The sequence below is a fragment of the Arthrobacter sp. USHLN218 genome (assembly GCF_037144715.1).
Taxonomy (GTDB): Bacteria; Actinomycetota; Actinomycetes; order Actinomycetales; family Micrococcaceae; genus Crystallibacter.
Genome location: NZ_JBBCYT010000009.1, coordinates 1 through 57,671 on the forward strand (window position 1 = coordinate 1; position 57,671 = coordinate 57,671).

The window sequence follows — 57,671 nt, forward strand, 5'->3', positions numbered from 1 at the left end:
CTACTACACCGGCGACCCGGACAACCCCGTCATCACCTGGGACGTCCACGACAACCAGCGCCGCGACTGGTGGGGCAACCCCGTCGTCCCCTCCTGGTACACCGAGGCATCGCTGGTCCTCGACCTGGACGGCAACCCGCAGGAAGTCCTCAAGCGCGAAGACACCTCCGAAATGGAGGTGACCATCGGCGCCGACGGGTTCTCCTACACCCGCGCGGACGATGAGTCCGGCTCCTACCGCGGCGAAGCGGCCAAGGGCTTCAAGCTCGGCAACCTGGTCTGATCCCGGACTTGGGGCCCGGCGCTCCGGGTCACCCGGACCCAAACGGTGACAAGTACGACGGCGGCACCCACCGCCGTCGTACTTGCCCTCAAATGCATGGCGCGGCTCGGGTAGGCTCGTTGCAGCGGCAGTGATGAGACGATTCAGCAGTCTGCCGGGCACGGCGCATCCCCATCGAGCGCAGGGAGCCGCCGAGCCATCCCGGGGGATCTTCGAGCCGGGCTTGTGTACCTGGCGCTGAAGAGAGGGTGGGGGCATGTCGTCCGGTCCGGATGTATCGAGCATGGTCCGTGCGGGCGGTGTCCTGCGGGATGCGGAGTCGACGGGGACTGACCGGTTCGAGCAGGAGCGGCTGCCGTGGATGGTGGCCTACGGGCTGCCCGCCGGCTGGACGGGCAGGGCCCGCAGTGCGGGGGAGCCCGTGGGGGCGCGCGTGGTTCCGGTGGACCAGCTCAACCGGCTGGCCCGCACGGCGGCGACGGTCTGCGGCGCGCCGTTCGCGGTGGTGAACGTGATCACCGCCGACGAGCAGCACCAGATCGCCGCCCACGGGCTGGAGCCGGGGATCTGCTCGCGCGAGGACTCGATGTGCGCGCAGGTCTTCCGTTCGGGTACGACGACGGTGGTTCCGGACGCGTCCGAGGACGCACGGTTCCGCGGCAACCCGTTCGTCACGGGAATCCTGGGCGATGTGCGCTTCTACGTCTCGGTGCCGCTGGTCGCCGAGGTGGCCCTCGGGTCGCTGTGCGTTTTCTCCCCGTATCCCGCCACCTTGAAACCGAAGGACCAGGCCGTCCTCGAGAGCCTGGCGGAGCACGTGGCGGACGTGCTCCAGCTGCAGTTCCGCGGCCGCCAGCTCGACGCCGCGCTGGCCGAGGCGGCGCTGTCGAACGAGCGGCTCAAGACGTTTGCCGGCGAGATCAGCCACGACCTGCGCACGCCCCTGACCACGGTCCTCGGGCATCTCGAAATAGCCGAGGACCAGACCGATGACGAACGGGTCGCGGGCAATCTCCGCAAGGCAAGCAGCGCGGGCAAGCGCATGCTCGCCACGCTGGAGGAGCTGCTGGAGTATTCGACGACGGACCAGCGGATCGAGGTCCGGCAGCTGGACCTGCAGGCTCTGACCGGCGAGGTCACTGCGGACATCCGCGGACTGGTCTCGCAGTCCGGTGCGCGGATCACCAGCTCCGGCGGCAGTGTGCGCGGGGATGAAGCCCAGCTGCGGGCCCTGGTGCAGAACCTGCTGGTCAACGCCATTCGCTACTGCCCTGCCGGCAGGGCGCCGCGGATACGGGTCGAGGCGGTTATCGAACCCGGGATGAGCGGAATCGTCGTCCACGACAACGGCGTGGGCATTCCCGCCGCCGACCGGGCCCGGGTGCTGGCGCCGCTCGGCCGGCTCAACCGCGCCGGCGAGCCGCAGGGAACCGGCCTTGGCCTGGCCATCTGCGCGCGCGTGGCCGAGGCCCACGGCGGGACGATCACCATCGGCGATTCTCCCGACGGCGGTGCCGCCATCACCGCGTCCTGGCCGGTTCGGTCCTAGCGGCAGGCAGCCGCCAGCTAGCGGTCGAGCCCCAGTTCGCTGATGACACCCAGCACGCTGGCACGCTGCTGCTCGTCCAATCCCAGGATGGGCAGCGGCAGGCAGGCCTTGGGGGCAAGCCCCAGCTGCTCGGCGATGGCGGCGATGACGCGCAGGCTTCCGCCGTACTCGGCGAACAGCCGCCATAGTGGAGCAAGCCGTTCGGACTCGGCCAGCGCGTCGGCGGTCCGCCCCTCCTGGGCTGCGCGCGTGATCCGCAGGGCCGGTTCGGGCAGGGTGCCGCCGATGACCGAGTACCAGGCGTCGCAGCCGGCGGCCAGGCCGGCGGCAGCCTTCGCATCGCCGGACACACCGACCGTCACGTGCGCGGGGATGACCGAGCGGATCTCCCGGATCCGCTCCCGCGCCTGTTCCGGATCGTCCAGAACGCCGGGGATCTTGATCGAGGCAATACCTGGAAGCTCGGCGATGCGGCCGTACAGTTCGGTGCTGAACGCGAAGTGCGTGGTGCCCGGGTTGTCGTAGACAATGACGGGCAGCGACGACTGCGCCGTGACCGTCCGGAAGAGCTCGAACACGTCGTCGTCGGTCAGCGGCTGGTAGGTCATCGGGGCCAGCAGGAGGCCCGAGGCTCCGGCCTGTTCCGCCTGCTCCGCGTTGGCGAGGACCTGCGAGGTCCGCAGCGCCCCGATCCCGACGAACACGGGGACATCACCGGCGTTTTCGACGGCGAGGCGTGCCACCCGGCGTCGTTCCTCACCCGTCAGGTAGGCGTAGGAGCCGGTGGAACCCAACGCGGTAATCGAATCGACCTTCGCGTCGGCGAGCCGCCGGACCAGGCGGGCAAAGGCGTCCTCGTCGACCGCGTCGTTGGCGAGCGGGGTGAGCGGGAAAGCGCTGAGGCCGGTAAACACTGTCGCAACTCCTCAAGGTCGTATCGTGCCAGCCTATGCGTCAGAGGCCGGTCAGGTCCGCCGCCGCGCGCACGATCGAATCGACGTCGATGCCGTGGATCTTGTACGCGTCCTCCAGGCTGCTGGACTGACCGAACTCCGTGACCCCGAGGTTGCGGATGCGGTCTCCGCGGACGCCGGCGAGGAAGGCCAGGGTGTGCGGGTGGCCGTCCATGACCGTGACGATTGGCGCCCGCTGCTCCGCCGGGAACAGCGCGTCGACGATGGCCGTGCGCTGGCTGCCGGCGGTGCTGTGCCGGTCCTGCAGCGAGCGGAAGACCAGGTCGGGGCTGGTCAGGCAGACGACGCCGGCCCGTACGCCGAGCGATTCCAGCCGGGCAGCCGACTCGAGGACTTCGGGCATCACCGCGCCGACCCCAACCAAGGTGACCTGTTCGGTGCCGGGCTCGTGCTGGACGATCCGGTAGCCGCCGGCGACGGCGTGCTCGCGCCGGCGTTCACGAAGCGCCGGGTCCTGGGGCAGCCGGGCCAGGGCCTGATCCACCGGTCGGGTGGAGAGCCGGAAATAGGCGGAACTGCCGCCCGGGCGGCCGATCTGGTTCATCGCCGTGAGCATGCACCACTCGAGGTCCTGGGCGAAGGCCGGCTCCCAGGCCACCGTTCCGGGCTGCTCAAGACCGATGGAGGGCGTGTTGATGGACTGGTGGGCGCCGCCTTCGGGGGCGAGGGTGACGCCGGAGGGCGTGCCGACCAGGATGGACTGGCCGCCGGCGTAGATCCCGTAGGACCAGGGCTCCAGGGCGCGGTTGACGAACGGGTCGTACAGGGTCGCGATCGGGATCAGCGGCTGGCCCCACCGGCTCCAGGTCGCCCCGAGTTCGCCGGCCAGGCAGACCAGGTTGACCTCGGCGATGCCGAGCTCGATGTGCTGGCCCTGCGCTCCTTCGGTCCACTTCAGCAGGCGCTCGACGTCGTCCGCGAACCAGTCGCGGCGCTCGCCGACGGCCCACACGCCGGTCTTGTTGATCCACCCGCCGAGGTTGGTCGAGGACGCAACGTCCGGGCTGAGCGTGACCACCCGCGAGGCGGCCTCGGGCGCGCCGCGCAGCAGGTCGGAGAGGAACCGGCCGAGCGCCGCCTGCGTCGACCCGGTCGCCTTGTAGGACCAGGGAAGTTCCGCCGGCAGCTGCGGCGCGGGCCGATCGGCGACGGCGGGGCGCTTCAGCCGTGCGGCGGCGTGCCGGCACGCTTCGGCCTCCTCGCTGCCCGCTTCGAAACGCTGCCACGGGTGCTCCAGCTCCATGCCGGACAGCTGGGCGAGCTCGCGCATCTGGGCTTCGGTCAGCTGCGCGGCGTGGTTGTTGGGATGCCCCTCGGTCGCCAGGCCGCGGCCCTTGACCGTGTAGGCGAAGATGACGGTGGGCCGGCTGGAATCCACCTGCTTGTAGGTGTCCAGCAGCAGCCCGATGTCGTGGCCGCCCAGGTCGCGGATGGCGGCGGCGAGGTCGAGCGGGGGCACGCCGTCGAGAAGCTCGGCCAGCTGGGGATCAGGGTTCGCGCCGAGCAGGCGCTCGTGCAGCTGGTCCGGGTGGCTGCGCAGCAGCCGCTGGTATTCCTCGTTCGGCATGTCCTCGAGCCGGCGCCGCAGTTCTTCTCCGCCGCGCGCGGCGAACAGCTGCTCGATCCGGCGGCCCCACTTGCACGTGAGGACCTGCCAGTCCGCGGCGGCGAACATGCCCTGCAGCCGCTGGATCTGGACGTCGGGGATGATCCGGTCCAGGGACTGCCGGTTCAGGTCGACGATCCAGAGCAGCTCGCCGAGCTGGCGAACGGCGGGGTCCGTGACGGCCTCCCAGACGGCGCCCTCGTCCAGTTCCGCGTCGCCGAGCAGGCTGATGAATCGGCCGCCCTTGGGGATGTCGGGGAACTGGTCGCGCAGGTAGCGGTGGGAGAGCGCGGCCCAGGCGGGGGCGGTGGCGCCGATACCGACGCTGCCGGTGGAGAAGTCGACGGTATCCGGATCCTTGGTCCGGCTGGGATAGCTCTGCAGCCCGCCCTTCTCGCGCAGCCGGGACATGTAGGACTCGTCCAGCTCGCCCAGCAGGTAGTTGATGGAGTGCAGCACCGGGGACGCGTGCGGCTTGACCGAGACGCGGTCCTCCCGGGTCAGCTCCGAGAACCAGAGCGAGGTCATGATGCCGGCCATCGAGGCGCTGGAGGCCTGGTGCCCGCCGGCCTTCACGCCGGAGGCGTTGGGCCGTCCCCGGTTGGCGGCGTCGATCATCGCCGTGGACAGCCAGAGGACCCGCTGCGCGATTGAGTCGAGGACGTCGTCGTCCAGGCTGGCGGCGGCCGAGAGCGGGCGCCCATTGACCGAGGGTGAATCTCCGGCGTCCGCGGACACGGCCGTTTCTGTCATGGTGCTGTCCTTTCAGGTCGGGGAGTACGACGGCGGTGCGCACCTGGGCGGGAAACGTGCGGAAGGCGCGCCCCGCCGTCGTTATGGCCTAGGAGCGGAACAGGCCGCTGTAGGCGTTGAGGGCCGGCTGGCCACCGAGGTGGGCGTAGAGGACGTTGCTGTCGGCCGGGATTTCCTTGCTGCTGACCAGGTCGATCAGGCCGGCCAGGGACTTGCCCTCGTAGACCGGGTCGGTGATCATCGCTTCCAGCGAGGCGCCCAGCCGCATGGCCTCCAGGGTGGAGTCGACGGGGATGCCGTAGAGGTCGCCGGCCCAGCCTTCGAGGACGGTAATCTCGTCCTCGCGCAGGTCGCGCTCGAGGCCGATCAGCTTGGCGGTGTCCCGGGCGATCCGGCCGACCTGGTCGTGGGTCTTGGCCAGGGTGGCGGAGGCGTCGATGCCGATGACGCGGCGGGGCCGGCCGCCTTCGTCCTCGAGCGCGGCGAACCCGGCGATCATGCCGGCGTGGGTGGAACCGGTGACGGTGCAGACCACGATGGTGTCGAAGAAGACCCCGAACTCCTCCTCCTGCTGGCGGACCTCGTAGGCCCAGTTGGCGAAGCCGAGTCCGCCGAACTTGTGCTCGGATGCGCCGGCGGGGATGGGGTAGGGCTTGCCTCCGGCGGCCTCGACCTCGGCGAGGGCGTCCTTCCAGGAGTCGCGGATGCCGATGTCGAAGCCGGCGGCGTCCAGGCGGACGTCGGCGCCCATCAGGCGGGAGAGCAGGATGTTGCCGACGCGGTCATTCAGCGGGTCCGGCCAGTCCACCCAGCTTTCCTGCACCAGGCGGGCCTTCAGGCCCAGCTTGGCGGCGACGGCGGCGACCTGGCGGGTGTGGTTCGACTGGAAGCCGCCGATCGACACGATGGTGTCGGCGCCCTCGGCGAGGATGTCCGGCACGATGTATTCGAGCTTGCGGGTCTTGTTGCCGCCGAACGCCAGGCCGGAGTTGACGTCCTCACGCTTCGCCCAGACCTGGGCCCCGCCCAGATGCTGCGTCAGCCGCGGCAGGTGATGGATCGGGCTGGGCCCGAAGGTCAGCGGGTAACGCTCGAAATCTGTGATGGCCATGGGAGATCCTGTCTATGGAACTGCGGCTGAGGGTTCTGGTATGCAATATATTGCACATCGCGGAAGCGGCCTGTCAACCACTTCCGCGTAGACTTTTCGACGATCGGGACCGTGTATGGAGGTGTGCCAATGAGCCACGACAATGAGGAATTCGACCTCTTGAGCTGCCGCATCACGGCGGCCCTCCAGGCATACCCCCGGGCGTCCTGGTCGCGGATCGCGACGGTGCTGGGCGAGGCGGAGCGGACGGTGACGCGGCGCGGCAGGGAACTGCTGGAATCCGGCGACGTGCGGGTGGTCGGCGTCATCGGGGCTTCCGGAGTCGCGATCCTGCGCGCCCGCTGCCTGGTTGGCATGACGCGTTCGGTGGCCGCGGGCCTGGCCCGGCGGGACGACACAGTGTTCGTGTACGCCACCTCCGGCGAGGAAGACTGCGTCGCCGAGCTGCAGGTGGATGACGCGCACCTCGCCGACCTGGTGCTCGACGACCTGCCGAGCGTGGCAGGGATCCGGGAACTGCGCATCGATCCGATTACGCGGCTCTACCGTTCGGTGCGGGAGTGGCGGCCCGGCATCCTTACCGCGGCGCAGCTCGGTGCCCTGGCCCGCTCCCGCCAGGACGTGTACCAGCCTGACGGGAGCGGCGGCTCGGAGATTCCCGACGTGCACCGGGCGATCCTTCGCATCCTGGCTAACGACGCGCGCACTCCGACGTCGGAAATCGGGCGAATGGTGGGGATCTCCGAGAATACCGTCCGCCGCCATCTGGAGAGCCTCGAGGCCAACCACCAGTCGAGACTGCGTGTGGTGGTGGAGCCCTCCCTGCTGGGTTTCAAGGCCGAGGCCATGGCCTGGGTCAAGGTCGCGCCCGCACGGCACGATGAACTGGTCGAGGCACTGCTCAAGCATTCCGAGGTCCGCTACGCGGCGGCCCTGGGAGGAACGAACAGCGTGCTCGTCAACCTGGCCTGCACGGACCGCCTGGCCCTGCACCAGATGGTCACCCGGTCGGAATGGTCGGCATTGGCCGATTCGGTTTCGGTGACGCCCATCCTGAAGGCCACCAAGCGCAGCGGCAGCCGCCTGGGTGCCATGGCTCCGGCCTCCTACCTCTATTAAGCAGCTTCCATTAGGTAGCTTCCCGGACGGAGCGCCCCTGGGGGCGCTCCGTCCGGGAAGCAGCCCGGTGCCTGGATGCGTCGGGCGCTAGCGGATGGGAACCCCCGGGCCCAGGGGCAGGCCCAGGAAATACCAGACGCTGAACAGGGCCGCCCACACCACGAGCATGCCGAAGGCCAGCGGAATGGTGAAGGAGGCCAGCGTGCCGATGCCGGCGTCCTTGCGGTAGCCCTGGATGAAGCCGAGCGCCACGACGAAGTACGCAGACATCGGGGTGACGGCGTTGGTGCAGGAGTCGGCGATCCGGTAGACGGCCTGGGTGGTTTCGGGGTTGATTCCCACGTACATCAGCATCGGCACGAGGATCGGGGCCAGCAGCGACCACATGGCCGATCCGCTCGTGACGAGGATGTTCATGAGCGAGATCAGGATCAGCATCAGCCCGAACACCACCAGGGGGTGGATGCCGCCTGTCTGCAGCAGGTGCGCACCATTGACGGCGATGACGCTGCCGATGCCGGTCCACTTGAAGTACGCCAGGAACTGGGAGATGGCGAAGAACAGGACGAGGATCGGCGTCAGGGTCTTCAGCCCGGCGGCCATGGCGTGCGGGATGTCCGCGGCCCGGCGCAGGCTGCCGGTGGTGCGGCCGTAGACCCAGCCGGTCAGGACGAACCCCAGCGCGATGAAGAAGGCGATGTTCTGCAGCACCACGGAGCGGATCAGGTCGCCGTCCTCGCCGCGCAGCGGGGAGTCGGCCGGCAGGAGGGCGGCCACCACGGCGGCGGCGAACACGGCCAGGGCGATGCCGGCGCGGCGCAGGCCCCGCTTCTCTTCCGGTGCCAGGGCCAAGGCCAAATCCGTGTCGTCGTCATTGGTGCCCGCGTCGGGCTCCAGGTTCGCCCGCTTCTTCATCACCAGTTCGACGACCAGGGTGATGAAGACGGACAGCACGACGGACGAGGCCAGGCTGAAGAAGTAGTTGGCCACCGGCGTCACCGTGTAGCCCGGATCGACAATCTGGGCGGCCGAGGTGGTCAGCGATGAGATGATCGCGTCGCTGGGGGTGATGAGGGGCGACGCGTTGTAGCCGCCGGAGATCGAGATGAAGGCCACCATGATGCCCAGCACGGGGCTCCTGCCGGCGGCCTTGAAAGCCATGGCGGCCAGCGGCAGGACCACGACGAAGGCCGCGTCGAACATGACGTGGGACATCATGCCCGCGAATGCCACGGCGAAGGTGACCCACTTGGCGGGAAGGCGCACCACCGTGACGCGCAGCAGGGACTTGAGCAGGCCCGACTGCTCCGCCACGGCGACCCCGAGGATGATCGTGACGATGATCGGCAAAGGGGCGAAGCCGGCGAAGTTCTCGAGGGCAGTGCCGAAGATCATGGCGACGCCCTCGCCGCTCAGCAGGCTCTTCACCGCTGCCGTCTCGCCCGAATCGGGGAGCACGACGCTCGTCCCTGCCGCTGCAAGCACGGCGCTGACGACCGCCAGTACCGCGGCCAGGATCCAGAAGAGCAGGAACGGATGGGGAAGCTTGTTGCCCACATACTCGATCCCGGACAGCACCTTGAAGAAGGGCCTTAACCCCCTGGGCAGCTCATCAACGGTGGCCGTCGCTGAGGCTGACGGATCGTGAAGGCGACTGGACATGGGCGCTCCTTCGGCATGGTCTTCAACGGTAAGTGACCTACGGCACATTCGCGTGGTGTTGTTCCTACTTAAGCCGGTCCATGTTTCCGGCGCATTGCCTGTTACGGCTTTTCGCTCCGATTGCGCCAATCGGCCACGAAACGGGCGGAAATGCTCAATCAGCGCGTTGCCCTAGTTCCGGTTCTCGGGCGCAGGGCAAGCTGGGGACAGGGCGCCGCAACGGCGCCGGTCCCCACATGCCGGACCTGAACGAGGAGATCCATGAACAGCGATATCCAGGCTTTGTCCCTACGCCAACTGGCGGGCGGGATCCGCCGGCGGGACATATCGGCACGCGAGGCCCTCGAGTCCCACCTGGCACGGATCGAGGAAGTCAATCCGGTCATCAACGCGATCGTGACGCTGGATGCGGAAACCGCATGGCGGCGCGCGGAGGAGGCCGACGAACGGCTGGCGTCCGGATCGGAAGCGGGCCCGCTGCATGGGGTGCCGATGACGCACAAGGACAACCACCTGACCAAGGGGCTCAGGACCACGCTCGGTTCGCCGATCCTGGCGGACAACGTCCCCCAGGAGGACAGCCTGATCATCCGGCGGCTCAAGAATGCGGGAGTCAACACCACCGGCAAGTCCAACGTCCCGGAGTTCGCGGCCGGTTCGCACACCTTCAATCCGCTCTTTGGCACCACCACCAACCCCTACGATCCGACGCGAAGCGCCGGCGGCAGCAGCGGCGGAGCCGCGGCGGCCATCGCCGCGTCCATCCAGGCCGCCGGCGACGGTTCGGACATGGGCGGGTCGCTGCGGACCCCGGGATCCTTCTGCAACCTCGTGGGCTACCGGCCGTCCCTCGGGCGCATTCCGATGCTACCCGCCAAGAATCCGTGGGCCTGGATCTCGCGCCAGGGCGTGCTGGCCCATGATGTCGAAGACGTCCGCTACCTGATGCGCGTCCTGGCCGGGCCGGACGGAGCCAGCCCCTCCTCGGTGGCCCTTGACGGCTCCTACGACTCGGAGGCACCCGGCAAGCTGGACGGGCTGCGGATCGGCTGGACCGCCGACTTCGGCCTCGGCGTGCCGGTGGAGCGTGAAGTGCTCGAGGTGCTGGCTCCGAGCCTCAGCGTCTTCGAGGAGCTCGGAGCGCGCGTGGAGGTTGCCTGCCCGGATCTCTCCGACGCGGACGAGGTCTTCCAAACCACCCGCGCCTTCGACTTCGCGACCAGCTACGGCCACCTCCTGGCGGAACACCGTCACCAGATGAAGCACGCCGTGCAGTGGAACGTGGGCAAGGGGATGGACCTCACCGCCCAGGACTTCATCGATGCCAACTCCGCGCGGGCAAGGCTGGCGGCGGCCGTGCGGGACTATTTCTCGCGCTACGACGTCCTGCTGGCGCCGGCGGTCCAGGTCCTGCCGTTCGATGCCGAACTGGAGTACCCGGCCAGCATCGAGGGGGTTCCGATGGATACCTACCTGGACTGGATGCGCGCGGCCTGCCTCATCTCCGCGACCGGCCTGCCGACCCTGTCCATCCCGGGAGGCTTCACCCCGTCCGGCCTGCCGGTGGGACTCCAGATCATCACCGCGGACCAGGCCGACCAGTTGCTGCTGCGCGTGGCCCACGCCTTCGAGGACGCCACGGGCTTCCACCGACGGAAACCGCGGTTGGAAGTTCCGGTAGCGTCCACGAAGTAAGGCGCCGCCCCCGAACCAGCGCAAACGGGGCGGAGCTGTCATTCTGGGTTACACGAACTGCCCGGAGGAAGGTCATTGATGCACGCAATTCCAGACGAGATCCAAACGCCGGAAATCGTGATCGACAGGGAAGTGCTTGAGCGGAACATCGCACGGATGGCGGAGACGGCCGGCGCCAAGGGGCTTCAATTGCGGCCGCACGCCAAGACCCACAAGATTCCGGAAATCGCGGCCCTGCAGCTGGCCGCAGGGGCGGTGGGGCTGACAGTCGCCACCATCGGCGAGGCCGAAGTCTTCGTCGAGCGCGGGGTCGATGACATCTTCATCGCCTACCCGCTCTGGCTCGGCGAGCGGCAGGCGGAGCGCCTCGCCCGGCTCAGCACCCGGGCCCGCATCGCGGTCGGAACCGACTCGGTCGAAGCGGTCGAAAACATGGCAAGACACCTCGGCAGCGCCGCGGGCGGGATCGAGGTTCTGGTGGAGATCGACAGCGGCCACCACCGCAGCGGCGTCGGCCCCGGCCGGGCCGTGGAAATCGCCCGGGCAGCGGCGGCCGCCGGGCTTCGCGTCACGGGCGTCTTCACCTTCCCCGGCCACGGCTATGCGCCCGGCATGCCCGTCGAGGCGGCGGAGCAGGAGGAACGCGCCCTCCGCGAAGCGGCCAAACTCCTGGCGGAAGCGGGCTTCGAGATCAGCCGGGCTAGCGGCGGTTCGACCCCGACCGCCGCGCTGACCGGAGCCACCTCGGCCACGGAAATGCGCCCGGGCGTGTATGTCTTCGGCGACGCCCAGCAGTTCGAACTTCAGCGCTGCGCCTTGGAGGATATCGCCCTGACCATCGCGGCCACAGTGGTCAGCCGGCATGAAGGAGATCGCGCCACACCCCGCAGGGTGGTCCTCGACGCGGGCAGCAAGATCATCGGCGGCGACCGGCCGGCCTGGGCCACCGGCTTCGGGAGGCTGATGGATCATCCGGAAGCCCGCATCACGGCGCTGTCCGAACACCACGCCACCGTGGTCTGGCCCGATGACCAAGAGCTTCCGGCCCTCGGAACCAGGCTGCGGGTGATTCCCAACCATGTCTGCGTGGCGGTCAACCTCGTTGACACCGTCGCCGTGGTCAGCAGCGGCCACGTCGTCGACCGTTGGGACGTCGCTGCCCGGGGAAAGAACAGCTAGGCCGCGCAGCCACTGCCTACTAATAAGGAGACCCATCGTGCCATCCCTGCTCGAAGCGGCGCAGCGCAGCCGCGAGTCCATGCTGGACGACATCGTCAGCCTCGTCGAAACCGAGACCTACAGCGCCGACCTTCCCGCGCTGGAGCTGGGACTGGCCCGGCTTCGCGGGCTGGGTGTCGGCCACCTAGGAGAACCCGAGGGAGAGGTAACGGACGACGGCGGCGACTACGGCAGCGTGCTGCGCATGACTTACCGCGGGACGGGTCCGGGGCACGTCCTGATCATCGGGCACTACGACACGGTCTGGCCGACCGGCACCCTCGCCGGCTGGCCGGTCACCCGCCGGGCCGACACCAGCGGCCGCGAAACGGTCAGCGGGCCGGGCATCTTCGACATGAAAACCGGCCTGGTGCAGGGAATCTGGGCCCTGAAGCTCCTGCGCGAGCAGGGTCTCGAACACCCGACCGTCACCTATTTGTTCAACGGCGACGAGGAGCCCGGTTCACGGGCCTCCCGTCCCTTCATCGAAGCCGCCGCCGCCGAGGCGGACGCGGTGCTGGTCCTCGAGCCCACGCAGGACGGTGCGGTCAAGACGGGCCGAAAGGGCATCGGGATCTTCACGGCCACCGTCACCGGGGTGGAGGCCCATGCGGGGCTTAATCCGACGGCGGGTGCCAGCGCCATCCACGCCCTGGCCGAGTTCATCACGGCGGCCACGCGCATCCAGGATCTCTCCCGGGGCACCTCGATCAACGTCGGCCTGGTCAGGGGAGGCACGGCAACCAACGTCTCGGCCGGCCTGGCCGTCGCCGAGATCGACATCCGGATCGAGTCCGTTGAGGAAATGCAGCGCGTGGACCGGGAATTCGACGCCGTCCGGCTCAGCGACCCGCGGGTGTCGGTCAAGATCGACCACTACTGGAACCGGCCGCCCATGACGCTGACGGAAGCCAGCGCCGGGCTCCTCGAGGTTGTCCGCAGCGCCGCCCTGGAGCAGGGCCGGGAGCTGGATACCGCCTCGGTGGGCGGGGGCAGCGACGCCAACTTCGTCTCCGCCCTCGGCATCCCCGTCCTGTGCGGCCTGGGCGCGGTGGGCGACGGCGCGCACGCCCGGAACGAGTACATCTACCCGGACGCGATCCCGGCCTGCACGGCCATCACCGCCGCCACCCTGCAGCGGCTGGCCAGCGGACTGCCCGCCGCGATCCAACCGGCATCCGGAACGCCTTCGGCTTAGCCGGCCGGATCACTGCAAGCCCGATGTAAAACGCCGGCGGCGGAAGCGAAAGTGCTTCCGCCGCCGGCGTTCGTAGCGACCTCGCGGTTGACCCGATGCGGGGCCCGCCCTGGTGGTCCAGGCAGGCCCCGCGGCTGGCCGCTCCCCGCGTTAGGCGAGGGCCGCGCTCAGTTCGGCGTCCGCCGTCGTTGTTTCACCGGCGCGGGCGGAGCGGATGAGGTCCGCGCAGCGCTCGCCGATCATCATGACGGTGATGTTGGGATTGACGGTGACGTGCTCAGGCATGACCGAGGCGTCCGCGACGCGCAGGCCCGTGACGCCCTTGACCCGCAGCTCGGGATCGAGCGGGGACATGTCGTCTTCGGCCGCGCCCATGCGTACGGTGCCGACGGGGTGGTAGACGGTGTTGTGCGTCTTGCGGATATAGTCCTGCAGCTCCTCGTCGGTCTGCGCCTCGACGCCGGGGGAAAGCTCGCGGCCGGTCCATTCGGCCAGGGCGGGCTGCGCGGCGATTTCGCGGGCCTTGCGGATGCCGGCGACCATGACGCGCATGTCGTGACCCTCGGGGTCGGTGAAGTAGCGCGGGTCGACCATGGGCTTGTCGCGGAAGTCGCGGCTGCGCAGCCGGACGGTGCCGCGGGAGCGGGCGTGCGTGACGTTCGGGGTGAGGCTGAAGCCGTTCTCCGTGGTGGGGTAGCCGTGCCGCAGGGTGTTCATATCGAAAGGCACGGAGCCGTAGTGCATCATCAGGTCGGGTCGGTCCAGGCCGTCCTCGGTGGAAGTGAAGATGCCGATCTCCCACCACTGCGTGGACTCGGCGACCATGGGTTGCTTGGCCTCGAACTGCACCACACCTTCCGGGTGGTCCTGCAGGTGCTCGCCCACGCCGGGGGAGTCGACCAGGACCTCGATGCCGTGCTCGGCGAGGTGCGCGGCGGGGCCGATGCCGGAGAGCATCAGCAGCTTCGGCGTATCGATCGCGCCGGTGGAGAGCACGACTTCATTGCGCGCCGCCAGCCGATGGGTGCGGCCGAAGGCGGAGTCCACGATGTCGACGCCGGTGCAGCGCCTGTCCGCGTCGAACACCAGCTGGCGGGCGCGCAGGCCGGTCAGCAGGGTGAAGTTCTCCCGCTCGACGATCGGGTGGATGTAGGAGACCGAGCTGGAGGAGCGGGTGCCGTCCGCGCGCCGGTTGATCTGGAAGAAGTTGGCGCCGTTGACCACGGTGGTGCCGGTGTTGAACTTCGCGCGCGGGATGCCGGCCTGCTCGCAGGCGTCCAGGAGCGCGACGCCGGTCGGGTCCTTCGGGGGCACGTTCATCAGGTGCACGGGGCCGGAGTCTCCGTGGTGCGGCGCGTCCGCGCCCGCGTCCTCGTTGGTTTCCAGCCGCTTGTACAGCGGCCAGGCCGCCTCGGCGTTCCAGCCGGTGGCGCCGTACTTGGACTCCCACTCGTCCAGGTCCTCGCGCGGGGCCCAGAAGGCGATGCAGGAGTTGTGGCTGGAGCAGCCGCCCATGACCTTCGCGCGGGCGTGGCGCATGAAGGAGTTGCCGTTCTCCTGCGGCTCGATCGGGTAGTCCCAGTCGTAGCCCGATTCCAGCAGTTCCATCCAGCGGTCCAGCTGCAGCACCTCGGGGATGCTGCGGTCGTCCGGGCCGGCCTCGACCAGCGCCACGGTCACGGCGGGATCCTCGCTCAGCCGGGCGGCGACGGCCGCCCCGGCCGATCCGCCGCCTACGACGATGTAGTCGAACTCGCGGTCGCTCAGGTTTTCGATGTTGTCGATGTGCATCTAGTTCTCCTTGCCGTGGTCAGCGAACCAGCCGGTCACCTGCGGGCTGGTGTTCTGGTAGATGTGCTTGGCCTCCTGGTACTCGGCCAGGCCGGTCGGGCCGAGTTCGCGGCCGACGCCGGACTGGCCGAAGCCGCCCCACTCGGCTTGCGGGAGGTAGGGGTGGAAGTCGTTGATCCAGACGGTGCCGTGCCGCAGCCGGCCGGCCACGCGCTGCGCCTTGCCGGCATCCTGCGTCCAGACCGCGCCGGCCAGCCCGTAGTTGGTGTCGTTGGCGGTCGCGACGGCCTCGTCCTCGGTGCGGAAGGTCTCCACCGTGACCACCGGGCCGAAGGCCTCGTCCACGACGACGGACATCCCCCTTTGGACGCGGTCCAGGACGGTCGGCTGGTAGTAGAAACCGCCGTCGTACTTCCCGTCCTCGGGCGCCGCGCCGCCGCAGCGCAGCCGCGCGCCCTCCTGCACCCCGCGCCGGACGTAGGCGTCAACCTTGTCACGGTGCGCCGCGGAAATCAGCGGCCCGGTCTCGGCGGCCTCGTCGAACGGGCCGCCGAGGCGGATGTCCTGCGCCCGGCGGACCAGCTCGTCGACGAAGCGCTCGGCGATCGATTCCTCGACCACCAGCCGCGCGCCGGCGGAGCAGACCTGCCCGGAGTGCACGAACGCACCGTTGAGGGCGTTGTCGACGGCTGCGTCGAAGTCCGCGTCGGCGAACACCACGTTCGGGTTCTTGCCGCCGAGCTCCAGCGCCACCTTCTTCACGGTGCCGGCCGCGGCCGCGGCGATGCGCTTGCCGGTCTCCAGACCGCCGGTGAAGGAGACGAGGTCGACGTCGGGGTGTTCGGAGAGCGGTGCGCCCGCCTCCGCTCCGGCCCCGGTCACCAGGTTGGCGACGCCGTCCGGCAGGCCCAGGTCCTGCAGCAGCTGCATGGTCAGGACCGAGGTGGACGGGGTGAGCTCGGAGGGCTTGAGCACGAAGGTGCAGCCGGCCGCCAGCGCGGGGGCGATCTTCCACGCCGCCTGCAGCAGCGGGTAGTTCCACGGCGTGATCATGCCGCAGACGCCCACCGGCTCGTACACGATCCTGCTAACGACGGCGGGGTCCCCGGCGTCGACCACGCGGCCCGCGTCCTGTCCGGCGAGCCTGCCGAAGTATTCGAAGCAGGCGGCAATGTCGTCCATGTCGATGCGGCTTTCGACGATCCGCTTGCCGGTGTCAAGGGACTCGGCGCGGGCGAACTTCTCGCGGCGCTCGCGCAGTTCCGCGGCGACCTTGAGGAGGAAAGCGCCGCGCTCGGGTGCCGGGACGGAGGCCCAGACGCCGGAGTCGAAGGCGGCCCGGGCCGCGGCGATGGCGCGCTCGGCGTCCTCGCGGCCGGCCTCGGACACGGTGGCGACGAGTTCGCCGTCGGCCGGGTTCCGGATCTCGCGCACCGCGCCTGACGCGGCAGGCTCCCAGGCGCCGTTGATGAACAAGGTGGAGGCGGTATCGGTCAAGGTGTCTCCTTTGCTGGTGCGTCGACGGGTTCGTCGACTGTCTTGTAGTCGGTTTCCCAGTCCGCCTTGGGCGGGACGTTCTCGGCGACGGTGCTGTAGGGCAGCGTGTCGCGGTGCTGGTGCAGGAACTCCAGGTGCACTTCGTAGTGGTCCAGGACGTCGGCGATGACCTCGTCCTTGCTGTAGCCCACGAGGTTGTAGCCATGGCTGCCCTCGAGCGAGAACACCTCGATGCGGTAGTACTTCTCGCAGGCCGCGGTGGACCGTGCGTGCGACGGGACCGCCCGCTGGACCGGGAAGATCTGGTACTTGAAGGTGCGCTCGCCGTCGAGCTCCACGCAGAGGTCCGCGGTGTCGATCCCGAAGGCCTCGACCGTGCTCGTCTCCAGCGTGGCCTTCAGGCCGCGGGCGCAGAGGTCTGCGCGTACCTCATCCAGCGCCGGGACCGCCGTCCCGCGGACGAAGCGCTGGGCCTGCGGCTGACCCGGGAAGTCCACGGCCCGCGCGAGCCGGTGGCGCCAGCCGCGGCGGGGACTGCCCGCCGTGTTGGTGCGCGAATTCAGGACCGAGTGCAGGCCCGCCTGGTAGCTGTCGGCCAGCGCGGTCTCCAGGCGCAGCGCCTTGTAGAGGCCGAGCATGATGAAGACCAGCACCACGGAGAACGGCAGCCCCATGATCACGGTGGCGCTCTGCAACGTGGGCACACCCCCGACCAGCAGCATGCCCAGGGTCAGCAGGCCGGTGGCGACGGACCAGAAGACCCGCAGCCACTTGGGGCCGTCCGAGTCCGCGTCCTTCAGGTGGGAGCTGAAGTTGCTCATGACGAGGGCACCGGAGTCGGCGCTGGTGACGTAGAACAGCAGCCCGGTGAAGGTGGCGATGGCCGCGCTCAGCGGAGCCAGCGGGTACTGCTCCAGCAGTCCGTAGAAGGCGCGCTCCGGATGGCTCATCGCCATCTCGCCGAACTCGGTGTTGCCGCCCATGACCACCTCGAGGGCGCTGTTGCCGAAGATCGAGATCCACAGCAGGATGAACGCGAATGGCACCACGAGCACGCCGAACACGAACTCGCGCAGCGTGCGGCCGCGGGAGATGCGCGCCAGGAACAGTCCGACGAACGGAGCCCAGGCGATCCACCAGGCCCAGAAGAACAGCGTCCAGCCGTTGAGCCACTCGTCCGGCCGGTCGTAGGCGAAGGTATCGAGCGCCATCGACGGGAAGCGGGACAGGGTGTCACCGATGTTGTTCACGATGCCGTCGAAGAGGAAGCGCGTCGACCCGATGACCAGGACGAAGACCATCAGCGCGATCGCCAGGATGACGTTGAGTTCGGACAGCCGGCGGATGCCTTTTTCGACACCGGTGAGCACCGAGACGGTCGCCATCACGACGGCCACCGCGATCAGGGCGATCTGGACGAACGTGTTCTCCGGAATGCCGAACTGGAAGCTCAGGCCGTAGTTGAGCTGCGCGACGCCGATGCCGAGGCTGGTCGCGATGCCGAAGATCGTGCCGAGCAGGGCCGCAATGTCGACGGCGTGGCCCAGCGGCCCGTGGATGCGCTTGCCCAAGATCGGGTACAGGGCGGAGCGGATGCTCAGCGGCAGGTTGTGGCGGAAGGCGAAGTAGCCCAGGGCCAGCCCCATCAGGGCGTAGAGGCCCCAGCCGAGGATGCCGTAGTGGAACAGAGTCCAGACCATGGCCTGCCTGGCGGCTTCGACAGAGGACCCCTCGCCCGTCGGCGGAGCCAGGTACTGCGTCACGGGCTCCGACACCGAGAAGAACATCAGGTCGATGCCGATGCCGGCGGCGAAGAGCATCGACGTCCAGGTGAAGATGTTGAAGGTCGGCCGGGAATGGTCCGGGCCGAGGCGCGTCCTGCCCACCCTGCTCAGTGCCACGAAGACGACGAATGCCAGGACCGCGACGACGATCAGCGAGTACCACCAGCCGAACGTCTCGCCCACCCAGGTCACGGCTGAGCCGATGACCGCGTCCGCGGACTCGCGGTCCAGGATGGCCCAGAGGGCTATGCCGAGGACGCCGGCTGCTGAGCCGATGAAGACGGTTTTGTTGACCCGCGTTCGGGGTTCGGGATCGGGCGCCGGCCCGGGCAAAGGCGGGGCAGTGTCGGGCGCAGGAAGTTCGCTGTTTCCTTCGTCGAGTCGGGGCTCGACTGTTTCGGGCGGAGTGCTCATATCGGTCTCGTACCTCGCATCGATAGCTGGTGCTGGTCGCGGTCTCGCTGATTTCCACAGCCTCATCGGGCTAAGTCCCGACGCTAGCAACGCTGGAAACCGGGACGCCGGCGCGCGCATAGCACATCTAAAAGGTGGTAAACATCACTCGCTTGATGGGGAAGCATCGCTCGTGGGGAGCGTCCCGTGAAAGTAGAATCCTCCGTCCAGCTCAGGGGTGGCAGGAAGCTATCCGTGCTCCTTCGCCTGCCGTGAATCGGCTCATGTAGAGCAGGCTAGTTGAGTTTGAACAAGTGTTCAAGACTAGATTTGAACAGATGTTCAAGATAAATTAAGCCGATCTATGCCCATGGAGGAGCTTCTGAATGACGTGAAATGAGAGCTTCGATCGGCCGGTCCCGGCCGGCGGGAATGATCGAAAATGCGGCGCGACGTGGCGCTACGGGGCGAAGGCGATCTCTTCCGTGCGGCTGATGCTCCGCTCGGTGGATGCACGGTTTAGCCCAAGGAGCGCCGTCAGCCACATGCCGTTTTGGATGACCACAATGTCATCTGCCCGCTTCCTGCATTCGCCAGCTGAAAGATCAGGCCTGGCATCGCCGATCAGCGCGGCGAGCCCGGCGACGTAGCGTTCGAACGCTGCATCATTGATCAGCCCGAAGTCTTCGTTGGCCTGCGCAAGCGCCCACAAATGGAGACGCAGCGACAAATATGGCGTGGTCAGGAGTTCCGGATCGGCTACTCGCCGAAGGGCCTCAAGGAGCCGCTCCTTTGGCGGCATGGCAGGGTCGGGCTTGACCAGGGCAATGTCGTCCTCGTCGACGCGCTTCAAAGCCGCTCGGATCAGGCTTGTCTTGTCCTGGTAGTAGTAATTCACTAGCCCCAAGGCGACGCCGGCTTCGCGTGCCACCGCGCGCATGTTGACGCCGGAGATCCCATGGCGGGACAGCAGGTCCATGGCCGCGTCGAGAATCCGCGTCTGCCTGTCGACCTGTTCGCCGGACTTCACTATGCCTGTATCCACTCGATCAGCCTATTGCCCCGCTGGCGATGGATGAACCCGGGCAAGTCACGTGGGGCCGATCCAGCGTCATTGTGAAGCGCTGTCGATTGACCTTCAGGAACCGTGATTTGTCCACTATAGTGGAGGACATGTCGACATCTTCCGCTGCCGTCGATCCGGCGGTCCTGGGTTCGCGTATCCGTGCGCTGCGCAGTGCGGCAGGCTGGTCCGTGGAGAAGCTGGCAGCGGCGAGCGGTGTGAGCCGCAGCATGGTGTCGGAGGTTGAGCGCGGCGGGCGGGTCCCCACGATCCTGACGCTCGATCGGCTGGCGACGGCGCTGGGCACAAGCGTGGCACGGGTTCTCTCCCCGGAGGACGACGGCGGTGTGCGGCTGCTCCGGCGCGGCGAGCAGTCCGTACTGCGCGAGCGTTCGTGGGAACGCCGAGTGCTGAGCCCGGTGCTGCCTGGGGTGGAGTTCGAGTTCATGCGCACAGTCCTTGCACCCGGAGCGGATGCGGGTACCTACGCTCCGCATGGGGCGGGCAGCCGTGAGTACGTTGCCGTCGAATCGGGCGAACTGACGCTGGCTCTCGATGGGGACCGGCGGGTCCTGGGCGCGGGCGACAGCATCTACTTCCCCGGCGCCTGCTCGCACAGCTTTCGGAACGCGGGGAAAGAACCGTGCGTCTACTACCTGGTGATGGACCTCGGTTCGCACAGCGGCGAAACCGCGGACGCAGTACGGCACACAGATCAGGAAGGAAAGCCATGAAGGATCCGCAGGCACCCGGATGGCGGTGGGACGAGCGGCAAACGGCCGAACTCATGGAACAGGCAGCCGCGCTGTGCGCCGGGATTCTCCGGGAGGCCTCGCGCGGTGCAGTGACCGAAGCTATGCCGGCCGGCCTGGTGGAGGAAATGGCATCCGAACCCGCTCCACGGGCCGGCGCGAAGGCGGAACGCGTGTTTGCCGACATCGCCCGGAACATCGCCCCGTTCCCGTTCGGGAACGGGCATCCCCGGTTCTTCGCCTGGGTCAATTCGCCGCCCCATCCCGTGGGCGTGGCGGCCGCCGCGGTGGCCGCGGCGCTCAACCCCAGTGTTGCCGGCGGCCGGCACAGCGCGGTCCACATTGAGCATGCAGTGCTTCGCTGGTTCCTCGAGTTGCTGGGCTGGTCCCGCCCGGCGTCGCATGGGCTTCTGACCAGCGGCGGCTCGGCGGCGACGCTGACGGCCCTTTCCGCCGCCAGGCACCGGGCCTACGCCGCTGCGGGCCTGGATGACCGGCGGGATGGAACCACCGGCGCACGCCCGGTGGTCTATGCCACGGCGGAAGCGCACTCGTGCGTCATCAAAGCCATCGAGGCGCTGGGTATCGGCAGCCGCAACATCCGCACGGTTCCGGTCGACGAGCACGACCGAATGCGCCCCGGGACCTGGAAAGCATGCTTGAGGCGGATCGGGAAGCAGGCAGGCTGCCAGTGGCGGTGGTCGCCAGCGCCGGTACGGTCAACACCGGGGCCATCGACCCGATCGGTGAAATCGCCGCTATCTGTGCAAAGCAGCAGGTCTGGCTCCACGTCGATGGTGCCTACGGCGGGCCGGCGGCGCTGCTTCTTCCCGAACTGGAGTCAGTGCGGAAGCAGCTCGGGCAGGTCGACAGCCTGGCCCTGGACCCGCACAAGTGGCTGTACACTCCCGTGGACGCGGGAATGGTCTTGTTCCGCGACGCCCGGGCCGCCCGGGAGACTTTCAGCCTTGTGCCCGCCTACCTGCAGAGCCAGCCCTCGCCCGACGAACCGGTCTGGTTCTCCGAGTACGGGCTCGAGCAGACCCGTCCGTTCCGGGCCCTGAAGCTGTGGGCACAATTGCGCCATCTCGGCTTGGACGGCTACCGCGACCTCATCGGGCGGGACATCGAGGTGGCCCGCGCCCTGAGGGCAGCGCTGGAAGCGGCTCCCGACTTCGACGTCCTCGCCCACGGGCTCAGCATCGTCTGCTTCCGGCATGTCCCTGCCGGCCTCGAGGGAAGCGCCTTGGATGAGCACAACCGGAGTCTTGCCGCCGGCCTCCAAAGCAGTGGCGAAGCGTTCATCGCCCCGACCACCGTCGGCGGCGCCACGGCGCTGCGGGCCTGCATCGTCAATCCCCACACCACAACGTCGGATGCCCTCGCGCTGCTGGACCTGATCCGCGAGCAAGCACGCCGGACCACCTGAGGCGGCGCTCCCGCCCGAGGGGAGCGCCGCCGTCGTTGTTTGGATGTTTTACTTCACGGCGTCGAGCTGGATGTAGTTGATGTTGAAGATCCGGAGGGGCCAGGGCGGCGGGGTCACCGCGGCCGATGAGAGGCGCGGACGCCGCGGCCGGGACGGGGCTGGCATGCTGGTGGGGTGACCTCGATTTCGACGGAAGTGCGGACCGCGCTGAGCTGGAAGCTGGTGCCGGCGGTATTGCTGTCGGCCTCCGGCCTGCTGCTGTTCGGATTCGAGAATGACCCGGCGGGCTATGGCCTGCTGGCAGCGAGCCTGGTGGCGGCGGCACTCGTCGATCGGGAATTCATGCGGCATCTGGCGCTCATCGCGGCGGGAATGGTGATCATCAGCCTGGTGCCGCTGAATGCGGACCTGAGCATCGGCCACATGACCCTGATGGGCGGCGCACTGGCCCTGGCGGTGCTGGTGCCGTGGCTGGTCTCGCGGTTCGTGTACCGCGAGAGGATCATCAGGTTTCCGGTGCGAACCGGCCGGAAATGGCCGCTGGCCGCAAAGCTGTACCTGGTCGGCGTGGTGGCGCTCGGCTACTTCATCCTGCCGGCGTACCTGATCAGCACCGGGGTCTACCGGAACTGGCCGGATGCGTCCGATCCCACGATCTTCTGGCGGCTCTTCGTCGGCGTGAACTCCGTGGGCATCTGGGATGAACTCTTCTTCATCTGCACCACGTTCGCGCTGCTGCGGCACCACTTTCCGGACTGGTTGGCCAATCTCCTGCAGGCCGTGGTCTTCTCATCATTCCTGTGGGAGATCGGTTACCAGGCGTGGGGCCCGCTGCTGACGTTTCCGTTCGCGCTGCTGCAGGGCTACACGTTCAAGCTGACGAAGTCGCTGACCTACGTGGTCACGGTGCACCTGATCTTCGACTTCGTGCTGTTCCTCGCGCTGGTGCACGCGCACAACCGTGACTGGCTGCCGATCTTCCTCTATTAAGGGGCCGGCGTGACCGTGGAGCCGCATGAGGCGGACGTGAAGCCGAAGGCTGGGCCGCCGTCGTTGGTGGTCAGGCGGCGGTGACGGCGACCGTTTCGTGGGTGAGGCCGTAGGGGACTTCGTCGCTGAGTTCTACGGTGAACCGGCCGGGGCCGGTCTTGGTGACGAGGACGCCGCTGCGGCCGAGGAGGGCGGCCTCGCGCTGGAACTCTTCCACGACGGCGTTGAGCTCGCTGTGGGCCTGCTCGACGGTGGAGGCGGTGATGTTCTTCTTGGCCAGGGTGGTGGTGCTCATCTTGGTCAACTTTGTTCGGCTGCGGTGGAAGCGCTTGACGACCGACGATTCCTCTCCGTTGACAGGGCGTTCGGACGCAAACTCCAGATAAGTTACCTTGTGCCCTTGCGCATCGACAAGTCCCGTGGTTAAGGCGCAGGTCAGCGCCGGAGATCGACGCGGCCGCGGTCTGCTCAGTCCGCGGCCTGGTCCGGAACGGCGTTCAAATCCTGCATCAGCCACTTCAGGGCCTCCGGGCGGGAGGTGAAGAAGCGGGTGGGGCAGGGCGGGGTGTGGACGCCGAGGAAGAAGTTGGCGATGACGCGGTCGACAGCCGATCGGCCGAGGAGTGCGATGCGGTTGGCGGCGCAGGGGATGGAGAAGACGGCGCGGCCGCCGCGGCTGACGGCCTCCGTGGTGGCCATGTCCACGAGCATGGGGTGCTCGCTGTCACCGCAGAGTTCGTTGACCGCGCGCATGGCAGCGTGGGCGTCGTCCGCCTCGATCCGCACGCCGGCGATCCACTTCAGGTTCAGGATGCCATCGGCCCGGAGTTCCAGGGTGGCTTTGCCGCCTTCGACGGTGAGGGGTTCCATGGTTTCTCCTGGGGACGGCGGGCGCTTGGAAACAACGATAAACCTACGCGCCGCGCCAACGGCAGAGGCGGCGCCGGTCCGGCGCGACGATTAGGCGGCCGATGTGCCCTACCCGTGACGGGGAGGCGGTAATAGCATGCTTGCGTGCTGCCAGCGGGGGCAGCCGCATTGGACCGCCGGAAGGGTTCAGCAGATGGCAGTCATCGACATCATCGGCAGCGGGCACATGGCCCGGGGCATCGCGATCCGGATGCTCAAGGGCAACAACGCCGTGCGGATCCTGGGCCGGAACGGGACCCAGCTGAGGGACCTGGTGGAGTCCCTCGGCCCCGGAGCCAGCGGAGCCTACGCCGGCAATCCGCTGGAGGCCAGGATCGTGGTGCTGGCGGTGCCGCATGGGCAGGCCAAGCCGGTCATCCTCGAATACGCCGACGCTCTGGACGGCAAGATCGTCGTCGATATCAGCAACCCGCTGGACTACACGACCATGGACAGGCTCACCACGGCGCCGGGAAAGTCGGCGGCGGAGGAGGTGGCGGAACTGCTGGGAGGCCGGGCGGAAGTGGTCAAGGCGTTCAACACCACGTTTGCCCGGACGCTGGAGACCGGCATCGTTGCGGGACAGCCGCTGGACGTGCTGATCGCCGGCGACTCCGAGGGCGCCAAGGAGGAGATCAGTGCGCTGGTGGCCGCGGGCGGGATGCGCCCGATCGACGTCGGTCCGCTGCGCCGGGCGCGCGAGCTGGAGGCGATCATGCTCCTGGTGTCCGGTCTGCAGGTCAATCCGGAGCATGTCCACTTCAACTGGGACACCGCGCTGAAGATCCTGCCCTAGCTTGCGTCAGACGGCGGTGAGGTCCGTGGAACCGCGGACGATGAGCGAGCCTTCCAGTGTGAGCTGGGGCTGCTCGAGCTCGCGGCCTTCGATCAGGGCGCGGAGCTGTTCGCCGGCCTTGGCGCCCAGCGGTTCGGCGGGGAGATGGACGCTGGTGAGGCCCGGACTGCTGGTGGCGGAGTAGGGCAGGTCGTCGAAGCCGGCGACGGCGAGTTCCTCGGGGACCCGCAGGCCGGCCACGCGGGCTTCCTGCAGCACGCCGTAGGCGTGCGTGTCCGTGGCGCAGACGACGGCGGTCACCCCGGCCCGCTGCCAGCGCGGCCAGGCGGCGGCGAACGCTTCGGCCGCCGCTCCGACGTCGATGGTGGTGGTCAGGTCCGATTGCTCGACCGCCATGCCGCGCGCGGCGGCCTCATCGAGGAACGCCTCGCGGCGCAGCTCGAAGGTCGCGGTCCCGGTGACGCTGTCCATGTAGGCCACGCGCCGGTGTCCGCCGCCGGCCAGATGCGCGGCGAGCTCGCGGGCGCCGTGGGCGACGTCGAGGTTCACGGACGGGGCGTAGGCCTCCAGCCCGGGAGCATCGAGCAGCACCAGCGGGCCGGTGCTGGAGAGGTCTTCGAGGAATTCGGCGTCGGGGGCGTCCACCAGCAGCCCGGCGGGCCGCAGCGCGAGGATCCGCCGGATGTCGTCCGCGCGGGGGAACTCGCCGGCCTCCGTGACGGAGAGCAGCAGCTGGAAATCGGAGCCGAGGGACTCGCGGACGCCGGCGATGACCTTGGCGAAGAACGGGTTGGAGATGTCCGGGGCGACCAGGACCACGATGGAGCTGACGCCGCGGGCCAGCGAGCTGCCGACGCTGTCCACCACGTAGCCGAGTTCGGCGATCGCCTGCCGGACCCGGGCGACGTTGCCATCCGAGACCCGGCCGCTCGTTTTGCCGTTGGCGACCAGGGAAACCGTGGCGGTGGACACGCCGGCCCGGGCGGCAACCATCGCCGCGGTCACACGCTTCCCGGGCCGATGCTGTTGGGGTCGGGGCGCGGTTTCCATAGGCTCCATCGTAGGCACGTTCGGGTAGAGGGGAAGATCAAACGCTAGCCATATGCTTCGTCAAGCGTTTGACGTAGAAGGGTAGCAGATGCCACACTTCCTCTGATTGAAGTGCCCTGCGCGGCGCGCCCCGATGACGTGGAGAAAACATATGGACGCCACATCCGTCAGCCCAGAACCCCGAAAAATCATCCTCGACTGCGATCCGGGGCACGATGACGCCGTCGCCCTGCTGCTGGCCCACGGCAACCCGAACATCGAACTGCTCGCCGTGACCACCGTCGTCGGCAACCAGACGCTGGAGAAGGTCACCAAGAACGCGCTGGCCGTCGGGACCATCGCCGGCATCACCGGCGTCCCCTTCGCCGCGGGCTGCGACCGCCCGCTGGTGCGCACCATCGAGACCGCCCCGGACATCCATGGCGAGTCCGGCATGGACGGCCCCGCCCAGCCGGAGTCCGCGATCGAGCTGGACCCGCGCCACGCCGTCGACCTCATCATCGACACGGTCATGGCCCACGAGCCCGGCACCGTGACCCTGGTCCCGACCGGCGGCCTGACCAACATCGCGATGGCCGCACGCAAGGAGCCGCGCATCGTGGAGCGGGTCAAGGAAGTTGTCCTGATGGGCGGCGGCTACCACGTCGGCAACTGGAGCGCCGTGGCCGAATTCAACATCATCATCGACCCCGAGGCCGCCCACATCGTCTTCAACGAGAAGTGGCCCGTGGTCATGGTGGGGCTGGACCTCACGCACCAGGCGCTGGCCACCCCGGACGTGGTCGCGCAGATCGAGGCGGTGGGCACCGGCCCGGCCCGCTTCGTCCGCGAGCTGATGGACTTCTTCGCGCAGACCTACAAGGACGCGCAGGGCTTCGACTACCCGCCGGTCCACGACCCGTGCGCCGTGGCCTACGTGATCGACCCGACCGTGATGACCACCCGGCGCGTCCCGGTGAACATCGAGCTGCAGGGCACGCACACGCTGGGCATGACGGTGGCCGACTTCCGCGCCCCGGCGCCGGCGGACTGCCACACGTCAGTTGCGGTGGAGCTGGACCGGGAGAAGTTCTGGAACCTGGTCACCGACGCGCTGGTGCGCATCGGCGAGGTTGTCCCCGGAGCATCCGTTTCCCCGCTGCCTTCGGCGCGCACGGCAAGCAACTCCGGACGTACGACGGCGGCGTCCTCCTCCGCGGCGTCCCTGACCTCCGAGGTGGCGGCGTCATGAGCACCGTCCTGGCCGAAACCAAGACCGCGCGCGGCGGCACGACCGCGCTGATGGTCGCGCTACTGACCGCCTGCGTGGCCTTCCAGCTCAATGCCTCCATGCTCAGCCCGGCGCTGGTCACGATGGGCGAGGAACTGCAGACGGACCAAGCCTCGATCGGCCTGTCGCAGACGTGGTTCTTCACCACCGCCGCGCTGTTCTCCCTGTTCCTGCCCCGGCTCAGCGACGTGGTCGGGCGGAAGCGGATCCTGGTCGGCATGATGCTGCTGACCGCCGCCGGCTCCGTGATCGCGGCGCTGGCCCCGGACATCACCTGGCTTTTCGTGGGCCGCATCATCCAGGGCGTCAGCGGGCCCACCGTGCCGCTCTGCCTGATCATGCTGCGCACCGCCGTCCCCAACCCCAAGGCGTACGGCACCATGATGGGCGTCATCCTGGCCGTCAACGGCGGCGTGGCCGGCGTCGACTCCTTCCTCGGCGGCTACCTGGCCGAGCACCACGGCTTCCGCAGCATCTTCTGGTTCATGGCGGTCCTCGGCGTGATCGCCGCGCTCCTCGTCGCCCGCCTGACCCGCGAAAGCAAGCCGCAGGCCGGCACCACGATGGACTGGGTCGGCGTGTTCTTCATCGTCGTCGCCGTCGGCACCGCGCTCACCGCGCTGAACGAGGCCGCCAAGCTGGTCGGCGCCTTCGACGCCGGCACGCTCGTCCTGGCCCTGGTGCTGCTCGCCGTCTCCGCCGCCGCCTTCGCCGCATTCTGGGCCACCGAGAAGCGCACCAAGCAGCCGATGGTCGAGATCGTCCACCTGCGCCAGCGCGCCACCTGGGCCCCGCTGCTCACCACCGTGCTGACCATGACCGGCATCTTCGCCGTCATCAACGGCATCGTCCCCGCCTACGTGCAGGCCGCGGAGCCCGGCTTCGGCGTCGGCCCAACCGAGATGGCGCTGCTCATCCTGACCCCGTACGCGTTGCTGGGTTGGATCTTCGGCCCGATCAGCGGCCGGCTCGCGCCCGTGTTCGGCTACACCACCGTGCTGCGCGTCGGCATGGTCGGCAGCCTCGTGGCGCTCGGCATTATCGTGCTCTTCGGCCTGGACAGCCTGCCGCTGATGGTCGCCGGCACGGCGCTGCTCGGCATCATGTACGCAGGCACCGCGAACATCATGCTCAACGGGCTCGGCGTGGTCCTCTCGCCCCCGGGCAACCCCGGCTTCCTGCCGGGCATGAATGCCGGCGCCTTCAACCTCGGCGCGGGGCTGAGCTTCCTCGTGCTGCCTGCCGTCCTGGTGGGCACCTCCGCCCTGGGCGAGCGGGGTTCCTACTTCACCGTGGTGATCGTCGGCCTGGTCATCACCGCCGCCGCGTTCGCCGCCTCGCTGCTGATCCCCAAGCCGGTCGAGGCCGAGGTCCACGAAGAGCGCCCCGATTCCGTCGACGCCGAGGTGGGACGGTGACCGCGCCCGGCCGCATCGTCGTCGTCGGTTCCCTGAACGCGGACCTGACGATCTACACCGAACGCCTGCCCAGCCCCGGCGAAACGCTGCAGGGCGAGGGCTTCACCGTGAACCCCGGCGGTAAGAGCGCCAACCAGGCCGTGGCCGCGGGTCGGCTGGGCGGCGACGTCAGCCTCATCGGCGCCGTCGGCCGGGACAGCAACGGCGACATGCTGCTGGCCTCCGCGGCCGCCGCCGGCGTGGACGTCTCCCGGGTCCGCCGCGCCGCTGACGTGGAGACCGGCGTCGCCGTCGTGACCGTGGACGCGCACGGCGAGAACAGCATCGTCATCTCCGCCGGCGCCAACGGCACGGTGGTTCCCGCGGACATTGCAGCGGCCAAGGACGTGTTTGACGGCGCCGCGGCGGTCTGCCTCTGCCTGGAAGTTGCGCTGGAGAGCGTGGAGGCGGCGGCCAGGGCCGGGAACGACGCCGGCGCCACCGTCCTGCTCAACCTCTCGCCATACGCTCCGGTTCCGGAGGGCCTGGCCGCGGCGGCCGACGTGCTGCTGGTCAACGCCCACGAGGCCTCGCAGTTCCTGGGCGGCGCGGACATCCCAGGGCCCGAGGCGGACGCCGCCGAGTGGGAACCGGTGCGGCTGAAGTTCGCCGAGCACCGGCTGGACCGGGCCGTCGTCACGCTTGGCGCGCACGGCTCCGTGGTGCTGGACTCGCTGGCCGAAGATGGCAGCCGGATCACGCCCATCGCCCCCACCAAGGTCGACGCCGTCGACACCACCGGAGCCGGCGACGCCTTCACCGGAGCCCTCGCCGCCCGCCTCGCCGCGGGGGAGACCCTCGCCGAAGCCGCCGCCTTCGCCTCCGTCGCCGCCGCCCTGGCCACCACCAAGAAGGGAACCCAGGCCGCCTACCCGAGCCTCGAGGACGTGCAGGCCCGGCTCGCCTGACCACGCGCGCCGTCGGACGAGCCGGCGCGTGGTCCCTTGTCCAACTTCCCGGATTTTGCCGCCGCCTCTGGTAAACCTGCTGGTCAGAGAGATGCTTGAAGCCTAAAGCTGGGAAGGAACGGCTAAGCGAGGGAAGTTCAGCCGCGGCTACGGCCCCAACGCGGACAACACGCCGCGCGCGCCCGCCCGGCCGGCGTCACCGTCGGATCGGTCGCACGGGATGTTGCCGGGAGCCGCCGGATAGTGCTTGGGTGGTCTGCAGGAAGCGGAGTCCGGTGTGTCTGGCGGGTGGGGAAATGAGAATACTGGTTGCGGGTGCGGGAGCCACGGGCGGCTATTTCGGCGGCAGGCTGGTGCAGGCCGGCCGGGACGTGACCTACCTGGTCCGGCCACGGCGCGCCGCCGAACTGCGCGGCGGGCTGAGGCTCCGCGGGCCGCAGGAGGAACAGACCATTCCGGTCAGGACGGTCACCGCGGATGAGCTCGATTCCCCGTTCGACCTGGTGATCGTCGCGGTCAAGGCCGGCGCCCTGGAGACGGTCGCGGAGCAGATGGCCCCAGCGGTCGGGCCGGACACCATGATCATGCCGTTCCTGAACGGCATGTCGCACCTCGAGATGCTGACCGCCCGCTATGGCCGGGACCGCGTGCTAGGCGGGCTGGTGAAGGTTGTCGCCACAGTGGCCGAAGACGGCAGCGTCCGGCAGATGAACCCGCTGGCCACCATGTCGATCGGCGAACAGTCGGGGGAGCGCACGGCACGGGTCGAGGAGCTGTTCCGAGAGCTGGACGTTCCCGGCTACAAGCTCACCCTGGCCGACGACATCATGGCGGCGATGTGGCACAAGTGGGTCTTCATTGCCGCCGCCGGGACCATCACCTGCCTCACGCGCGGTCCGGTAGGCGACATTGTGGCGTGTGACGGCGGCGAAGACTTTGTCCTGGCGGCGATTGCGGAGGCCGAGGCAGTGGCGGCCGCGGCCGGACATCCGGTGCCGGAAAAGGAGCACGGGCTGAGCGTGCGGATGCTGACCGAGCCTGGCTCGTCCTTCACCTCCTCGCTGTACCGGGACGTCACCGCGGGCCTGCCGCACGAGGGCGAGCACATCCTGGGGCAGCTGGCGGCCCGGGCGGACGCGCTGGGCGTCGACGTTCCGCTGACGCGGCTGGCCCTGCTCCAGCTCCGCGTCCATGATCGGGTGGAATCCCGCAGTGCAGGCGCCGTTTAGGGCACCGAGGGGTTGATTAACCCATTAACCACTCATAGCGTGGCACCTAACCGCATGGAGGCTGCCCCACGTCGGTGGCCTCGTGCGGCGGAGGTAGAAGTTTTCCGCTCACTCGCACACAGAGGTCTCACTCATGAAAACTCCTTCAGCACGCGCACGTAAGATCGCTGCCTTCGGCGCCGCGCCGGTCGCCGTCCTGGTCTCGGGGGCCATGGTCTGGCAGGCGTCCCAGGCGGCTTTTACGACCACCACCCGGAACTCCGGTAACTCCTGGAGCACCGGCTCGGTCTTCCTGACCGATGACGATAGCGGCGCCGCCGCCTTCACCGTGGAGAACATGGTGCCCGGGCAGACGGGCCAGAAGTGCATCGTGGTCACGTCCAACTCGGATGTGCCGGGCACCGTCCGGCCCTATACGCAGAACCTGGTTGCCTCCAAGGGCCTGGAGGACCGCATCCAGTTCGACCTGGAGATGGGCACCGGCGGCTCGTTCAACGACTGCGCCGGGTTCACGCCCACCGCCAACGACATTCCGGAACAGTCGCTGGCCTCGCTCGCGGGCGCCAACCGGGACTTCGACACGGGCGGCTCCGCCTGGGAGACCGAGGGCGATCCGGGCGAAGCCATGACCTACCGCGGAACGTGGCGCTTCGACACCACCGGCATGTCGCAGGACGAGATCAACGCCCTGCAGGGCGCCCGGGTCAGTATCGACCTGGTCTGGGAGCTGCAGTCCGATGAATCGCCGACGCAGCCGTAAGCCGGTTCCGTCGGTGCCGTGACCCGGCGGCTGCCCGGCGGCGCCCTGGGTCCTCTCTTTTCCCGGGACGGCTGGCCGCTGTTCATCGCGTCCACGCTCTCGCGGTTGTATCTGGGCATCGCCCTGAGCCTGGTGCTCATCGGCCTGCTGCCGGCGCTGTTCGGCTGGCAGACCAGCGTGGTCCAGAGCGGGTCGATGGAGCCGCACGTCAGCGCCGGGGACGCGGTGGTGTCCGCGCCCTTCGGCGACGATGACCCGGTTCCCCTTGGCGGCGTGGTCGAATTCGCCAGCCAGGCGGCCGACCCGGACGGCGGCCCGATCACGAAGCTGCACCGGATCGTCGCCGACAATGAGGACGGGACGTGGGCGACGGCCGGCGACGCCAACAAGGACCTCGACAGCGCCCCGCTCCAACGCGGGCAGATCACCGGGCATGCGCGGCTGCTGGTGCCGATGATCGGCCTGCCCGCGCTGTGGCTGGCCAACGGCAACCTCGCGGTCCTCGCGCTCTGGGCTGCGGCCACCGTCCTGGCGGTGCTGGCCGCCGTCCATGGACTGCAGCCCGCCGAGCCGGCGCCTTCGCGCGGCGCGCATGCGAGACCGCCATCCGCAAACCAAGCCAGAGCAACGGTACGGGTACGACGGCGGGTGCGCACCGCCGTCGTGCTGGTGCTGTCCGCCGTGCTTGCGTTGCTGCTTTTTTGCCTGCAGACCTTCTCGGCCGCAGCCTTCACCTCGACCACGTCCAGTCAGCGGAACACCTTCGCCACCTCCAGTGACTGGGCGCCGCCGACGGTCAGGCTCGTTGAGCCGGGCGCGTCCCTCAAAGACACGGCCACGATCAGGGCGGACGCCGCCGACGGGGAGACCGGCATCCGCGACGTGGTGATCCAGTACCTGCCGGCCGGGGAATCCGCCTGGACCACGCTGTGCACCGCGACCACCGCCCCGTACACCTGTGCATGGAACACCCGGACGGTGCCGGACGGCTCCTACAGCCTCCGCGCGACCGCCGCGGACAGGGCCGGGCATTCAACGACGTCGGAATCCGCAGACGTGATTGTCGCGAACAACCTGCTCGTGGTCCTGGGCGATCCGGGGGAGACGGTGCGGGGGACGGCCGGCCTCGCCCCCAGGCTCTACAACACCGGGACGACGACGTATGCCGTCCGCGTGGAGTATTCCCTGGCCGGGGCCAACAAATGGAGCAACCTCTGCACCAACCTCGTTGCTCCCTACAGCTGCAGCTGGAACACGACCGCCTACACCAACGACTTCTACGACCTGCGTGCCGCCGCCACGGCCGGCGGGACAACGACGTACTCCGCCCTAGTCACGGACGTCGTGGTGGACAACCTGGCCCCGACCGTGGCCATGACTGACCCGGGCACGCCGCTGAGCGGCACCCGGACCTTCGCCGCCAGCGCCTCCGACGCCCATTCCGGGGTCGCCCAGGTGGTGATCCAGTACGCCCGGACCGGCACGTCGACCTGGACCACCCTCTGCACGGTGGCGGACGCCCCGTACTCCTGCCGGTTCGACACGCGCTCGCTGCCCGACGGCAGCTACGGTTTCCGCGCCGTCGCCACGGATGCCGCCGGAAACACGACCACCTCGGGCGCTACTGCCAGCCGGGTCGTGGACAACACCATTTCCTCCGTCTCTTTGGAAGACCCGGGAGCCTACCTGACGGGCACGGTTCCCCTGACCGCCACCGCGAACTCCACGAGCGGCATCAGCAATGTCAGGATCCAGTCCGCGCCGGCCGGCACCGCCACCTGGACCACTCTCTGCACCGTGGCCGCCGCGCCCTTCACCTGCAACTGGAATACGAGCACGGCCGCGGACGGGTCCTATGACCTGCGGGCCGTCCTCACGGACAGCAGCGGGAAGGTGACAACCTCGGCCACGGTGTCGTCCCGCCAAGTGGACAACAGTCCGCTGCGCGGCATCGACGTCCAGACCGCCAACGGCTCCGCCACCCGCGGCAGGCTGCAGGCCGGGGACAGCATCAGCTACACCTACAGCGAACAGATCAATCCGGCGAGCGTCACGCCAGGCTGGACCGGCGCGCCGCTGGCGGTCACCCTGCGGCTGCGCGACGGCAACCTGCTCGGCCTGGGGAACTCCGGCGACACCGTCGACATCCTCAGGTCAGGCAACACCGCCATCAACCTCGGAGCGGTGAACCTGCGGCAGAACTACATCAAGAGCCGCAAGACGGCGACGTTCAACGCCACCATGACCGCTTCCACGGTCACCGTCAGCGGCACCCAGCGCACGATCATCACCATCACCGCCGGCTCCGCGCTGACCGGCAGCAGCAGCCTGCGCACCGTGAGCGGAGCGGCGGCCATGCTGTGGACTCCGAGCGCGGCGGTCACGGGCGTGTCCGGCAAGCAATCGTCGACGGCGCCGGTCACCGAAACCGGCACCGCCGACGTCGAATTCTGAAATTATGTTCCGGAGCCCTAAGGGGTGGGACGGCGACTGAAGACCAGGTGGAGTACTCCCTGCGGAGACGGGGTCGCCTCGATGTCGAAGCGCTGCTCGAGTCCTTCGAGTCCGTCCCAGAGCCGTTCGCCCCGGCCCAGGACGATCGGCACGAGGACGATGTGCATATGGTCGATCAGGTCTGCCTCGAGGAACTGTCGAACCGTGCCGACGCCGCCGCCGATCCGGACATCGAGGTCGCCGGCCAGGGCACGGGCCTGCTTGAGCGCGGAGACGGGATCGGCGTCGACAAAATGGAAGGTTGTTCCGCCGTCCATCTCGAGTACCGGCCGAGGATGGTGGGTCAGAACGATGACCGGTGTATGGAAGACCGGGTTATCGCCCCACCAGCCCTTCCATTCCTCGTCCTCCCAGGGGCCGCGTTGCGGCCCGAACTTGTTGCGCCCCATGATCTCCACGCCGATCCCGGGTCCCCACTGGCTGGCGAACGCCTCGTCGACGCCGAGGGACCCCGCCGACTCCCCGTGGATTCCCATTTCGCGGAAGGTGCGCGTCTCGAAGGCCCACTCCATCAACCGCGTGCCAGCGTGACCGAACGGAGCGTCGAGCTGCTGGCCCTCGCCGGTGCCGAAGCCGTCGAGGGAGATCGAGAAATTGTGCACGCGGACTAGCGACATGTCATCTCCTGAGGTGGTCGGGCGAGGGTCTATTTGCGGTTGAGGAAGACGCTGACGTCGTCATTGTTAATCAGGTCCGGAACGGTCCAGCCGTCGAGGTCGTACTCGCTCATGCACTGCTCGGCGAAGCCGCCCATCATGTCCGTGATGCCCTCGGCCTGGGCCGCAAAGAGGATCTCGGCTTTGACGTTCTCGTGGTTGCCGGAGTAGTTGCGCTCGTAGAGCTCATGCCGGCCGCCGAACTCCGTGCCGACGGCGTCCCAGAGCAGCTTCATCAGCTTGACCCGGTCCACGGCCTGGATCCCGCCGGAACCGCGGACGTACTTGTCCAGATAGGGCCGGATTTCCGCCGTCTTGAAATCCAGTGCGGAGGAGTTGAGGTAGATCAGCCCCGAGGAGACATCCTGTTCAATGATCTCCTTGATCCTGGGATAGCCGATGGCCATGAACATCCGGTAGGTCAGTCCGTAGTCGAGCTTGGGCAGGATGGTGCCGTTGGGGCCCTCGTCCGGATTGGCCGCCATGGCGTCGGCGAGGGCGTAGAACATGTTGCGCCAGCCGATGACTTCGCCGGCCCGCGACTGCACGCCGCGGAAGTCCTGGGTGCCGGCGATTTCCAGGGCCTTGAGCAGCAGGCCGGCGATGAAGTCCAGCTTCACGGCGAGCCGGATGACGCCCTGGTAGGTGAACCGGTTGAGGAAGCCGGTCTGCGGGAAGAAGTTGTTGATCTTGTCGATGTCGCCGTAGCAGAAGATGTTCTCCCACGGGATGAGGACCTTGTCGAAGACGAAGACCGAGTCGTTCTCGTCGAGGCGGGAGGAGAGCGGGTAGTCGAAGGGCGTGCCCATCACGGCGGCCTGGTGGGAGTACGACGCGCGGGAAATCAGTTTTACCCCGGGCGCATCCATGGGCACGGTGCAGATCAGCGCGAATTCCTTCTTCTTGATCGGCAGCCCGTAGTGGGCGATGAAGTTGTAGTTGGTGATGGCCGAGCCGGTCGCCACGACTTTGGCGCCCGAGACGATGACGCCGGAATCGGTTTCCTGCTCGACCTTCATGAAGACGTCGCCGACCTGGTCCGGCGGGAGGTTGCGGTCCACCGGCGGGTTGATGATCGCGTGGTTCCAGTAGAGGACCTTCTCCTGCGACTCCTTGTACCAGCGCAGGGCGTTCTCCTGGTAGGGCTCGTAGAAGTCCGGCATCCCGCCCAAGGTTCCCAGGAAGGCCGCCTTGTAGTCCGGGGAGCGGCCGAGCCAGCCGTAGGTCATGCGGGCCCAGGTCTCGATGGCGACCCGGTCCTGCCTGAGGTCTTCCACGCTGCGGGCCGCCTTGAAGAACGGGTGGGTCATGCCGCCGGAGCCCGTGTCGGTGGGCACCAGCAGTTTGCCGGCCAATTCAGGGTTGTGGAAGCCGTCGTAGAGCCGCGCGACCATCCGGATCGAGTTGCGGAAGGCCGGGTGCGTGGTGACGTCCTTGACCCGTTCGCCGTAGATCCAGACTTCCCGGTCGTCCTTGAGCGAGTTGATGTATTCGTCGCCGGTCATCGGCTTGGAGCTGTCCGCCGGCATGGTGCGTGCACTGGTGTCCGGCTTCTTGTCGACGGTGTCAGTCATCGGTCGGGTCCTTTCGGAAGTCGTGCAGACGTGAGTGGTTTGAAGGCGTCGGCGCCGGAGAACCAGCCGGCCTCCAGCGAGTCGCCCGAGTGGTGCCACGGACTGGGTCCGGACAGCGGGCCGATCTCGCGGAACTTGCCGCCGAAGAACAGCAGCGGCTCCCGCTCGGTGATCTCCAGTTTGCGGACTTGCCCGACGACGATGACGTGGTCGCCGCCGTCGTAAATCTTCCACGGCAGGCACTCAAGGGTCGCCGCGTTCCCGATGAGTACGGGAACGTCGCCGTCGAGCCGCCACTCGGGCGGCCTGGGAAGCGGTCTGCCGGCGAAGTGCCAGGCCGAGTCGAGCTGATCCTGGGCGAGGATGTTGATCGTGAACGGGGCGTCCTCCAGGTACTGGGCCGCTTTGGAGCTGCGCGTCAGCGTGACCTGGGCCAGCGGGGGATCCAGCGAGACCGCGGTGAACGCGTTCACGGTGGCGCCGTGCGGGGTTCCGTCCTTGGCGCGGCAGGTCACCACGGTGACACCGGTGGCGAAGCGCCCGAAGGTGTTCCGCAGTTCCCGCGGGTCGATGGAGGGCTGGTCGTCCACGGCCGGCCGGGCCTCTACTCCGGGTCGAGGACGAAGTCGTAGGTGACTTCGCGGCCGGTGCCGTCCGCGCGCGGGGCCGGGTCCAGGATCAGCTCGGGCTTCACGGCGGATGCGATGTCGTCTCCGACATGCGGGTCGCCTTGGAAATACAGCTGCGTGGTGATCAGCTGATGTCCCGGCGCGGAGACCTTCAGGTGCAGGTGGGCCGGTCGCCACGCGTGCCAGCCGGCGGCGGCGATTAGCTGGCCGCACGCGCCGTCGGTGGGAATCTGGTACGGCGCCGGCTGGATGGTGTTGATGGCGAAGGTCCCGTCCGCGTCGGCGATCACGGTCCCGCGCAGGTTCCATTCCGGCAGGCCGGGCGCGTACTGCGAGTAGAACCCGAGGTCGTCCGCGTGCCAGATCTCGATCTTCGCTTCGGCCAGCGGCTGGTCTTCCAGGTTGGTGACGCGGCCCTGGAACAGCAGCGGTGTCCCCGGCTCGTCCTCGCGCATCGGCAGCGTAGCCGGGCTCCGCTGTTCCGGGGCATCGGGGACGTAGTAGGGACCCTCGATGGTGCCCTTGGACCCGTGCCGGTCCTCGTTGGCGACCTGCTCCACCGAGTGCTCCACCCAGACATCGAGGAAGAGCGGCCACTCGCCGTCCTCGCCGACCTTGATCAGCCACGCTTTGAAGGCGTTGTATTCGTCGTAGGTGACCTTTTCCTCGAGCACGGCGTCGTTGATGGCCTTGACGACGCGGGAGGCCAGCCGGTTCACACGCTCCTTGTCCGTCCCGGCGCCGGAGGCTTTCTGTTCCCGGAACCGCTCGGTTGCCCGTTGGCCCGAGGCGGCAGCGGTTGCTTCGGTTTCCTGGGTCATGTACCTCACCTCTCCAGATCCATTCGCACCGATCGCATCTGCCGCACGGAGCGGGGCTGCCGAACGTCCCTCCGGCAGCAGGCGGTCTGCGATGGTCATCGCGATACCTTCTTGACGATGGAGCGAGCTCTGCGGGCTGCGGGCCGGAACGCCTGCGGAACGGGGAGCTTCTCCCAAGTGCAGTCTGTGACCTGGATCACTGCCTGTCAAGGCGGTGTGGGGCGGTCAGGGGCTGCTCGCTGCTACCGCTTGGGATCCAGGTTCGCCCGCTCCACCAGATCAGCGAGCCACGGTCGCTGGCTGCGGTGGAACACCATGCCGTCGGGCAGCCCGTCGATGCGAACGTGCTCGGTGGAGATATCGATGGTGATCCGACCGCCGGCCATGGGGGCGTTGGTGATGTGCAGGTCGCCGTAGGATTCCGGCAGCGCGGGGTCCATCCACAGCCCTCCGGCGGCGACGTGCGGGTCGTAGCGCATCAGGTTCTTGACCAGGAAAATCGGCGTGGTGGCGGCCCAGGCCTGGGGCGAACACGCCGTTGGATAGGGAACCGGCGCGGCGAACTGGGACCGGTCGAAGCCGCAGAACAGCTCCGGCAGGCGGCCGTCCGAGTAATCGGCGGCCTCGAGGAGCGCCGTCGACAACTGCTGGGCCTGCTCGACGAAGCCATAACGCAGGAAACCGTCCGCGATGATCGCGTTGTCGTGGGGCCAGACCGAACCGTTGTGGTAGCTCGCGGGATTGTAGGCGCCCATATCGCTCGCCAGCGTGCGGACGCCCCAACCGCTGAACATCTCCGGGGACATTAGATGCTGCACCACCTGCTGCGCCTTGTCGGCATCGACGATGCCGTTCCACAGGCAGTGCCCCATGTTGGACGCACAGGCATCCACGGGCCGCTTGTCCTTGTCCAGCGCTATGGCGTAGTAGCCCTTGTCGGGCAGCCAGAAGGCCTCATTGAACCGCTTCTTCAGCCGGGCGGCTCGGTCCCGAAGATCGGCGGCTTTGGCCAGGTCGCCGGCGTCGTAGGCCATGTAGGCGCACGCCATGTAGGCGGCGTAGACATAGCCCTGCACCTCGCACAGGGCGATCGGCGTTTCGGCGAGCCGCCCGTCGGCGAAATTGACGCCGTCCCAGGAATCCTTCCAGCCCTGGTTGATCAGTCCGTTGTCGTTGAGGCGCTGGTACTCGACAAAGCCATCCCCGTCCCGGTCCCCATAGTCCCGGATCCATTCGAGCGCCCGGTCCGCGTGCGGCTGGAGTTCGGCCAGGATGTCCGCGCCGAAGCCCCACCGGGAGACCTCGCCCAGCACGATCAGGAACAACGGTGTCGCATCGATGCTGCCGAAGTAAGCGGACTTGCCGCCCATCGCCTGGCCGCTGGAGACATCGAACCGGACCTCGTGCAGGATCTTGCCCGGTTCCTCCTCGTTCAACGGATCCACCACGCTGCCCTGGCGGTCGGCCAGCGTCTGCAAAGTGCCCAGGGCCAGCGAAGGGTCCACCGGAAGCGCCATCTCCGATGACCACAGCGCGTCCCGTCCGAACAGGGCCATGAACCACGGCGCCCCAGCGGCCACCACCACGCGCTCCGGATGGGCCGGGTCCTGGATTCGGAGCGAACCCAAGTCGTCGTAGCTGCGCGCCAGGGTGCGCTCGATCGAGCGGTTCCCGATGTGCAGCACAGGGATCTTCTCCACCCATTCCCGGCGCCGGTGGTCGCGTGGGGTCAGGTCGCCGGCCGCCGGATGCACAAACGGCGCGGCGGAAACGGCGCCGTCCACAGTCGGGACCGCGCTCACCTGTGCGGTCCATTGCCCGTGCGGCGGCACCTGCACCCGGTAGGTCAGCGCATCGAGGGCGATGTCGGCGCCGTCGGCCTTGACGACGACGCCCTTGCGGACGTCCCGCCAGGCGGCATGAATGGTCAGTGCGTCGCCGTAGGCCGCCCGGGTCTCCTCCCACCTGCGCTGCACCCGGGCCTCCTTGACCTCGAACAGGTCCGCGAAATCCGCTTCGACGGCCAGACGCACCACGCAATCGGCGGGGAGCATGGAGTAATTGCGGATGGTGATTTCTTCAAGGATGCCGGCGCCCACTTCGCGCAGCCGCTCGACGATCAGGGGGCTATCGGCATAACCGTCCGAACGCGGCACGCGCCCGGCGAACAAGGCCCGGAAGGGCTCCTTGTTTTGCGCCGTGAGGGGCTCCAGCGGGTTGCCGTTGACGGTCAGGTCCCAGCGGGAAAGGATGCGTGTGTCTTGGTGGAACACCCCGTGCGGCAGCTCGGGGTTGATGTCCCCGTTGGCCGACGAGATGCAGAAGGACGAGCCTTCTACGAGGGTGACTGTTCCGGCGCCCAATGGGCCTGCCGCCGTGTCAGCATTCCAACCAGCCATACCGGGCTCCCTCAGCGTGAGGATTCGATGCGGCGCGAACGGTGCGGTTCGGCCGCGGGTGCTGCCGTTTATCGACGCTACGCCGGTTCCCGGCGGGGCGCCAGAGCCGGCACTCGTGCCCGACCGCGGCAAGCGTGTCAGTCGTCCGGAGTCGAGGGGCAGAGCGTGTCAGCCCGGTTGACTCGTGGCACTCAGGGAATTGCCAGCTTTTGTCCTGCCTGTGCACAGCCGAGGCTACTACGTTAGTCAGTACCTCAAAGGTGCGAGTGAGCGGCACCGGCCAGGGTCAGGAGTTCCCCCAACCTCCCGGACCGGCCGGTGCCCACTCATTTAACCCCGCCTGCTGCAGCCGGGTTCCGCCGGTTCCCGCTGTGGCTTAGGAGCTTTCGTGGCCGCTGCGCGCCGCGAAGACCGGTCCTCATCCCGACGCCCGCTAGTCGCGGCGGCGGGCGATGCGCTCCAGGAGCCGGTCCGGCAGGGCGCGGGCGACGACGGCGGCAACCTTGTACTTCCGCGAGGGGATGGATACCGACTTCCCGGCCTCCGCGTCCCGCAGGGCTTCGCGGACAACCTGGTCCGCGTTCAGCCAGGCGAAGGGCGGAATGGTCTTCTTGTCCAGCCGCATCCGGTCGTGGAACTCGGTATGGACGTAGCCGGGGCAGAGGGCAGTGACGGAGATCCCGCGGTCCCGGTAGAAGACGTTGGCCCACCGGCTGAAGTTCACCATGAGCGCCTTCGCCGCCGAGTAGGTGCCGCGGGGAGTGTAGGCGGCCATCGATGCCACGTTGATGATGCGTCCGCCGCCCGTGGCAGCCATGGACCGCAGGGCGGCGTGGCACAGCCGGAGCGGGGCCTCCGTGTGGATGCGCAGGTGCTTGAGCTCGTCCTCAAGCTCGTTGTCGGCGAAGTTCCCGAGCAGTCCGTAGCCCGCGTTGTTGACCAGCACGGTTACGGGCCGCGCGGTGGCGGCGAGGCGGGCGGCGACGCGGTCGATCCCCTCATCCGTGACCAGGTCGGCGGCGATGGTCTCCACCGGCACCCCGTAGCGTTGCTGCAGCGAGCCGGCCGCCGCCGCGAGGCGTTCCGCATCGCGGGCGACCAGGACCAGGGCGAGGCCGCGCTCTGCCAGTTGCCGCGCGAATTCGGCGCCGAGGCCCGCGGTGGCGCCGGTGACCAGCGCGGTTCCGGCCGCGGTGCGGCTGTTAGCTGCGGGACGATGATGCTCGTTAGCCATGGCCCGACTGTAATGCAGGGCGGGGACGCACGCGATCAAGGCGCGTCCCCGGCGTCGTACTTTTCTCCGCTAGATGGAGGCGGAGACCTCCCAGATGTCCACATTGGTGCCGCCGGCGGTGATGTCGTCGATGCGGCGCAGCTCGTCATCCGAGAAGGAGGTGTTGGCGAGGGCGCCGAGGTTCTCGTCCAGCTGGGCGGTGGAGGAGGCGCCGAGCAGGACGGAGGTGACGCCGCCGTCGCGGAGCAGCCAGGCGATGGCGAACTGGGCGAGGGTCTGGCCGCGTTCGCCGGCGATCTCATTGAGGGCGCGGGCCTTGGCGATGTTCTCCTCGGTGATGTGGCCCTGCAGCGAGCCGCGGCCGCCGCTGGGCTCGGCGCCGGCGTCGCCGATGTACTTGCCGGTCAGCAGCCCCTGGGCGAGCGGGGTGAACGCGATGGAGCCCATGCCGTTCTGCCCGAGCGTCTCCAGCAGTCCGTTTTCGACCCAGCGGTTGAAGAGCGAGTAGGCCGGCTGGTGGATCAGCAGGGGAGTGCCGAGGTTGCGGGCGATTTCCGCGGCCGCGGCGGTGCGCTCGGGCGAGTAGGAGGAGATGCCGACGTAGAGGGCCTTGCCCTGCCGGACCAGGGAGTCGAGGGCGCCGATGGTCTCTTCGAGCGGCGTGTCGGCGTCGGCACGGTGGGAGTAGAAGATGTCGACATAGTCCAGGCCCATTCGTTCCAGCGACTCGTCGGCCGAGGCGAGGATGTACTTGCGGGAGCCGAGCTGGCCGTGCGGGCCGGGCCACATGTCCCAGCCCGCCTTGGAGGAGATGACGAGCTCGTTGCGGTACGGCTTGAAGTCCTTGCGGAGCATCCGGCCGAAGTTCTCCTCGGCGGAGCCGTAGGGCGGACCGTAGTTGTTGGCCAGGTCGAAGTGCGTGATGCCGTTGTCGAAGGCATGGCGGAGGATTTCGCGCTGGGAGTCGAAAGTGCGGTTGTCGCCGAAGTTCCACCACAGGCCGAGGCTGATGGGCGGCAGCAGGAGGCCGCTGGCGCCGACCCTGCGGTAGCCGAAGTGCTCGTAGCGGTCGGCGGCGGCGACGTACGGCCGGTGCGTTTCGGGGACGGGGCTGAAGCGGACTTCGTTCTGCGGGGACAAGGAAACCTCCTGGTGGCGTGGGAAGGCGGCGCGCGGCGGGCGCGACCGGGCTGCTTCATGAAAATCCTAGGGCCCTGCGGGCGCGGCCGGAACAGCACCTCGAAAGCCAGCGAGGTTAGCGCAGCGGGGCCGTGGTTGTCAGCGATTGAGTCGCGGCGTGACGAAGTATGGCAGCACGTGACGTTGCGTTGAGCCGTCCACCCCGCCATGTGACGGCAGGGCGGCGCCGGGCGGCTTCACATTGTTCAATGGATCCACACCATCTAGAGCGGCCGAGAGACCTGGCTTGTCGACGCCGCAGCAAGTTCATGGATTCCCGCCATGGATAGTGCTTCGGCCAGGACCGATGGAGATCTCAGGATTCCGCCCGCACTGATGCGCAGCTGTGCGCATTGCGGGCTGGTTCGTCGAGTCCTCCATCACCTGGACATTCGAAGGACACGAACCATGCAGAAGACCAAAGCCGTAGCCACACGGCGTCCCGCCCGGCCGGCCGCCTCGATTCTCCGCGGCATCGGCCTGATCGCCGCCGCATCCCTGCTCGTCACCGGCTGCTCCCTGAAGGAGCCCGTGCCGCAGTCCGGCGGTGCCAATGCGCAGGCGGGGGCGGGCGCCGCCAACATCCCCGCCGCGGAGGAGAACGCCGTCGCCGACGCGCCCTCGCTCGAGGGCAAGACCATCGGCATCGCCGCGAAGGACATCGTCCACGACTTCAGCCGCGTGGTCTACGAGGAACTGCAGGCGAGTATCGAGCAGCGGGGCGGCAAGGTGATTGCCACCCAGGCGGAAGCAAAGGACGACAAGCACGTCACCGACGTCGAAAACCTCGTCACCCAGAGCCCGGACGCGATCGTGGTGATCCTGGGGGATTCCCAGACGCTTTCGCCGGCGCTGAAGAAGGTCGACGACGCGGGCATCCCGCTCTTCACCATCGACTTCCAGTCGGAGTACAGCAAGAACAACGTCACCAGCGACAACTGGGTCATCGGCTCCACCCTGGCCCGCACGCTGGCGGAGGACATCGGGGGCAAGGGCAAGATCCTGGCGTTCAACGGCTTCCCGGGCGTGGCCCCGTGCCGCATCCGCTACAGCGAACTGAAGGTCGTGCTCGAGGACTACCCGGACATCGAGATCCTCGAGCCCGAACTGCAGGACAAGTACGAGGGCACCATCGAGGACGCGAAGAAGCAGATCCAGGACCAGTTGCGGCGCCTGCCCGAAGGCGAAGTGGACGCGGTCTGGAGCTGCTGGGACATCCCGCTGATCGGTGCCGCGCAGGCGATCGACTCGGCCGGGCGCGACGACATCAAGCTGTACGGCGTCGACGCCGAACCCGGGGCACTGGACCTGATCGCCGATCCCGGCAGCGCCTACCAGTTCACGGTGGCCCAGCAGACCAAGGCCATGGCCGTGAAATCGGCCGAGAACATCGCGCTCTTCCTGGGCGAGCGGCAGGACGATGTGCCCAACACCAGCTACCTGCCCCCGGTGTTTGTCGACAAGTCCAACGTGAATCAGGTGCGCAGTGAACTCGGAATCTAGCCACGCGCTGCTCGCAATGCGGGCGATCAACAAGTCCTTCGGCGCCGCTCAGGTGCTTGCCGACGTCGATCTCTCCCTGGCATCCGGCGAAATCCTGGGACTGGTCGGCGAGAACGGCGCCGGGAAATCGACGCTGATCAAGATCCTGACCGGCCTCTACACGGCCGACGGCGGCAGCATCGAGCTCGACGGGAAGCCGGCCCTGGTCGCCAAACCCGCCGACGCCGAGGCGCTCGGAATCCACGTCATCCACCAGGACCGGCACTTCGCTTCGAAGCTCACCGTCGCCGAGCAGCTCTACCTCGGGCAGCGCGGGCTGGGCGGCGGCTGGGTCCGTTCCCGGCAGCTTGAGGCCCGCGCGGCCGCCGACATCCAGCGGATCACGGGCCGGGAGATCGACCCGTCGCTGCTCATCGACCAGCTCACGGTCGCCCAGCAGCAGCTGATCCAAATCACCCGCGCGGTCCTCTCGGAGCCGCGCGTGCTGATCCTGGACGAGCCGACGGCCCCGCTGGCCGCACGGGAAGTCGAGCAGCTCTTCGGGACGCTGCGGCGCCTGAAGTCCCACGGGGTCGGGATCATCTACATCTCGCACTACCTGCAGGAGCTCAACGACATCACCGACCGGATCACGGTGTTGCGGAACGGCCGCAACGCCGGAGACATCCGGCTCCGCGGCGGGGACACACTCGAGGACGTCGTCGAGCTGATGGTCGGACGCAAGGTCGTGGAATTTGAACATGGCCGCGAGCCCCGCCGGCCGCAGGACGACCGGCCCGCGCTGCGTGTGTCGGGGCTGAAAGTCCCGGGCGCGCTCGACGGGCTGGACCTCGAGGTCAGGGCCGGCGAAGTGGTCGCCGTGACCGGACTGGTGGGATCGGGGATCGACGTGCTGGCCGACGCCGTCACCGGCATGGGCCGCCGGCACGGGGACGTGTCCCTCAAGGGGAAGCGCGTCCGGCGGATCGCCGACTTCGTCGCCAACGGCGGAGCGTACGTCCCTTCGGACCGGCGCCGCGACGGGATTTTCGTGCGCAACACCGTGCAGGAAAACCTGTCGATGGCGAGCCTGGGCCGCGTTTCCCGGCTGCTCGGATTCATTTCGCCGCGATTGGAACGGAAGCTGTCCGACCGGCTGATCGAGAAGCTCGACGTGCGGCCGGCCGATGGTTCGGCGGTGGCCGGGAGCCTCTCCGGCGGCAACCAGCAAAAGGTCGTGCTGGCCAAGTGGCTCCAGACGGCACCTGCCGTGCTGGTGCTGGACCAGCCGACGTCGGGAGTCGACGTCGGCAGCCGCTCCCAGATCTATGCACAGATCAATGAACTGGTCGACGGCGGGGCTGCCGTCCTGGTCGTGACCGTGGACCTGGAGGAGCTGGTCGGCGTCGCGGACCGCACCCTGGTCCTCTACCGAGGCAAGGCCGTGGCGGAGCTGTCCGGTCCCGATGTGACGACCGACCGCATCCTGGAGATCGCCTCCGGAGCGGCCGACGGCGCCGGCACGGCCGACGCCGCCAAGAACACCAAGGAGTTCGCATGAGCGCGATCACCCTCGCGGGGCCCTCGGCGGCTCCGCGCACCAGGCCAGCGCTGATCACCTGGGCCGGCTACGCCATCGTCGTACTGGTCCTGGCCGTCTTCGCGGTGGGGTCACCGCACTTCCTGCAGTGGTCCAACCTGGCCTCCGTCCTGAACCAGGCGGCCGTCTTCGCTGTCGCCGGGATCGGCCTGGCCATCGTGATCATCACCGGCGGAGACGACGTCCTCGAGGGAGGCATCGACCTGTCCATCGGCGCCGTCGCCGGCCTCGCCGGAACGGTCACGGCCGTGGCGGTCGCGGCCGGCGCGAGCGTCCCCGCGGCCGCGGCCGGAGGCCTGGCCATCGCCGTCGCCGTCGGAGCCGTGAACGGTGCCGCCGTGGTCCTCGGCCTGCGGCCGCTGCTGGCCACGCTGGCCACCATGGGGATCGCCACATCGCTGGAGCTCGTGGTCAGCGAGAACATCAAGGTCGCCCTGGAAGGGGAGCTGTTCCTGTGGCTGCGCCAGGGGAGCCTGCTCGGCCTGCCCGCCGCCGTGCTGGTGCTGGTCCTCATTGCCTTCGTGGCGTGGTGGGCCCTGGGCAAGACGGCCTGGGGCGTGAACAGCTACGCCGTGGGACAGAATGCCACCGCCGCTTCCGTCGCCGGCCTGGCGCCGGCCCGCTACCGCTTCACCAGCTATGTCATCAGCGGGCTGCTCGGCGGGATCGCCGGCATCATCCTGGCCTCGCGGCTCTCCGCCGCGGTGCCGGGGATCGGTACGCAGATCCTGCTGGACATCATCCTGGTCGCCTACATGTCGACGGTCTTCTCCCGCCGCCTGGTGGTCAACGTGCCGGGAACGGTCGTCGCCGCGGTGTTCGTGGCGGGCCTGGCCAACGGCCTGACGCTCCTCGGCGTGGCCAGCCAGTGGGTCGGTGCCGCCAAGGGCGTCCTGATCCTGCTGGTGCTCGCCGTCGTCGTTGTTCGAGGAAGGAGCGCCACGAGATGACGCTGACCCATCAACCCACTGTCCGGAACCAGCCGCGCAAGCCGCACGACAAACAGCCCGGTGAGCGCGCGGGCTCGGGCCGCGGCGCCCAGCTTCAGCGGCTCCTGCCCCGGTTCATCGCGCCGGTGGCGCTCGCGGCCATCCTCTTCACGTTCAGCCTGCTGTCGCCGGTGTTCCTGACGGTCGACAACCTCGCGGGCGTCCTGAGCCAGATGGCGATCCTGGCCCTGGTCGCGGTCGGCCTGACCGTCGTGGTCCGGGCCGGCGGCATCGACCTGTCCGTCGGGGTCGCCCTCGACCTGACGGCCCTGGCTGCGGCCGCGCTGATCGCCGACGGCTACCGCGCCTGGGTGGCGATCGTCGCGGGGCTCGTCTTCGGCCTGCTGGTCGGGGCGGTCAACGCGCTGCTGATCGTGGGGCTGCGGATTCCGCCGTTCCTTGCCACGCTCAGCGTCTGGTTCATCGGCACCAGCGTCCAGCAGTTGCTGACCGGCGGCGGGGCGCCGATCTACCTGTCCACGCCGCGCGTCCCGATCGAGTTCGCCCTGCTGGGCCGCGGCTACGTCGCGGACATCGACGGCGTCGTGATCAGCGGTGCGCTGGTCGCCGTCGTCGTCGCCCTCCTCCTGGGCCTGACGCGCTGGGGCCGTTCGGTGACCGCCGCCGGCGAGCAGCCGACGGCGGCCCGCATCTCCGGCCTGCGGGTCAACCGCCTCCAGGTCAGCGCCTACCTGCTGTGCTCGCTGGTGGCCGCCTTCGCCGGGGTCATCCTCGCCTCGCGCGCCAACGGCTTCGTTCCCGGGAGCGGACAGGCCTACCTGATGGACGCCATCGGCGCCGTGTTCATCGGCGCTACGCTGAGCCGCTTCGGCCGCGCTTCCGTGCCCGGCACGCTCGTCGGCGTGCTGATCTTTGCCCTGCTCAGCAACGGCATGAACCTCATCGGCCTGTCCTTCTTCTGGCAGGGGCTGGGCCGCGGCATCGTCCTGCTGGCGATCCTGCTGCTCGGAGTCCTGCTCTCCCGCGGCGACACCGCCCGCGCCGGAGCGTTGAAGCGGCTCTTCGCCAGGCCCGCCATCCACCGACAGAAAGCCGACTAGCCATGGCCAACCGCATCAGCCTCAATGCCTTCGACATGACCACTCCGACGCACCAGAGCCCCGGGCTCTGGCGGCATCCGGAAAACCGTGCCGATACCTACAACACGCTCGAGTACTGGACCGGCCTCGCCCGGACGCTGGAGCGGGGCACGTTCGACGCGCTCTTCCTCGCCGACGTGCTGGGGATCTACGACGTCTACCGGAACTCGTCGGCGCCCGCGCTGCTCGACGCCGACCAGGTGCCGCTGAACGATCCGTTCATGCAGATCTCCGCGATGGCAGCGGCCACAAAGAACCTGGGCTTCGCGGTCACCAGTGCGCTGACCTACGAGCTGCCCTACGCGCTGGCCCGGAAGTTCTCCTCGCTGGACCACCTGACGCGCGGCCGCATCGGCTGGAACGTGGTCACCAGCTACCTCGAGTCGGCGGCCCGGAACCTCGGAATGACGAGGCAATTGGACCATGACGCCCGCTACGACCTGGCCGACGAGTTCATGGACGTGGTGTACAAGCTGTGGGAAGGCTCCTGGGAAGAGGGCGCGGTGGTCAAGGACCGCGGACGCGGGGTCTACACGGACCCGTCCAAGGTCCACCCGATCAACCACCACGGCCAGTACTTCGACGTGCCCGGCATCCACCTCTCCGAGCCGTCGCCGCAGCGGACGCCGGCGATCTTCCAGGCGGGAGCCTCGCCGCGCGGCCGTGCCTTCGGCGCGAAGCACGCCGAGGGAATCTTCCTGAATTCCATCCGTCCCGAAATCACCCGCAAGGCCACGGATGCGACCCGGGAGGAATTCGAGGCCGCCGGCCGTCCCCGCGACGCCGCGAAGTTCTACGCCCTGGTGACCGCCGTCGTCGCCGATTCGGATGCGGAGGCGGAGAAGCTGCACCGCGAATACCAGTCCTACTCTTCGCGGGACGGCGCGCTGACGTTCTACGGCGGCTGGTCCGGCCTGGACCTCTCCCGCTATGCGGGCGAGGAAGAGCTGAAGTACCTGGATACGAATGCGGCCAGGTCCGCGCTGTCCATCTTTACGACGGCGGATCCGCAGCGTTCCTGGACGCCCAACGCCGTGGCCGACTACCTCGGCATCGGCGGCATCGGCCCGGTGCTCGTCGGCTCCCCGGAAACGGTCGCGGACGAAATCGAGCGCTGGGTCGACGTCGCCGGCCTGGACGGCATCAACCTCGCCTACGCCATCACGCCGGGATCATTCGAGCAGTTCGTGGACCTCGTGGTGCCGGAACTGCGCAAGCGCGGCCGCGTGTGGGAGGACTACGAAGGCTCCACCCTGCGCGAGTACCTCGCCGGGCCCGGCAACGCCCGGGTCGCGGACGACCACGCGGCCGCCGCCTACCGCGGCGCCTACGCGGGGGCGCCGAGCGCTGCCGATTCGGCGGCCACGGAAACGCCCGAAGCCGTCCTGAGCAACCACTGACCTTCCAGCCTCCGAAAGAAGGACCAAGATGACCATCGAAACCCTGCCCCGCACGCCCTGGGCCGGTGCCGCCGACGAATCCGAACTCGAGCACTGGCGCGCCGTCGCCCAGTCCGTCGCCGGCCGGCTGGCCGCCGACGTCCTCGAGCGGGACCGGGCCAACCGGCAGCCGGTCGCCGAGGCCGAGTTGCTGCGCTCCTCGGGGCTGCTGAACCTGCTGGCTCCGGCCGAACTCGGCGGCGGGGGCGGCCACTTCGAGTCCGTCTTCGAAACCGTGCGCATCCTGGCCACCGTGGACGGCTCCATCTCCCAGCTGCTGGCCTACCACTACTTCAACCAGGCCTGCATCGGGTTCTACGCGGACCCGGCGGAGCAGGCAGCTTGGTGGCGGCGCACCGTGGATGCCGGCTGGCTCTGGGGCGACTCGGTCAACCCGGTGGACCCGACGCTGGTGCTCACCCCGGAGGGCGACGGCTACCGGCTCAACGGGCTCAAGCGGTTTTCCACCGGCTCCGGCGTGGGCGACGTCATCATCATCAACGCAGCCATCAAGGGCGGGGACGACGACGGCAAGGTGCTGGCGTTCGTGCTGGAGACCACCAGGGAGGGGCTCGAGCTGCTGGACGACTGGGACAACCTCGGCCAGCGCCTGACCGGCTCCGGTTCCGTCAAGTACACCGATGTCCCGGTCCGCCCGGCTGACATCCTCGGAGAGGTCACCGACGAGCCGATCTCCACCCTCCTCACCCCGGGCGTCCAGCTCGGCTTCGCCAACTTCTACCTCGGCGTCGCCCAGGGCGCGCTGCTACAGGGCCGGGAAATCCTGCTCGCCCGCAGGAACTCCTGGTTCCTCTCCGGCGCCGAAACCTACTCGCAGGACCCGGTCTTCCAGCGCATCCTGGGGGAGCTCAAGGCCCGCACGGCTGCCGTCGAGGCGCTCGCCGAAAAGCTCAACCGGCGCTATGACCGCGAGGTCGCCCGCTCCTCGGACCTGACGGCCGCGCAGCGCGGCGAGTTCGCCGTGGCCATCGCCGAGCTGAAGGTGGTGGCCACGGAGATCGGCATCGAGGTGGCCAACCGGATTTATGAGGTCACCGGCGCGAGCTCCACGAAGAGCTCGGTGGGCCTGGACCTGTTCTGGCGGAATGTGCGCACGCACTCGCTGCACGATCCGGTGGACTACAAGAAGATCGAGGTCGCAGCCTATTACCTGCACGGCGAACTGCAGCCGCTGTCCCTCTACACCTGACAACGACGGCGGCGCGGGGCCGGTTTTGCTTCTCCGGCTCCCGCGCCGCCGCCCGTAGGGGAGGGCCTTACCGGCCGGAGAGCTCCTCGACCAGCTTCAGCAGCGCCGTGTTGTCCAGCCCGCCGTGGCCCTTCGCCACCAGCGCGGACATAAGCTGCGCGGCGCCGGCGCCCAGCGGGATCGTGACGCCGGCGTCGCGGGCGGCCGAGGTCAGGATGCCCAGGTCCTTGTGGTGCAGTTCGGCGCGGAAGCCCGGCTGGAAGTCGCGGCCGACCATGCTGGCGGAGCGGCGCTCCAGCACCGCGCTGCCGGCCAGCCCGCCGGAGAGCGCGCTGATCGCGGTGCTGGGATCCACGTCGTGCGCCTCGAGGAAGACGATGGCCTCGGCCACGGCCTGGATGTTGACCGCACAGATCAGCTGGTTGGCGGCCTTGACCGTCTGCCCGGCTCCGGCCGGTCCCACGTGCACGATAGTCTTGCCCATCGCTTCGAACACCGGCCGCGCGGTCTCGACGTCGGCTGCCTCGCCGCCGACCATGATGGACAGCGTCGCCTCGATGGCCCCGCGCTCGCCGCCGCTGATCGGGGCGTCCAGCACGCCGAAGCCCGCGGCCTGGCCGGCCTCGGCGACCTTGCGCGCGGTGGCGGGCCGGATGGTGCTCATGTCGATGAAGAGTGCGCCTTCGCGGGCATGGGCGAAGACGCCGTCCTCGCCGAGGGCCATGTCCTCCACGTCGGGGGAGTCCGGCAGGCAGGTAATGATGATGTCGCGGTCCCGCACGGCGTCGGCCACGGTGGAGGCCGCGGTCCCGCCCGCCTCCGCGAAGCGCTGCACCTTGGCCTGCGAGCGGTTGTACCCCGCCACGTCGAACCCGGCCTTCACCAGGTTCGCCGCCATGGGCCCGCCCATGATTCCCAGACCGATGAATCCTACTTTTGCCACGTCAGACCGCCTTCGCCGTTGGGGATGAGGGGTGCGCCGCCCGCCGGACGGTACCGGTTCCCGCCGCACCTGTCGTCGCTGACCACCCTATGCGCGGGCCGTATGGCAGGGAGCAAACATTACGACGGCGGGCGCGCACCCGCCGTCGTTAGCGGTTTTGCCTGATTGCCGCCGCCGGCTGGCGGTGCCGGGGCCCTGCTGCGGTGATAGAGTCGAAGGCGAGTTATGCTGTCCCGCTGTCGATGCGCGGGCAGCCGCCGATCCGTCGCAGGGCGTCTCGGCCCCAGGACATTCAGCCGGCCAGCCGGCACAAAGGGCCTTGCCGCCCGACCTTGTAAATCGCCATAGAGATCGGATCCCATGACCAGGACGTCACGCCATTCCACCCCCGTTGCGCGGCAGACCCCGCCCCGGCTCGCGAAGGGGGCCATGCGGATCGTTTCGCTTGGCGGCCTCGGCGAGATCGGCCGGAACATGACGGTGTTCGAATACGGCGGCAAGCTGCTGATCGTGGACTGCGGCGTGCTGTTCCCGGAGGAGCACCACCCCGGCGTGGACCTGATCCTGCCGGACTTCTCCTCGCTGCGGGACCGGCTGGACGACATCGTCGGCGTGGTGCTGACCCACGGCCACGAGGACCACATCGGCGGCATCCCGTACCTGCTGAAGGAACGCAGCGACATCCCGCTGATCTCGGCGAAGCTGACGCTGGCCTTCATCAAGACCAAGCTGCAGGAACACCGCATCACCGCCAAGACCGTGCAGGTCAAGGAGGGCGACAAGAAGAAGTTCGGCCCGTTCGACCTGGAGTTCCTGGCCGTCAACCACTCCATTCCGGACGGCCTGGCCGTGGCGATCCGCACGCCCGCGGGCCTGGTGCTGGCCACGGGCGACTTCAAGATGGACCAGTTCCCGCTGGACGGCCGCATCACCGACCTGGCCGGGTTCGCCCGGCTGGGCGAGGAGGGCGTGGACCTGTTCCTGCCGGACTCCACCAACGCTGACGTCCCCGGATTCCAGATCTCCGAGCAGGACCTGGCGCCGGCGATCGACGAGGTGTTCCGCACCGCGCCGCGGCGGATCATCGTCTCCAGCTTCGCCAGCCACATCCACCGCATCCAGCAGGTGATCGACGCCGCCGCCCTGTACGGACGCAAGGTCGCCTTCGTGGGGCGGTCCATGGTGCGCAACATGAAGACCGCGGGCGACCTGGGCTACCTGAACATCCCCAAGGGGATGCTGGTGGACTTCAAGGAACTCGAAAAGATGGCCCCGACCAAGGCCGTGCTGATCTGCACCGGCTCCCAGGGCGAGCCGATGGCGGCGCTGGCCCGCATGGCGAACAAGGACCACGTCATCGACCTGACCGAGGGCGACACGGTCCTGCTGGCGAGCTCGCTGATCCCGGGCAACGAGACCTCGATCTACCGCCTCATCAACGACATGACCAAGCTCGGCGCCAACGTGGTGCACAAGGGCAACGCGAAGGTGCACGTCTCCGGACACGCATCCGCGGGCGAGCTGGTTTACTGCTACAACCTGGTCCGGCCGCGCAACGTCATGCCGGTCCACGGCGAGCACCGGCACCTGAAGGCCAACGCCGAGCTCGCGGTCCGCACCGGCGTGGACCCGAAGAGGGCCCTGGTGCTCGAGGACGGCGTGACTGTCGACCTCAAGGGCGGCGTGGCGAGCGTGTCCGGCCGGGTCGCGGCGGACTACGTCTACGTGGAGAACATGGTGGCCGGCGCTGCCACCGAGGAGTCCCTGCAGGACCGGCTCCGGCTCGCCGAGGACGGCGCGGTCACCGTGCTGGCGATCGTCAACCCGGACACCGGGAAGCTCGAGGAAGACCCCGAGTTCTTCCCCGTCGGCTTCGCGCCCAAGGACGGCGAGCTCAACAAGGCAACGTCGATCGTGGAGAAGACACTGGCCAATTTCAAGGGCGACAAGCTCGGCCCCGACGCCGAACAGGCCATCGCCCGCGACCTGGTGCGCTGGTCCGACCGTCAGCTGCGGCGCAAGCCCGTGGTCACCGTCATCATCGTCGAGGCGTAGCCGCTCCGCCGGCCTGCACCCGGAACCGGCGGCCGGTCACCTCGTCCGGCACGATCCTGACATAGCGGCTCTTGATGCCGCCTTGCCAGGGGAAGATGGGCAGCTCAAGCGTCTCGACGATGTCCTGGGTGCTTTCGGGCATCCCGGCCTCGCCCTTGACCACGGCGCTCCACGCGCGCTTTGACTCCGGGTCGAGGCCGTCCACTTCGAACACCACCGGGTTGCCGGAGAGCGCGCCATCCAGCTTGGTGCCCTCTCCGGTGCGGAACACCACGGTCTCGCCATCCACGGTGTAGTTCACGGGGAAGATCTCCGGGCGCCCGTCGATGATCACGCCGAGCCTGCCCACGTCGGCGCTCCGGATGGCATCCCAGCATTCGGCCGGTGTGAGGTGCTTGATTCCGTACAGGGCATCGTCCTGGTCAGTCATGGCCCCAGTCTAGGCACGGGCGCGCAAGAGGGGGAGGGCGACGGCGGCATCTCAGGTTCCGTTGACCGCGGAACGTCAGTGCCGGCGTCGTTGCTCCCCCTCCGCCGCCGCATCAGCTGCGCAGTCGTGTGGTTGGCTTGGTGCAGCCCGGCAAGCGGCCCGGTCTAGCGCCGCTCGGACAGCCGGGCGGCCAGCAGTCCGCCGATGTTGAAGGCCAGGGTCAGCCCGAGGACCATCAGCAGGGACGCGGACCAGGCGCCGGTGATGCTGTTGAGCCAGCCGGCCAGGGGCGGGGTGCAGGTGGCTGCCAGGTAGCCGCCGGCCTGCACGCGCGCCGAGGCCGAAGCCGCGTCGGAGTCGCTCCGGGCGATGCGCGGGATGATGGAGAAGATTGCGGTGAAACCGCCGCCCTGCGCGATACCGCCGATGATGGACCAGATGATGTAGGCCTCCGGGGCGAGGAGCAGGCCGATCGGCAGGGTGATCCAGAAGAGCCCGATGACCGCCACCGGAATCCAGGTGCGGGCCCGCGCGGCCAGCAGCGGCACGCCGAAGGCGCCCACGATGGCGGCGATCTGGAACAGCGAGGCGGTGGCGCCCGATGCGGCCGGGGCGAGCCCTCGCATGTCGGCCAGGAGCAGCGGCAGCCAGGCGGTGGTGGCGTAGTAGGCACCGGACTGCCCGCAGAACGCGAGGATCAGCAGGGCGACGATCCGCCGGTTCCGGCTCGACGCCGCGGCCGCGCCGGGCCCCTCCACGGCTGCCGGTTCGGGCCTCGTTCCCTGCGCCCGCGCCTCGCCGGTCGCGCCCTTTTCGCCGTCCGCCGGGCCGAACCTGGGGCGCCCCCAGATCAGCCAGTAGGCCAGGCCCGCCGCGGTCACCACGGACCAGGCCGCAATCGCCCACCGCCAGCCGAACAGCGCGGCGAGCGGCGCGGTGCCGAGCAGGGTCGCCATGGAGCCGACATTCATGGTGGCCGAGTACGCCCCGGTGACCGCGGAGACCTTCCGCCAAGGCACGTCGCGGCGGATGATCACCGGCACCACGATGTTGCCCAAGGTCAGCGAGATGCCGATGATCACCGTGCCGGCCAGGACGACGGCCGCGGGACCGATGGAACGGATGATGGTGCCCGCCAGCACCCCGCTGAGGCACAGGATGACGGTGGCCTCCGGGCCGAAACGGCGGATGGTGCGCGTTGCCAGCGGAGTGGCCAGGGCGAAGAGCAGGACCGGCAGCCCGGTGAGCAGGCCAGCGCCCACGGCGCCGAGGCCCGTGTCCGCCTGGATCTCGCCGATCACCGCCGTCGGCGCGATGATCGGGGCGCGCAGGCTCAGCGCCAGCACGACGATTCCGGTGATGACCCAGGGCAGCGCCTGGCGGGGGTTTGATGGTCCGTGCGTGGCAGGCTCCTTGGCATCGGCGTCGCGGGCGCGTTGCCCGGGTCCTCCAGCACCATATGCCACTCGGGCCGGGCACGGTGTAGTTCCAGGTGCAGGACATCCCTGCCCATCCGTGAACCAGATTCTGTCGCTCAGAATAACTCGTGTATCGGTTCGAAAAACCGCTGTAACACAGAGAAGTTGATTCTGGCCAGCAGAACTTTTTTGTCGGCACGTAACCGCGCTCACTACGATGTGAGGCAAAGCTCCCACGCCGACGGCGTCCGGGGGCCCTTCACATTTCCAGGAGCATCCATGCAGTTCTATCTTGACGGCTACCGTCCCGGCGACCCCGAAGACCGTCCGGCAGCGCCGGGCCACGAGGAGGGTCACGGCGGCCGGCTTCCCGAAGAGGTGGACGTGCTGGTGGTCGGCACCGGCCCCGCGGGCGTGGTGCTGGCGGCGCAGCTGGCCGAATTCCCCGGCATCCGGACCATGGTGGTCGAGCGGCGCGAGGGACCGCTGGAGCTTGGCCAGGCGGACGGCGTGGCCTGCCGGACGGTGGAAATGTTCAACGCGTTCGGGCTGGCGGAGAAGCTGGTCCGCGAGGCGTACTGGGTCAACGAGACCGTGTTCTGGCGGCCGGACGAGCAGGACCACTCGAAGATCGTCCGCAGCGGCCGCGTGCAGGACGTCGCCGAAGGCCTTTCCGAGTACCCGCACGTGATCGTCAACCAGGCGCGCATGCAGGCCTACCTGCTCGAGCACATGCGGAAGTCGCCCAGCCGGCTGGAACCGGACTACGGGCTGGAGGCGACCGCCGTCGTCGTCCATCCTGGCGGTGAGTACCCTGTGGAGGCGACCCTGCGCCGGACCACCGGGCTCGGCGGCAGCGAGGACGTCACCGTGCGCGCCAAGTACGCGGTGGGCTGCGACGGTGCGCGCTCGGCCGTGCGGAAGTCGATGGGCGTGGAACTGCGCGGCGACGCGCGCAACCACGCGTGGGGCGTCATGGACGTCCTGGCCGTGACCGACTTCCCCGACGTCCGCTTCAAAGCCGCCATCCAGTCCGCCGGCGGCAACATCCTGCTCATCCCGCGCGAGGGCGGCTACCTGGTCCGCTTCTACGTGGACCTGGGCGACCTGGATCCCGCGGACCGCGAGGCGCGCAAGCGGTTTACGGTGGACACCATCATCGAGCACGCGCAGCAGGTCCTGCACCCCTACACGCTTGAGGTCAAGGACGTCGCCTGGTGGTCGGTCTACGAGGTGGGCCAGCGGATCGCGGACCGGTTCGACGACGTGCTGCCGGAGGAGCGCGGCACCCGCAGCCCGCGCGTCTTCATCGCCGGCGACGCCTGCCACACCCACTCGGCCAAGGCCGGCCAGGGTATGAACGTCTCGATGCAGGACGGCTTCAACCTCGGCTGGAAGCTGGCCGCCGTGCTCGAGGGGCGCAGCCCGGAGTCCCTGCTGGACACCTACGCGGAGGAGCGCCGGGCCATCGCCCAGGAGCTGGTCGACTTCGATACCCGCTGGTCCAAGACGATGGGCTCCAAGGTGAAGGACCCGAACAACCCCGACGACGAGGGCCTGGACCCACAGGAAGTGGAGCGGCAGTTCGTGCAGGCCGGCCGCTTCACCGCGGGCTTCGGCACCGACTATGCGCCGAACATGATCACGGGCGGGGACACCCACGAGCACCTGGCCAAGGGCTTCCCGGTCGGGGAACGCTTCTACTCCGCGCCGGTGGTGCGGCTGGCCGACGGCAAGCCGCTGGGCCTGGGGCACGTGGCACAGGCCGACGGCCGCTGGCGGCTCTACGCCTTCGCCGACTCCGCCCGCCCGGACGCCGCCGACTCCCGCCTCGCGGGGCTGCTCGGATACCTGGCCGAATCGCCGGATTCACCGCTGCGCCGCTTCACCCCGGCCGGCGCGGACCCCGACTCCGTCTTCGACCTGCGGGCCGTCTACCAGCAGGGCCACCGCGAGCTCGACGTCAACCAGGTGCCGGAGATCCTGCTGCCGAAGAAGGGCCCGTTCGGCCTGACCGACTACGAGAAGGTCTTCACCCCGGACCTCAAGTCCGGCGTGGACATCTTCGACGAACGCGGCATCGACCGCCAGCAGGGCGCCCTCGTGGTGGTCCGCCCCGACCAGTACGTCGCGCACGTGCTGCCGCTCGACGCGCATGCGGAGCTCGCCGCCTTCTTCAACGGCCTCCTGGTGGCGCAAGCCTGAGCCGACCGGTGGCGGAAGCGTTCGCCGTTGTGTTCCTCCGCGGGACGACGGAAGTTGCGCCTCTTTCGAAAGCCCGGCTGACCAAACGTGCAGGTCAGGACGTTGCGGACGGGTCTAAAGCCTGCCGGATTCCGCCAAAGTCTGCAGGTTTCGGTCGGGCGGGACGGCCGGGCGGCTGTGACGGAGCCCTGTCGGGCGCAAGAATGGTCGGGTGAGCGATGCCGGTGAATTCGTGGACGCCGCCCTCCAGCGGGAGGCGTCGTGGGAGCGCGCCGAAGATTGGGAGGCGCGGCTCGGCAGCGGCCTGCGGTACTACGGCTCGAGCGTGGGCGCCGTCCGCGGGACGGTCCGCGACGCCGGCCGCCGCTACCCGGGGCTGGACCATGACGAGGTGACCGCGCTGGCGTCGGAGCTGTGGTCGGTTCCGGTGTTCGAGCGCCGCCTCGCGGCCGTGGTGCTGCTGCAGTCCAACCTCCGGCTGCTGGACAACTCAGACCTGACGCGGATCGAAGGGTTCGTGCGCACGGCCAGGCTGCGTGAGCTGGTGG

General features: G+C 68.7%; 43 protein-coding genes and 3 pseudogenes (1 of these 46 running past the window's edge). 25 read left to right on the forward strand and 21 right to left on the reverse strand.

The annotated features are described in order from the left end of the window. Together WFH44_RS18180 and WFH44_RS18185 are read left to right on the forward strand one after the other, a co-directional pair. Positions 1-283 (forward strand): annotated as a pseudogene (locus WFH44_RS18180) (3,4-dihydroxyphenylacetate 2,3-dioxygenase); the annotation flags it as partial. Positions 284-539: 256 nt separating this feature from the next. Continuing rightward, on the forward strand, positions 540-1,832 hold the full coding sequence (locus WFH44_RS18185) for a GAF domain-containing sensor histidine kinase (protein WP_336715600.1): 1,293 nt from the start codon (positions 540-542) through the stop codon (positions 1,830-1,832). Positions 1,833-1,849: 17 nt separating this feature from the next. On the opposite strand, the gene WFH44_RS18190 is transcribed toward WFH44_RS18185, so the two are convergent. From WFH44_RS18190 to WFH44_RS18200, 3 genes are all read right to left on the reverse strand, one after another. Next, positions 1,850-2,746, reverse strand: coding sequence for a dihydrodipicolinate synthase family protein (locus WFH44_RS18190; RefSeq protein ID WP_336715602.1), 897 nt, complete (start codon positions 2,744-2,746; stop codon positions 1,850-1,852). 40 nt (positions 2,747-2,786) lie between these two features. Next, the gene (locus tag WFH44_RS18195; RefSeq protein ID WP_336715604.1) at positions 2,787-5,165 is read right to left on the reverse strand and encodes a transketolase-like TK C-terminal-containing protein; all 2,379 of its coding nucleotides are present in this window, start codon (positions 5,163-5,165) and stop codon (positions 2,787-2,789) included. A gap of 88 nt (positions 5,166-5,253) precedes the next feature. Then, entirely contained in the window at positions 5,254-6,276 is a 1,023-nt protein-coding gene (locus WFH44_RS18200) for a 1-aminocyclopropane-1-carboxylate deaminase (RefSeq protein ID WP_336715606.1), read from the reverse strand. A gap of 129 nt (positions 6,277-6,405) precedes the next feature. Between WFH44_RS18200 and WFH44_RS18205 the strand changes: the two genes are divergently transcribed. Continuing rightward, positions 6,406-7,395, forward strand: coding sequence for an Lrp/AsnC family transcriptional regulator (locus tag WFH44_RS18205; protein ID WP_336715608.1), 990 nt, complete (start codon positions 6,406-6,408; stop codon positions 7,393-7,395). Between the two features lie 87 nt (positions 7,396-7,482). Here the strand turns inward: WFH44_RS18205 and WFH44_RS18210 are convergent, their stop codons facing one another. Beyond that, a complete protein-coding gene (locus WFH44_RS18210) occupies positions 7,483-9,057 on the reverse strand; it encodes an AbgT family transporter (RefSeq protein WP_336715610.1) in 1,575 nt (524 codons plus the stop codon). A gap of 261 nt (positions 9,058-9,318) precedes the next feature. On the opposite strand from WFH44_RS18210, the gene WFH44_RS18215 reads away from it, so the two are divergent. The 3 genes from WFH44_RS18215 to WFH44_RS18225 all read left to right on the forward strand — a co-directional run bounded on the left by WFH44_RS18215 (position 9,319) and on the right by WFH44_RS18225 (position 13,168). After that, positions 9,319-10,752, forward strand: a complete 1,434-nt coding sequence (locus WFH44_RS18215; protein ID WP_336715612.1) for an amidase — start codon at positions 9,319-9,321, stop codon at positions 10,750-10,752. A 78-nt stretch (positions 10,753-10,830) separates the two neighbouring features. Next, a complete protein-coding gene (locus tag WFH44_RS18220) occupies positions 10,831-11,931 on the forward strand; it encodes a D-TA family PLP-dependent enzyme (protein WP_336715614.1) in 1,101 nt (366 codons plus the stop codon). Between the two features lie 37 nt (positions 11,932-11,968). Then, entirely contained in the window at positions 11,969-13,168 is a 1,200-nt protein-coding gene (locus tag WFH44_RS18225; RefSeq protein WP_336715616.1) for a M20 family metallopeptidase, read from the forward strand. A gap of 150 nt (positions 13,169-13,318) precedes the next feature. On the opposite strand, the gene WFH44_RS18230 is transcribed toward WFH44_RS18225, so the two are convergent. The 4 genes from WFH44_RS18230 to WFH44_RS18245 all read right to left on the reverse strand — a co-directional run bounded on the left by WFH44_RS18230 (position 13,319) and on the right by WFH44_RS18245 (position 19,678). After that, positions 13,319-14,959, reverse strand: a complete 1,641-nt coding sequence (locus WFH44_RS18230; protein ID WP_336715618.1) for a GMC family oxidoreductase — start codon at positions 14,957-14,959, stop codon at positions 13,319-13,321. Further along, positions 14,960-16,456, reverse strand: a complete 1,497-nt coding sequence (locus WFH44_RS18235) for an aldehyde dehydrogenase family protein (protein WP_336715620.1) — start codon at positions 16,454-16,456, stop codon at positions 14,960-14,962. Beyond that, positions 16,453-18,654 carry a choline BCCT transporter BetT gene (betT, locus tag WFH44_RS18240; protein ID WP_336715621.1) on the reverse strand — a complete coding sequence of 734 codons (2,202 nt, stop codon included), beginning with the start codon at positions 18,652-18,654 and terminating at the stop codon, positions 16,453-16,455. The genes WFH44_RS18235 and betT overlap by 4 nt, the downstream gene beginning before the upstream one ends. 439 nt (positions 18,655-19,093) lie before the next feature. After that, a complete protein-coding gene (locus tag WFH44_RS18245) occupies positions 19,094-19,678 on the reverse strand; it encodes a TetR/AcrR family transcriptional regulator (RefSeq protein ID WP_336715623.1) in 585 nt (194 codons plus the stop codon). Between the two features lie 128 nt (positions 19,679-19,806). Here WFH44_RS18245 and WFH44_RS18250 point away from each other — a divergent pair, with 128 nt between their 5' ends. From WFH44_RS18250 to WFH44_RS18260, 3 genes and pseudogenes are all read left to right on the forward strand, one after another. Then, complete coding sequence (locus WFH44_RS18250) at positions 19,807-20,430, forward strand: helix-turn-helix domain-containing protein (protein WP_336715625.1); 624 nt, start codon at positions 19,807-19,809, stop codon at positions 20,428-20,430. A 146-nt stretch (positions 20,431-20,576) separates the two neighbouring features. Beyond that, positions 20,577-21,877 (forward strand): annotated as a pseudogene (locus tag WFH44_RS18255) (pyridoxal phosphate-dependent decarboxylase family protein). Positions 21,878-22,051: 174 nt separating this feature from the next. Next, complete coding sequence (locus tag WFH44_RS18260) at positions 22,052-22,867, forward strand: CPBP family intramembrane glutamic endopeptidase (protein ID WP_336715627.1); 816 nt, start codon at positions 22,052-22,054, stop codon at positions 22,865-22,867. A 70-nt stretch (positions 22,868-22,937) separates the two neighbouring features. On the opposite strand, the gene WFH44_RS18265 is transcribed toward WFH44_RS18260, so the two are convergent. Beyond that, complete coding sequence (locus tag WFH44_RS18265; RefSeq protein ID WP_336715629.1) at positions 22,938-23,162, reverse strand: hypothetical protein; 225 nt, start codon at positions 23,160-23,162, stop codon at positions 22,938-22,940. 173 nt (positions 23,163-23,335) lie between these two features. Further along, a complete protein-coding gene (locus WFH44_RS18270; protein ID WP_336715630.1) occupies positions 23,336-23,737 on the reverse strand; it encodes a DUF7793 family protein in 402 nt (133 codons plus the stop codon). 193 nt (positions 23,738-23,930) lie between these two features. On the opposite strand from WFH44_RS18270, the gene WFH44_RS18275 reads away from it, so the two are divergent. Beyond that, positions 23,931-24,572, forward strand: coding sequence for an NADPH-dependent F420 reductase (locus tag WFH44_RS18275; RefSeq protein WP_336715632.1), 642 nt, complete (start codon positions 23,931-23,933; stop codon positions 24,570-24,572). 6 nt (positions 24,573-24,578) lie between these two features. On the opposite strand, the gene WFH44_RS18280 is transcribed toward WFH44_RS18275, so the two are convergent. After that, a complete protein-coding gene (locus WFH44_RS18280; RefSeq protein WP_336715845.1) occupies positions 24,579-25,565 on the reverse strand; it encodes a LacI family DNA-binding transcriptional regulator in 987 nt (328 codons plus the stop codon). A 208-nt stretch (positions 25,566-25,773) separates the two neighbouring features. Here WFH44_RS18280 and uriH point away from each other — a divergent pair, with 208 nt between their 5' ends. The 6 genes from uriH to WFH44_RS18310 all read left to right on the forward strand — a co-directional run bounded on the left by uriH (position 25,774) and on the right by WFH44_RS18310 (position 33,700). Further along, complete coding sequence (gene uriH / locus WFH44_RS18285) at positions 25,774-26,853, forward strand: uridine-preferring nucleoside hydrolase UriH (protein WP_336715634.1); 1,080 nt, start codon at positions 25,774-25,776, stop codon at positions 26,851-26,853. Continuing rightward, positions 26,850-28,310: a uridine transporter UriT gene (gene uriT / locus WFH44_RS18290; protein WP_336715636.1), complete on the forward strand. Its 1,461-nt coding sequence runs from the start codon at positions 26,850-26,852 to the stop codon at positions 28,308-28,310. The genes uriH and uriT overlap by 4 nt, the downstream gene beginning before the upstream one ends. Continuing rightward, positions 28,307-29,257, forward strand: a complete 951-nt coding sequence (locus WFH44_RS18295; protein ID WP_336715637.1) for a ribokinase — start codon at positions 28,307-28,309, stop codon at positions 29,255-29,257. The genes uriT and WFH44_RS18295 overlap by 4 nt, the downstream gene beginning before the upstream one ends. A 296-nt stretch (positions 29,258-29,553) precedes the next feature. Next, complete coding sequence (locus tag WFH44_RS18300; RefSeq protein ID WP_336715640.1) at positions 29,554-30,486, forward strand: ketopantoate reductase family protein; 933 nt, start codon at positions 29,554-29,556, stop codon at positions 30,484-30,486. Between the two features lie 133 nt (positions 30,487-30,619). Continuing rightward, positions 30,620-31,246, forward strand: a complete 627-nt coding sequence (locus WFH44_RS18305; protein WP_336715641.1) for a hypothetical protein — start codon at positions 30,620-30,622, stop codon at positions 31,244-31,246. 18 nt (positions 31,247-31,264) lie between these two features. Further along, a complete protein-coding gene (locus WFH44_RS18310; protein ID WP_336715642.1) occupies positions 31,265-33,700 on the forward strand; it encodes an Ig-like domain-containing protein in 2,436 nt (811 codons plus the stop codon). Between the two features lie 17 nt (positions 33,701-33,717). Here the strand turns inward: WFH44_RS18310 and WFH44_RS18315 are convergent, their stop codons facing one another. The 7 genes from WFH44_RS18315 to mgrA all read right to left on the reverse strand — a co-directional run bounded on the left by WFH44_RS18315 (position 33,718) and on the right by mgrA (position 42,213). Next, positions 33,718-34,377, reverse strand: coding sequence for a dihydrofolate reductase family protein (locus WFH44_RS18315; protein ID WP_336715643.1), 660 nt, complete (start codon positions 34,375-34,377; stop codon positions 33,718-33,720). A gap of 29 nt (positions 34,378-34,406) precedes the next feature. Beyond that, on the reverse strand, positions 34,407-35,990 hold the full coding sequence (locus WFH44_RS18320) for a 4-hydroxyphenylacetate 3-hydroxylase family protein (protein WP_336715644.1): 1,584 nt from the start codon (positions 35,988-35,990) through the stop codon (positions 34,407-34,409). Next, complete coding sequence (locus WFH44_RS18325; RefSeq protein WP_336715646.1) at positions 35,987-36,580, reverse strand: flavin reductase family protein; 594 nt, start codon at positions 36,578-36,580, stop codon at positions 35,987-35,989. The genes WFH44_RS18320 and WFH44_RS18325 overlap by 4 nt, the downstream gene beginning before the upstream one ends. A gap of 14 nt (positions 36,581-36,594) precedes the next feature. Beyond that, positions 36,595-37,440: a catechol 1,2-dioxygenase gene (gene catA, locus WFH44_RS18330; RefSeq protein WP_336715647.1), complete on the reverse strand. Its 846-nt coding sequence runs from the start codon at positions 37,438-37,440 to the stop codon at positions 36,595-36,597. A gap of 242 nt (positions 37,441-37,682) precedes the next feature. After that, positions 37,683-39,839 carry an amylo-alpha-1,6-glucosidase gene (locus WFH44_RS18335; protein ID WP_336715649.1) on the reverse strand — a complete coding sequence of 719 codons (2,157 nt, stop codon included), beginning with the start codon at positions 39,837-39,839 and terminating at the stop codon, positions 37,683-37,685. Positions 39,840-40,272: 433 nt separating this feature from the next. Then, complete coding sequence (locus WFH44_RS18340) at positions 40,273-41,073, reverse strand: SDR family NAD(P)-dependent oxidoreductase (RefSeq protein ID WP_336715651.1); 801 nt, start codon at positions 41,071-41,073, stop codon at positions 40,273-40,275. Between the two features lie 69 nt (positions 41,074-41,142). Next, a complete protein-coding gene (mgrA, locus tag WFH44_RS18345) occupies positions 41,143-42,213 on the reverse strand; it encodes an L-glyceraldehyde 3-phosphate reductase (RefSeq protein ID WP_336715653.1) in 1,071 nt (356 codons plus the stop codon). A 447-nt stretch (positions 42,214-42,660) separates the two neighbouring features. Here mgrA and WFH44_RS18350 point away from each other — a divergent pair, with 447 nt between their 5' ends. From WFH44_RS18350 to WFH44_RS18375, 6 genes are read left to right on the forward strand one after another with little or no spacing between them, the layout of a single operon-like run. Beyond that, entirely contained in the window at positions 42,661-43,755 is a 1,095-nt protein-coding gene (locus tag WFH44_RS18350) for a substrate-binding domain-containing protein (protein WP_336715656.1), read from the forward strand. Then, positions 43,739-45,295: a sugar ABC transporter ATP-binding protein gene (locus tag WFH44_RS18355; protein ID WP_336715657.1), complete on the forward strand. Its 1,557-nt coding sequence runs from the start codon at positions 43,739-43,741 to the stop codon at positions 45,293-45,295. The genes WFH44_RS18350 and WFH44_RS18355 overlap by 17 nt, the downstream gene beginning before the upstream one ends. Beyond that, positions 45,292-46,284 carry an ABC transporter permease gene (locus WFH44_RS18360; protein ID WP_336715658.1) on the forward strand — a complete coding sequence of 331 codons (993 nt, stop codon included), beginning with the start codon at positions 45,292-45,294 and terminating at the stop codon, positions 46,282-46,284. The genes WFH44_RS18355 and WFH44_RS18360 overlap by 4 nt, the downstream gene beginning before the upstream one ends. Continuing rightward, positions 46,281-47,384 (forward strand): ABC transporter permease, encoded by a 1,104-nt coding sequence (locus WFH44_RS18365; protein WP_336715660.1) that lies wholly within the window; start codon positions 46,281-46,283, stop codon positions 47,382-47,384. Before WFH44_RS18360 ends, WFH44_RS18365 begins: the two co-directional genes overlap by 4 nt. Positions 47,385-47,386: 2 nt before the next feature. Beyond that, positions 47,387-48,823, forward strand: a complete 1,437-nt coding sequence (locus WFH44_RS18370) for an LLM class flavin-dependent oxidoreductase (RefSeq protein ID WP_336715661.1) — start codon at positions 47,387-47,389, stop codon at positions 48,821-48,823. A gap of 28 nt (positions 48,824-48,851) precedes the next feature. Next, a complete protein-coding gene (locus WFH44_RS18375) occupies positions 48,852-50,072 on the forward strand; it encodes an acyl-CoA dehydrogenase family protein (RefSeq protein WP_336715663.1) in 1,221 nt (406 codons plus the stop codon). Between the two features lie 67 nt (positions 50,073-50,139). Here WFH44_RS18375 and WFH44_RS18380 read toward each other — a convergent pair. Then, positions 50,140-51,021 (reverse strand): annotated as a pseudogene (locus WFH44_RS18380) (2-hydroxy-3-oxopropionate reductase); the annotation flags it as partial. Positions 51,022-51,375: 354 nt separating this feature from the next. Between WFH44_RS18380 and WFH44_RS18385 the strand changes: the two are divergent. Next, complete coding sequence (locus WFH44_RS18385; protein WP_336715664.1) at positions 51,376-53,070, forward strand: ribonuclease J; 1,695 nt, start codon at positions 51,376-51,378, stop codon at positions 53,068-53,070. Here WFH44_RS18385 and WFH44_RS18390 read toward each other — a convergent pair. Together WFH44_RS18390 and WFH44_RS18395 are read right to left on the reverse strand one after the other, a co-directional pair. After that, positions 53,054-53,500, reverse strand: coding sequence for a pyridoxamine 5'-phosphate oxidase family protein (locus WFH44_RS18390; RefSeq protein ID WP_336715665.1), 447 nt, complete (start codon positions 53,498-53,500; stop codon positions 53,054-53,056). The genes WFH44_RS18385 and WFH44_RS18390 overlap by 17 nt on opposite strands. A 164-nt stretch (positions 53,501-53,664) precedes the next feature. Next, positions 53,665-54,966: an MFS transporter gene (locus WFH44_RS18395; RefSeq protein ID WP_336715667.1), complete on the reverse strand. Its 1,302-nt coding sequence runs from the start codon at positions 54,964-54,966 to the stop codon at positions 53,665-53,667. 231 nt (positions 54,967-55,197) lie between these two features. Here WFH44_RS18395 and WFH44_RS18400 point away from each other — a divergent pair, with 231 nt between their 5' ends. Then, positions 55,198-57,123, forward strand: a complete 1,926-nt coding sequence (locus WFH44_RS18400; RefSeq protein ID WP_336715668.1) for an FAD-binding monooxygenase — start codon at positions 55,198-55,200, stop codon at positions 57,121-57,123. A gap of 211 nt (positions 57,124-57,334) precedes the next feature. Continuing rightward, positions 57,335-57,671 carry the 5' portion of a DNA alkylation repair protein gene (locus tag WFH44_RS18405; RefSeq protein ID WP_336715670.1) on the forward strand. The gene runs 335 nt beyond the window's last position, so the window shows 337 of its 672 coding nt (coding positions 1-337); its start codon is at positions 57,335-57,337; the stop codon falls past the right edge of the window.

Excerpts from the sequence above, each read along its gene's own strand:
- WFH44_RS18280 (WP_336715845.1), bottom strand. The coding sequence starts at position 25,565 with ATGGTTGCCGCCCGGGCCGGCGTGTCCACCGCCACGGTTTCCCTGGTC.
- WFH44_RS18270 (WP_336715630.1), bottom strand. The coding sequence starts at position 23,737 with ATGGAACCCCTCACCGTCGAAGGCGGCAAAGCCACCCTGGAACTCCGG.
- WFH44_RS18265 (WP_336715629.1), bottom strand. The coding sequence starts at position 23,162 with ATGAGCACCACCACCCTGGCCAAGAAGAACATCACCGCCTCCACCGTC.
- WFH44_RS18365 (WP_336715660.1), top strand. The coding sequence starts at position 46,281 with ATGACGCTGACCCATCAACCCACTGTCCGGAACCAGCCGCGCAAGCCG.
- WFH44_RS18360 (WP_336715658.1), top strand. The coding sequence starts at position 45,292 with ATGAGCGCGATCACCCTCGCGGGGCCCTCGGCGGCTCCGCGCACCAGG.
- WFH44_RS18400 (WP_336715668.1), top strand. The coding sequence starts at position 55,198 with ATGCAGTTCTATCTTGACGGCTACCGTCCCGGCGACCCCGAAGACCGT.
- WFH44_RS18390 (WP_336715665.1), bottom strand. The coding sequence starts at position 53,500 with ATGACTGACCAGGACGATGCCCTGTACGGAATCAAGCACCTCACACCG.
- WFH44_RS18305 (WP_336715641.1), top strand. The coding sequence starts at position 30,620 with ATGAAAACTCCTTCAGCACGCGCACGTAAGATCGCTGCCTTCGGCGCC.
- WFH44_RS18300 (WP_336715640.1), top strand. The coding sequence starts at position 29,554 with ATGAGAATACTGGTTGCGGGTGCGGGAGCCACGGGCGGCTATTTCGGC.
- WFH44_RS18335 (WP_336715649.1), bottom strand. The coding sequence starts at position 39,839 with ATGGCTGGTTGGAATGCTGACACGGCGGCAGGCCCATTGGGCGCCGGA.
- WFH44_RS18315 (WP_336715643.1), bottom strand. The coding sequence starts at position 34,377 with ATGTCGCTAGTCCGCGTGCACAATTTCTCGATCTCCCTCGACGGCTTC.
- WFH44_RS18340 (WP_336715651.1), bottom strand. The coding sequence starts at position 41,073 with ATGGCTAACGAGCATCATCGTCCCGCAGCTAACAGCCGCACCGCGGCC.
- WFH44_RS18185 (WP_336715600.1), top strand. The coding sequence starts at position 540 with ATGTCGTCCGGTCCGGATGTATCGAGCATGGTCCGTGCGGGCGGTGTC.
- WFH44_RS18375 (WP_336715663.1), top strand. The coding sequence starts at position 48,852 with ATGACCATCGAAACCCTGCCCCGCACGCCCTGGGCCGGTGCCGCCGAC.
- WFH44_RS18210 (WP_336715610.1), bottom strand. The coding sequence starts at position 9,057 with ATGTCCAGTCGCCTTCACGATCCGTCAGCCTCAGCGACGGCCACCGTT.
- WFH44_RS18370 (WP_336715661.1), top strand. The coding sequence starts at position 47,387 with ATGGCCAACCGCATCAGCCTCAATGCCTTCGACATGACCACTCCGACG.
- WFH44_RS18350 (WP_336715656.1), top strand. The coding sequence starts at position 42,661 with ATGCAGAAGACCAAAGCCGTAGCCACACGGCGTCCCGCCCGGCCGGCC.
- WFH44_RS18320 (WP_336715644.1), bottom strand. The coding sequence starts at position 35,990 with ATGACTGACACCGTCGACAAGAAGCCGGACACCAGTGCACGCACCATG.
- WFH44_RS18220 (WP_336715614.1), top strand. The coding sequence starts at position 10,831 with ATGCACGCAATTCCAGACGAGATCCAAACGCCGGAAATCGTGATCGAC.
- uriH (WP_336715634.1), top strand. The coding sequence starts at position 25,774 with ATGGACGCCACATCCGTCAGCCCAGAACCCCGAAAAATCATCCTCGAC.
- uriT (WP_336715636.1), top strand. The coding sequence starts at position 26,850 with ATGAGCACCGTCCTGGCCGAAACCAAGACCGCGCGCGGCGGCACGACC.
- WFH44_RS18230 (WP_336715618.1), bottom strand. The coding sequence starts at position 14,959 with ATGCACATCGACAACATCGAAAACCTGAGCGACCGCGAGTTCGACTAC.
- catA (WP_336715647.1), bottom strand. The coding sequence starts at position 37,440 with ATGACCCAGGAAACCGAAGCAACCGCTGCCGCCTCGGGCCAACGGGCA.
- WFH44_RS18275 (WP_336715632.1), top strand. The coding sequence starts at position 23,931 with ATGGCAGTCATCGACATCATCGGCAGCGGGCACATGGCCCGGGGCATC.
- WFH44_RS18200 (WP_336715606.1), bottom strand. The coding sequence starts at position 6,276 with ATGGCCATCACAGATTTCGAGCGTTACCCGCTGACCTTCGGGCCCAGC.
- WFH44_RS18385 (WP_336715664.1), top strand. The coding sequence starts at position 51,376 with ATGACCAGGACGTCACGCCATTCCACCCCCGTTGCGCGGCAGACCCCG.
- betT (WP_336715621.1), bottom strand. The coding sequence starts at position 18,654 with ATGAGCACTCCGCCCGAAACAGTCGAGCCCCGACTCGACGAAGGAAAC.
- WFH44_RS18195 (WP_336715604.1), bottom strand. The coding sequence starts at position 5,165 with ATGACAGAAACGGCCGTGTCCGCGGACGCCGGAGATTCACCCTCGGTC.
- WFH44_RS18205 (WP_336715608.1), top strand. The coding sequence starts at position 6,406 with ATGAGCCACGACAATGAGGAATTCGACCTCTTGAGCTGCCGCATCACG.
- WFH44_RS18250 (WP_336715625.1), top strand. The coding sequence starts at position 19,807 with ATGTCGACATCTTCCGCTGCCGTCGATCCGGCGGTCCTGGGTTCGCGT.
- WFH44_RS18215 (WP_336715612.1), top strand. The coding sequence starts at position 9,319 with ATGAACAGCGATATCCAGGCTTTGTCCCTACGCCAACTGGCGGGCGGG.